Origin of the sequence: Caproicibacter fermentans (assembly GCF_014303955.1) — a bacterium.
GTDB classification, from domain to species: domain Bacteria; phylum Bacillota; class Clostridia; order Oscillospirales; family Acutalibacteraceae; genus Caproicibacter; species Caproicibacter fermentans.
On record NZ_CP060286.1, the window covers coordinates 2065496 to 2120436 of the forward strand.

A 54941-nucleotide genomic window follows, 5' to 3' on the forward strand; every position below is an offset into this window, starting at 1 on the left:
ATCGTCATGATGAAGGGCGTCGTGCTCGGCGTGTTCTGCACGGTCACCGTCCTTCCTTCCCTGATTCTTCTGTTTGACAAGCCGATTCACAAATATACGCATCGCATCCTGATCCCGCCGTTCGACAGGGGCTCGAATTTCATTCTCCGGCACCGTGTCATTTTTGTCGCGGCCGCGCTGCTGCTGATCGGACCGACCTTTTACATGCAGTCGCATACGCAGGTCTATTACAACATTGACAAAACGCTGCCCGCAACCACCGATTCCGTGGTTGCGACCGATAAGCTGAAACAGGATTTCAACATGGCGACCACGCATTTCATTATTCTGGACGACAACCTGCCGTCTTATCAGACAAAAGACATGATTGACGAGATTAAAAAGCTGAACGGCATCGAAACCGTCCTTTCTTACGACGATCTGGTCGGCCCGGCCGTACCGTCCGACTTTATTCCGGACAGCGTCAAGGAAATATGCAAAAAAGACGGCCGGCAGATCGTCATGGTGAACTCCCAGTACCAGGCCGCTGAAAACGAGGAAAACGAACAGATCGCTCAAATTACCAAGATTACCAAAAAATACGACCCGACTTCCCAGGTGACCGGTGAAGGCGCCCTGACAAAGGATCTGGTTGAAATTGCCAACCATGATTTCACCGTGACCAGCTATATTTCCATTATCCTGATGCTGATTATCGTGGCCGCGGTGTTCCGCTCCATCGCCGTACCCATAATTCTTGTCGCCGTCATAGAGCTGGCAATTTTCCTGAATCTAAGCATCCCGTACTTAACCGGAAACGTCATTTCCTTTATTTCCCCCATCGTCATCAACTGCGTGCAGCTCGGTGCCACCGTCGACTACTCCATTCTGATGACCACAAGGTTTCAGGAAGAACTGAAATCCGGAAAGAACCGCCTTGACGCGATCAAAATCGCAAGCTCCTCCTCGTTCCGTTCCATCATTACGAGCGCGCTGGTTTTCTTTTGCGCCACTACCGGCGTTTCGATAATTTCCAAAATGGGAATCATTCAGAATATCTGCGCGATGCTGGCGCGCGGCGCCATTATCAGCGCGGCTGTCATTATTCTGGTTCTTCCGGCGGTGCTGTACGTAACCGAGCCGGTTATTGAAAAACTCAGCTACCATTTCCATACAAAATGACAATCCTTTTGTGCGAAGGAGGTTTTTACAATGAAAAAACAAATTTACTCCCGCGCCGGACGGGTCGGCTGCCTGCTTCTCGCCCTGATCTGCTCGGTATCGCTGCCGACGGCCGCCGCGGCAAGCGGGGAGTCCACCAAAAAAGACGAGACTGTTTACGTCAACCTGAGCGCGGCCGGAAGCGTGCAGAGCACCACGGTTTCCGACTGGCTGCACTCCGATTCCGGCAACGTCCGGATTGCGGACCGGTCCAATCTGACCGATATCAAAAACGTCAAATCGTCGGACCAGCCGCTGAAAACCGGGGATAACCTGACCTGGGTGCTCAACGGCGGCGACAGCGGCGCCGACGTTTATTATCAGGGAAAGACAACCTCTGCGACCCCGTTAAAGGTGACTGTCTCCTACGAACTGAACGGCAAATCCGTCACGCCGGAACAGATTGCCGGAAAATCCGGAAAGGTGAAAATCACCGTGAATCTGGAAAACACGGACGCGCACACGGTTCAGGTGGACGGCAAAGACGTCGTCATGTATACTCCCATGACGGCGATTGTGGCGGCCACGCTGCCTTCCGACACCTTCAATAACGTTGCGGTCAACAAAGGCAAGGTGATTTCCGACGGGAACAACCAGTTTGTCACGTTTCTTTCCATGCCTGGCCTTTCGGAAAGTCTCGACCTGAAAAACTGCGGGGTGGAGGGGCTCGACACCATCGATATTCCGGAGGATCTTGTCATCACGGCGGACGCGAAGGATTTTACCCTTAGCTCAATCGCCATCGCGGCGACGCCGGAGCTGCCGGACCAAGACGAGCTCGGCGACGAAACCAGTCTGGATGATCTCAAGGACGATCTCGACAAGCTGAGCAGCATGCAGGACAATATTGAAAAAGCAGACCCGAATAAAGACATCCGCTCGCTCTTCACCAATCCCGACCGCACCGCAGCCGCCCGGCTGATCGTGGACGACGTATTCCATTTTTACGATCTTGACACGGCCGCGCTCGACGTCATGCCGAAATATGTGACGGATCAGAACATCAGCCTTTACGACCGCGTGACATCGGATATTGATAAAGCGGATCTGAAATATATTATGGATAATCAGATTATCCGCGGACTGAACGACCGCCTGACCGACGAGAACGTAAAAAAGGCAAAAGTCCTGCTTAAGGATTACGACGATATTGAAACCTTCCAGATTGGAAAGCTGAACCGCGTGATTCAGGTTTTGAATCATTATGACTCGGATTACGACCATCTGGACGACATTCTGAAGGACGCGAAGCATATCATGCACCGTTTGGACAGCGACAATGTTGACACGCTTTCCGCCCTGACCCGGTCCGACGTTCAGGATTCTCTTTCTGATACCCTGAAAAGCATGAGCTCGCTCTCCTCTTCCGGCCTGCTCTCTTCCTCCATTAAGCTGCAGGCCCAGGATGTGGAGAAGATCATCGAGGTTCTGCTGGCGAATCATCCGGAGCTTATCGAGGAAGCCGTCAACCAGAAGCTCGTCGCCATGGAGGATCAAAACGGTTATATTCCGGTTTCCGACTTGCTCGAGATGCTGCAGAAATCCGGCCTTTCATCCAGCCAGATCAGCGGCATCACACAGGCGATGACTGCGGCGGTTCTCAGCGACGCCTCTTCCAAGGCGGTCATTCCGCTTAAGAGCGTTCAGTCCATTCTGGGCCCCGTGCTGAGCACTTTGCCTCCCGCGCAGCAAGCAGCGGTCCTGCAGAAGCTGACGAAGATCACCGACAGCAACAAGAATATCGAGGTGCAGTCCCTGCTTCCGCTGGCAAAGCAGCTCGGCGTCCCGATTGAACAGACGACCGGGGCTGCCGCCGCCGTCCTTCTGCCGGAAAAAGAAGCACAGCGTCAGACCCTCTCCCTGCTGCAGGACGACAAGATTAAAAATGCCTTGCTCTCGGGCATGATGGATAAATCCAACATTTCCGGCTTGACGGATTCGCTCAACGGGCTGCTCGGCAGCTCGGCACGGCTCAGCACCAGCCTGACAAACGCGCTCGGCAGTAACTATGCTGCACAGCTGACCAGCTCACTTTCCGACATGAGAGGACTAAAGAGGAATATCGATGACCTGAAGGATGACGTCGACGATCTGGAGGACAGCGATCGATCAGGTAAATTGTCAGACGATTTTGAGGACGCCGAAGACCTCCTTCTGAACAAAGACGATATGGACTATCTGATTACCTGGGCCAGCAAGCTCAAAAGTATGAAGACCGATATGGACGACAATACGGACAATATCTCTATTCTGCGCGACCTGATCAACCTGAACGACGACCCGAAAATCAAGAATTTCCGAGGCATGGTCCCCTCTCTCCTGAAAGATTACGACGATTCAGAGCCGATTCTTGACTCGATCAAAGCCGAGCTGGATGATCCGGCCGTCAACGCAAGCCTGCACAAAATGCCGCAAACCACTCAGGTTTTAACCAAAATGGAAGACGACATCCGCAGCAACAGAAATATTATGGAAATTTTCCGCCTGACCACCCAGCCGAATACGGTATCGCTCTTTCAGGATACTTTCAATCATCTGGACGAATTCACGCAAAAGGGCACGGCGGATCACATGCGTACCCTGATGGATAAGAAAGACGCTTATACCGGTCTTTCCGACCAGTACAAAATCTTTACCGAAGTTGCCGACGGAGCGGAAACCAGTGTAAAGTTTGTTTATAAGACCGCCGAAATCAAAGAGCCGGAGCCCGTGAAAACCGCAGCGGTTCAGCCCGCTGAAAATTCCGGCAAATCTGATTCCGGGTCCGGGCTTTGGGGATGGATCCGCTCCGCCTGGAACAGTGCGGCAAACACAATCAGCCATCTGTTATAACCATTCTTTTTTAACGATCAAATCCGCCGAAAAATTCGGCGGATTTTTTTATTGTAGTGCGAAAACTCCCGGCGATGCCGGGAGTTCAAAAAAGCTTTAGCGGTGAGTAAAAACGCAAGCTAAACTTTACCCACAATCCTTCCGTTTCGGTGTCAAAGCAAAAATAGGCAGCTTCCATGAAACGAGAAGGGCTTTGGCAGGGAGGGGGCGCAGCCCCCTCCCGTATCGGTCCCCTTCCGCACCAAATGTGCTTTCGATTTTCGTTTTGTCTTGTTTGCGGGAGGAGGCAGGGGGTGAGAAGTTTCGTTGCAAGCGTAAGAAAACTCCGAGCGCCTTGGAGGCGCTGCCAGTAAAACAGGGCTTTGCCCGCATAGGGAAGACCCCCCGGCTGTGCCGGGGGGTGACTATTTTCAGACAGGTGAATTCTTGCGGACAAAGTTGTACTATATTTGTTAACAAATAATCGAAAACTTATATTGACAATTTAAAAAAGCAGATGTATATTATGAATATATTATTGATGTTTTTAGTTAAAAATATAGATAAAAATCAGCATTACTTCCGACAGCATCGTTTTTAAAGCGGTTTAAGCCGTTTTTGTATTTACAATTCGGCTTTCTGATTTTAATTTAAGGAGAGAGTGTAAATGAACCGTGTATTGAAAAGCATCGTCGGAGCAACGCTCAGCCTGTGCGTGCTGGTTTCTGCGGCCGCCTGCACAAGCGCACCGACCAACACAGCCCCCGCAAACGCAGGCACAGACAGCCAGGCGGCCTCCTCGTCGGCAGCGCCCTCAGCCAAAGGCAAAAAAGTTGGCGTGGCCATGCCGACCAAATCCTCCGAACGCTGGATCAGAGACGGAAACAACATGAAGGACCAGCTGGAAAAGCTGGGCTACGCCGTAGACCTGCAGTATGCGGAAGACGACGTCCAGGCGCAGGTTTCCCAGATTGAAAACATGATTACCAGCGGGGCGAACTGCCTCGTCGTCGCCTCCATCGACTCCAGTGCGCTGGTCAACGTTCTGGAGGAGGCCAAAAAGAACAGCATTCCCGTCATCGCCTACGACCGTCTTCTGATGGACACCGATGCGGTCTCTTATTACGCAACCTTTGACAACAAGGGCGTCGGCACTCTGATCGGCAAATACATAGAGGAAAAAGCGGGGCTCAAGGATGGAAAGGGGCCGTACAACATCGAGCTGTTCGCAGGCTCCCCGGACGACAACAACGCGCATTTCCTGAATACCGGCGCAATGGAGGTCCTTCAGCCGTATATCGACGACGGCAAGCTGAAAGTGGTTTCCGGCCAGACGGACTTCGATAAGATCTGCATCCTGCGCTGGAGCCAGGAAACGGCTCAGAAAAGGATGGAAGACCTGCTTTCCGGCTACTACAGCACCGGGAAGGACGTCGACATCGTACTGAGCCCGTTCGACGGCATTTCCTACGGCATCGCTGCCGCCCTGGAGGGCGCAGGTTACAAGGTCGGCGAAAAGTGGCCGATGATCACCGGGCAGGACGCCGAAACCATGGCGGTCAAGAACATTCAATCCGGCAAGCAGTCCATGACGGTCTTCAAGGATACCCGCGTGCTCGCCGCCAAATGCGTCACGATGGTCCAGGCCGTCCTGGAAGGCAAGGAACCTGAAATCAACGACAAGACTTCTTACAACAACGGCAAGCTGGTCGTCCCGTCCTACCTGTGCAACCCCGTGGCTATCGACAAGGATAATATTCAGAAAGAACTGATCGACTCCGGTTATTACAAGCAGTCGGACATTTCCTGATCCGATAACCACATCGTTTTGGGCGACAGCCGGAACGCTGCCGCCCAAATCTTCCATTCGATCACGGGGAAAGAGGGATTGAAACGTCATGTCCGACATTATCTTGGAAATGAAAAACATCACGAAGGAATTTTCCGGCGTAAAGGCTCTCGACGACGTCAACCTTTCCGTGGAGCGCGGCGAGGTCCACGCCCTGTGCGGGGAAAACGGCGCGGGAAAGTCGACGCTGATGAATATTCTTTCCGGTATCTATCCCTACGGGGAGTATACCGGAGATATTCTGTACAACGGAACGGAGTGCAGGTTCCGCGATATCCGGGAAAGCGAACGCCGCGGGATCGTGATCATTCATCAGGAGCTTGCGCTGAGTCCGTACCTCTCCGTTGCGGAAAATGTGTTTCTTGGCAACGAGATCACCTCCGCCAAAGGCGTCATCGACTGGCACAAGACGCACCAGCGCGCCGCCGAAATTCTGGAGTGCGTCGGTTTAGCGGAGGAAAATATCAGCATTCCGGTCAGCAAGCTCAGCATCGGCAGGCAGCAACTGGTAGAAATTGCAAAAGCGCTGGCGAAAAAAGTAGAACTCCTGATTCTGGACGAGCCGACCGCCTCTTTAAACGATGAAGACAGCCAAAAGCTCCTCCATATCATTCTGAGCCTGAAAGATCAGGGAATTACCTGCATTATGATTTCCCACAAGCTGAACGAGCTCAGCTCCGTCGCGGACAGCATCACCGTGATCCGGGACGGAAAGACCATAGAAACGCTGAAAAAAGGCATCGATGAAATCTCCGAAGACCGCATCATCAAGGGCATGGTCGGCCGCGAGCTGACAAACCGTTACCCTCCGCGGGAAAGAAAGATCGGCGGCGTCGCGTTCGAGGTCAAAAACTGGAGCGTCCGCCATCCGGACGACCCGGAAAGGGCGGTCATCAACAACGTGTCGTTTCATGTCAACGCGGGGGAGGTGGTCGGGTTCGCGGGGCTGATGGGCGCCGGGCGCACGGAGCTTGCTATGAGCATTTTCGGCAGGGCATACGGATGCAATATTTCCGGCAGCCTGAAAAAGGACGGAAAGGAGCTGCGCCTGCGCTGCGTGAAAGACGCCATCCGCAACGGGATTGCCTACGCGTCGGAGGACCGCAAGGGATACGGACTGGTGCTGATCAACGACATCCGCTGGAACATGACACTCGCGAGCCTGCCGTTCCGTTTTTCCAGAAAAAGCGTAATCAATAAAAACGATGAAATCGTCGCCTCGGAGGAGTTCCGGAAAAAGCTGAATATCAAAGCGAATTCGGTCCAGCAGACCGTCGGGGCCCTTTCGGGAGGCAACCAGCAGAAAGTCGTGCTTTCCAAGTGGATTATGACAGGCCCCGATCTTCTGATTCTTGACGAACCGACCCGCGGGATCGACGTAGGGGCAAAATATGAAATTTACGAGATCATCAATGAACTTGCAAAACAGGGAAAGGCCGTGATCTTCATCTCCTCCGAGATGCCGGAGCTTCTCGGCGTCTGCGACCGGATCTACGTGCTGAACCAGGGGGAAATCGCCGGCGAACTAAGCCGGGAGGAGTTTTCGCAGGAAACGATCATGAAGATGATTCTGGCCCATGCAAGAAAGGAGAGACCGGCAATATGAGCGAAAAATCCGCCGCCAGGAAAAAGGCGGGCTCAATCAACGCGAAGCAATACGGAATGCTGATTGCCCTAATTGTCATTTACCTGATTTTCACGCTGCTTTCAGGCGGGAAAAACGCAAGCCCGATGAATATTAACAACCTGTTCATGCAGAACAGTTACGTCGTGATTCTCGCGGTCGGCATGCTGCTCTGCGTACTGACCGGAAACGTCGACCTTTCCGTCGGCTCCGTGGTCGCCTTCACAGGGGCAATCTGCGCCATCTTTGTGCTCGACCTGGGGATGTCCATCCCGCTCGCGTTCCTTCTGGTGCTACTGTCCGGGGTGCTGATCGGCATGTGGCAGGGCGTGTTTATCGCCTACCTCCGGGTTCCGCCCTTCGTGGTCACGCTGGCGAACATGCTCATCTTCCGCGGACTGACCCTCGTCGTGCTGAACGGGCAGACCAAAGGGCCGCTGCCCGCCGGTTATGTGACCATCGGCGCCGGCTATCTGCCGGAGATCAACACCTATTTTCTCGGCAGAACAAAAGTTGAGATGCTGTCCGTTCTCGCGGGTCTCGCGGGTTCGCTGCTCGCGATTTTCATGGAGGTCCGTTCCCAGCGAAAAAAGAGCTCCTACGGCTTTGCGGTCCCGCCTCTTTGGCAGACCGCCGCAAAGCTGGCGATCATTATCGTCATTATCAACTTCTTTACGGTTAAGCTCGCCCTGTACAACGGCCTTCCGGTCGTTCTGGCCATTATGCTGCTTCTGATCGTGATTTACACGTTCCTTACGGACAACACCGTGCCTGGGCGGCAGATCTACGCGGTCGGCGGCAACGCAAACGCCGCAAGGCTTTCCGGAATCAAAACGCAGCGCGTCATGTTCTGGATTTACACCAGCATGGGACTGATGAGCGCGCTGGCCGGCATCGTGCTTTCCGCCCGGAACGCTTCGGCAACGCCGAAAGCCGGCGACGGCTTCGAGCTCGACGCCATCGCCGCCTGCTACATCGGCGGCGCGGCCGCTCTGGGCGGAAGCGGAACCATTATGGGAGCCGTCGTCGGCGCTTTGATCATGGGCGTTCTAAACAACGGCATGTCCCTGATCGGCTGGTCCGTCGACGTTCAGAAAGTAGTCAAGGGGCTTGTCCTTCTCGGAGCCGTAACGGTCGACCTTCTTTCAAAAAAGAAAAACGCGTAAGCTCCAGCGGTTTCCCCGCCGTCTGAAAGTCCTACTTGTATTGACAATTAGAGAGCGATGAAGTATGATGATTTTTGACTTTTAGGAGGCGGAAACATGTCCGATATTCCAAAATACATGACTCTGGTAAACTGGATCCGGCAGAAGATAGAAACAAAAGAATTAAAATACGGGGATAAGCTCTACTCTGAAAATGAGCTGAGCAGCATGTTTGAAATCAGCAGGCAGACGATCCGCCAGGCCATTAAGCTTCTGGAGCAGGAAAAGCTGCTGGAAAGCAGACAGGGAAGCGGAACCTACGTCGTGTTCGACCCTTCCGCAAGAAAGCCAAATATGACGATCGGCGTTGTAACCACCTATGTGGGCAGCTACATCTTCCCCAACATCATCAAGGGAATTGAAAAAGTCCTGACCGAAAACGGTTATTCCATGCAGTTGGCCTTTACCCACAACAAAGTGGAAAACGAGCGCAGCGTGATCTCCTCCATGCTGGGAAAGGGTGTCGACGGCATGATTGTGGAACCGACCAAAAGCGGCCTGCCGAATCCGAATCTGGAGCTTTATCGAAAAATAAACGAAGACAAAATCCCAATGATTTTCATCAACAGTTTTTACCCGGCCCTAGATCTTCCGCACGTGTCGCTGAACGACTACAATGCCGGATTTCTGGCGGCCGACTGCCTGATCCGGAAGGGACACCGGCGGATCGCCGGAATTTTCAAACTGGATGATTACCAGGGCCACCGGCGTTACGCGGGCTACGTCGACGCGCTGATCCGGTCGGGCCTGGGCCTGCGGGATGAGAACGTTCTGTGGTACAGCACGGAGGATTTCTCTTCCCTTTCCGGCGACGCGAAACGGATCCTGTCGCGGATCGATGGCTGCACCTCCGTCGTCTGCTACAACGATCAGATTGCGATCAGTCTGGTCAGTCTGCTGAAAAGTAGGGGGGTCGGCATCCCGGGCGACGTGTCCCTCATCGGGGTGGATAATTCCGATCTCGCCACTCTGTGCGAGGTCCCGCTCACCAGCGTTTCTCATCCGAAGGAACTGCTGGGCGAGACGGCGGCGCGCAACCTTCTTCACCTGATTTCGGACCCACGTTTTTCCGCGACGGTCGAATTTGAGCCTGAGCTGATGGAGCGCTCCTCGGTAAAGCAGCTCTGACGGATTCCCTTCCGGCCCGGAGCGTTGGCCGGGTGGAATGATCGCACAAGTTGTCTGTATAACTTAAAAGTTAAGAAACTATGTCATCGGAGTGGACTTCGGCTCTTTTGTCGGGACGGCCGCTGCTGGCGGACGCGAAAACGGAAGAGGAGATCGCCGCCTCCGTTTTCGCCTATCCTCCGGGGTCATGGTCCGGTCACTGCCCTGTGGGACAGAGCTGGGCCCTTCAGAACCCGCGGGAGTACCTGGACGTTCTGAGCCGCATCGTAAACGATGCGTTCGCCCGGGCGGGAGTGTCCGCCCGGGCCCCTGCACGCGGGGAATTGCGGCACGCCCGCGCTTCAATTATCCCGGTCCCGGGCAGGCGGTCTCGCAGCCTTTCCTGAAGTGCCGTTTCAGCTCACAATCACCGTCACGCTGGCACAACTGTTGGAAAGGGGGTCAATCGCGTAAACCGTCGCCGTGCCCGAAGCAACCGCGTGGATTTTACCGGAATCCCGGTCCACGGCGGCAACGGAGTCGGACGAGGAAATCCACAGCAGCGTGGAGGCGTTGACGGACGCGCCGTTCAGGGTGATTCCGCTCATTGTATTGTCTGAGCCGACGTTCAGGCTGACAGTCTGCTGAGGGAACACCAGCCCGACCTGATTGACAGAGATCGTCTTCGCCACACCGGAAGTACCCGAAACGGCGACCGGCATCACGGCGGAAACCCAGTTGCCGTTCACCGATTTTTTATACCAGAAGCTGACCGTGGTAGACCCGGCGCTCACCGCCGTGACGACCACATGGTTTTTGCTGTCGATCGAAGCGCAGGCGACGGTGTCGTCCGCCACGCTCAGATGCAGAACCCCGAAATAGCTGTCGGAAATATAGCTGGTGTTTGCCGCCAGCGTCACATTTGAAAGATTCACAGTGGAAACCGCGCTTTCCGTCGTTGTAGCGAAAGCAGTGGTCACAGCCCATGTCGCAATTACAAAAGTGACGATCAGTACCGCGGCTGTCATCGGGATGATTTTTTTCAGGGCTCCGGTTCGCGCCAGATTCATCTTAAGCACTCCTCTCTGTTTTTCGGTCTTATGCCAGCGCGACATCCGCCTCGTCGCCTTCAAAAAGCTCGCCGTCAATAATCTTGACAATTCGCTTGGCGCTTTTGGCGACATGCAGGTCGTGCGTGATCATGACGATCGTATTGCCCATTTCGTTCAGCTGCTGAAACAGCCTGAGCACCTCTTCTCCCGTCGAACGGTCCAGCGCGCCGGTCGGTTCGTCGGCAAGCAGAAGCTTTGGGGAACCGACCAGCGCGCGCGCAATGGCGGTGCGCTGCTGCTGCCCGCCGGACAGCTCGTTCGGTTTGTGGTCGGCGCGTTCCTTCATGCCGAGCAATTCCAGCTTCTCCATCGAAAGGCTTTCCGCCTCCTTTCGGGACATTCCGCGGATCAGAAGCGGAATCATCGTGTTCTGAAGAACGGTGTACTTCTGAATCAGATGATATTTCTGAAAAATAAACCCGATCTGCTGGTTTCGAAGAATCGTAAGCTGTGCGTCATTCATTTTGTTTACAAACGATTCCGTCAGCCAATATTCTCCCTCCTGAAACCGGTCCATACATCCGATGATATTCATCAGCGTGCTTTTTCCGGAGCCGGAAGGCCCTAAAATCGCAAGATACTCGCCTTCCAGAACCTCCAGAGAGATCCCTTTGAGGACTTCCAGCCGGTTTTCACCCTGATTGTAAAACTTTCTGATCTTCTGCATTTGAATGACCTGTTCCAAAGCCGTCCCTCCTTTTCAGGCCGATTCCGACAGAACCGCAACCTTTACAATTCCCTGCGTTCCGTCGCTGAGCGTTTTTTCCGTAATCTGCAGGATCATTCCTTTCGTAATGCTGGAAAAATCCCGCGTCCTTTGGGTCGTCATCGCGGTCCCCGCGCCCTGAGCAGACCCGGACTTGCCGCCCGGCGTTGAGTCGGACCGACCGGGGAGTTCCCCTCCCCCGGTCGGTGCGCCTCCCTTTGCTTCGCTCTGGGAATTCCCCGTGCCGCCGCTCGATGCCCCGCTTTTTGTTCCTCCCATGGTAAGGGACAGGCCGACCGGAATCAGCACGGTCTGCGTTTCACCGGTCAAAGTGATCAGGCCCGAAGACGTTCCTTCCGCTTTCGATGAAGCCGACGAAGAAGAGGAGGGCTCCGCGGACGAAGGCGCGGAGCTTGATGAGCTTTCCCGGCTCGACGCGGAACTGCCGCTCCTCTTTCTTTCTCCCGAACCGGACGACCCGGACCGCGCCGAACCGCTTTTCTCTCCGGAGCCGCTGAGGGTGCCGATCGCAAGCGTCACCTGGTTCCCGACAACCGACGTCACTTTACCGACGATCTGAGTCTGTGAAGAGCTGTCCTTGGACATTTTTCCAGTCTCAACGCTGTCGGCGCCGCCCGCCTTGGAACAGGCCGCGAGGGAAACCAACAGTAACGCGGCGCAAAGAACGGCGCAAAATTTATTTTGAAATTTCATGGAAAATCATTCCTCCTATTCCTGTGTCAGGGCTTCAATGGGCATCAGGGCGGCCGCCTTCCATGCCGGGTAAAATCCAAAGATCGTCCCCGTTCCGACCGCAAAGATCATGGAATAGACCGCGCTGGCCGCGACAGGCTCCACCGTCATGCCGCTGAGGCGCACAAGCGGAATCAGCGCGAAGCCGGAAAGCACGCCCAGCAGCCCGCCGAAAACGCTGATAAAGGTGGCTTCCAGCAAAAACTGCAGCAAAATCACCCGTTTGGAGCTTCCCAGCGCTTTCAGAATGCCGATTTCCTGCGTTCGCTCCTTCACGGAAACGAACATGACATTCATGATTCCGATCCCGCCGACAATAAAGACGATTGCCGCCACAATCATCAGCAGCATGGACAGCGTTTTCGCGGAAGAGGTCGCGGACTCCAGCGTACTGCCGGCGTCGGTAACGTTAAAGGCGTTCTCCTTGACATTGGAATGATTCTCCATTAAAACGGCTTTGATTTCCGTAATCTTATCGGAGACCGAGTTCACGTCGGACGCAATGGCCATAATCTGAGGGTCGGCGCTCTTCCCATAAATATACTTTGCCGCCGTCTGATACGGAACGAAAATGGAATCATCCGGGCTGGTCCCAGAAGAGACCGAGCCCATTTCGTTGAGAACTCCCACAATTTCGTACTTTTTCCCTTCGATTGAGACGCTGTCGCCATACGCGGAGTACGCGCTTCCGAAGATCGTCTGCGCGAGCGTGTAGCCGATGACGGCCACCTTGCTCTTGTCTTCGTTATCCTCGTCGGTGATAAACTCGCCCTCAAGAAGATCAAGATTGCACATCTCCTGATATTCGCTTCCCACGCCGGCCACCGTTTCGTCGGTCTCTTCCGTCAGGTCTCCGCCGTCTACGGAGCTGGTGCCCGTCGTGTAAATGGATACGCTTGATAAGCCGGACACCAGGGACGCAATATCCTGTTCATCGGACTCGGTCAGCGTAACCGCTTTGCCGCCGGTACCGCCGCCCCCCATCCCGCCGAAGCCTCCGAAGCCTCCGCTTCCCCCGCTTCTTCGGGTGCCGCCGCTGCGGTTTCCGTTTGCTCCGCCCGGCGTCCCGCCCGGCATACCGCCCGGCATACCCCCGCCGGGGAATCCGCCGCCAAAGCCGCCCATCATCTGATCCTGCATCTGAGCCTCGGTGCTGGCGGCCACATTGATCGAACCCGCGTTCAGGGTTTTATATTCGTTCTGCACTTCCACCTCGCCGCCGTGGCCGACGGCAATAACCAGAATAATGGTTGCGGAACCGACGATGACGCCCAGGGAAGTCAGAAAAACCTTAAATTTGCTTTCCATAATGTTGATCCAGACCAGGTGCATAATTTCGCCGATGCGCATTTGGCCCATGGATAGTTTCTGCTTTGTCATTTCCCGCTCACCGTGCTTTCCGCCAGAACGGTCTCTCCCTTCTCAAGTCCGCTGGTGATTTCCACATAGGTTCCGTCCGAAAAACCTGTTTTCACCGTCTTTTTCGAAGTGCTTCCGTCCGCGTTTTTCACAAGCACGCTTGAAACGCCGTCCCGAAAGGTCACGGCCCTGTTGCTGACATACAGAACATTCTTGGCTTCGTGCTGAATCACCGTGGCCTCGCCGCTCATTCCGTCGTAAACCGTTCCGATGTCTGAAACCTTTTCGGTGCTTTTTACCACGACGGTATAGGTGACGGAAGAGGAACCGCTGCGCGCCGGTTGCGCCGTAATGCTGTCGACCTCCGCGCCGAGCGTCTGCCCGTCATAGGCGGAAAGGCTGATGGAAGCCTCCTGCCCCACACTGACACTGGTGATGTCGTCCTCGGAAACCGATACGGAAACGGAGACGGAGTCGTTCCCGGAGATGGTCATGACGGTATCGTTCGCCGTAACGCTTTCGCCGCCCGTATAGGAAACGCTTGCAACCACGCCGTCGCAGGGACTGGCTACAATCCCGTTGTTGGAAAGAGCGCTGTTGATCTCGTCCATCTGCCGCTGCAGCTTGTCATAGGAATTCTGAGCCACCGTAACCGCCTCTTTCAGCTGGCTGACGGTCAGTTGATAAGTCGCGGCGGCATTGTTCGCGGTATTCAGGTCCGTTTCTTCCGTCTGTCTGGCGGCAACGGACGAGATTTCCGCGCTTTTCTGCGCTTTCTCCAGATTGTACCGGTCGTTCTCAACCGTCGCTTCCAGAGAAGCCACCTTATCGTCGATCTCCGTCTGCGACATTTCCGAACTGCTTGACTTGTATTTCTCATCAAACGTTTCCTTATAATCGCTGTAAGCGGAGGAGTAATTGTTATATTCCGCGGTATACTGCGCAACTTTGTCCTCCAGCGCTTTCTGCTGCGTGATAATCGTGTTGGCAATGGAGTCGTTGTATGCGTCGAACGCGTCGCGGTCCTCGTCCAGAATATCATCCCACTCGTCCGCGTCATAGCCGTCGATGGTCGTATCGCCCCTTTTCGCGGCAAGATATTTCTGCTCGTCGGTATCCACAGTGGATTTCAGGCTGGTATAGGTGCTGATGACGCTGCTGTTGTCGTCCTCATAGTTGCTCAGCTGCGTTTCATAGCTTGTTTTACAGCTTTCGGCGTCATCCATCCATTTTTTTAGCTTCTGCAGCTTTTCGTTATCAGCCGGCCAGCTTTTTTGCAGCTCCTTGTATTCGTTCAGGCTTTTCTGGTCATTCTTCAGCGTTGTCTGCGCGGACGAGATATTGTGCGCGATTTCCGCCTCCGCCAGTTCCTCCGTAATCGGCGCGGAGGTTGCAAGATATTTGTTCGAATCATAAGTGATTTTTGCAGTTTCCAGCTTCGCCTGCTGGTCGTTGATCGCGGACTGGAGGGACACCTTGGCCTCCTCCAGCTTTTCCCTTGTATCCGCGCTTCCGTCGGCCACGCTGTCCATATCAAGCTGAAGAATGGGGTCTCCCTTTTTCACCGTCGTGCCGGATTTGACCAGAACAGAGGTGATTTTTACATCGACTGGGAGCGAGACGGTCTCATCATCCAGGGCAACCGTTCCGGATTCCGTCGTGCCGACCGTGACGTTTCCGTCCGCAACGGTGTATTCCCGGTAAGACGGTTCCGTTTTTGCGGATTTCCCCTTCCATATCATAAAAATCGCGATCAGAATTCCTACCGCCGCCACGACTCCGACTGTCACAAGGATGGCAATCCGCTTGTGAAGTTTTGCAAAATCTTTCACCGTTCCTATTTTCCCCTGCATCAACAGAACCTCCGATTCTTCCGATCCCTAATACTGGAATTTATTTCTAATGTTACTGGAAGAATATGAGTAAAGATTGAAATGCAAATGAGAAAAGCATGAAAAAAGCCGAACCGTTACGGTTCGGCTTTCTGCTCTCCCTGACAGGGGCCTGCTAGTTTCGGCAGGCAAACGGTGAATTTTGTCCCGTTTCCCGGTCTGCTGCTTACACGGATTTCTCCCCTGTGCCGCTCCACAATCCATTTGGCAATGGAAAGGCCCAGCCCGGAGGAACCCTTGCCTCGCGTCCTTGCTTCATCCGCCTTGTAAAAGCGGTCGAAAATGTGGGGAAGGTCCTTTTCTGAAATTCCAATGCCGGTATCGGCGACTTCCAGCTCAACAAGTCCGTTTTGTTCCCGGCAGGAAATTGAGATAGCTCCCTCCGGCGGCGTGTATTTCATGCTGTTGTCCACAATCGCGCGCATTGCCTGTTTTAAAAGCGCGTAGTCCGCGGTCAGGAAGACACCCTCTTCCATATTTTCCGTCAGCCGGTGTTCCTCGTCAATCATCCGGGTTTCTTCCGCGACCTCGCGCATCATGTCGGTTACGCTGAAGCGTTCGAACCTGACATGCTGGGTTTTCCGGTCCGCTCGGGCAAGGAAGAGCAGCCGGTCGACCAGCTGCTGCATATTTCCCGTTTCCTCAATGATTTTTTCCACGGATTCTTCCAGCACATCGGGGCTGCCGCTGCCCCAGCGCCGCAGCAGATTGGCGTAGCCGGAAACGACGGAAAGCGGCGTGCGCAGCTCATGGGAAGCATCGGACACAAACCGGTTCTGCTTTTCATACGACTCCTGAATCCGGTCCAGCATTCCATTGAAAGTTTCGGCAAGCTCGCGGAACTCGTCGTGGGAATCCACCGTATCGATCCGCTTGCTCAGGTCTTTTGCCGTAATCGACCGCGCCGTACGGGTCATATCGTAAACAGGCCGAAGCATCTTGCGAATCATCAGTCCGCCGAACACGGAGGAAATTAAAAGAAGAAGCAGGATCAGCGCGATAAAAGCGCCGACGGAAAGCCCCGCCGGGCCCGGACTGTCACTGCTGACCACCCGGACCATCAGGTGCCGCGAGGGCGAATTGACTCTTCTTATGGTATCCATGTGCCCAGCGACATTGATGCTTTTTTCGCCGTAAGAAACGACGACGCCCGTGTCGTTGTCCTTGATTTCGACATAAATCCGGTTCGCCTCGGCAAAGCTGTCAAGGCCCGTTTCCGGGTCGTCGGTAAACCCAGAGGGACGGGAACCGGTGTCGGCGTTGAGGCCGCCGGGCGCTTTGGGCCGTTCGAAACGCCCGGCCACAAACGAGGCGAGCCTGTCCAGATTCTGGGAGCGCACCGCAACGGTTGTGTAAGCGCTGGTCAGGCCGACCACCACCCCGACCAGAATCAGGCTGAAAAGCAGCGTGTAAACCGCCGCGGTCTTAAAGGCAAACGGAATCCGAATTCTTTTCCCCTCTGTGCCGCGGCGGTGTAAAAATTTAAGTTTCATAGGTCTTTATGATATACCCCACGCCCCGTATGGTGCGAATCAGTTCAAGATGGAACCGGTAGTCGATCTTATTGCGAAGATAGCGGATATAAACATCCACCAGATTGGTTTCACCGCTGAAATCGTATTCCCAGACCTTCTCCATCAGCTTGTCCCTTGAACAGACAATGTCGTGGTTCTCCATCAGGTAGCACAGCAGATCGAATTCCCGTTTTGTCAGCTGAATCGGCTGACCGGCATAGCTGACCTCCCGGGTGGAGCGGTCCACGCTGAGCTGCCCGATGGAAAGGATTTTCTTTCTGTCGCCGTCGGCCGCGCCGTTCTTTTTCAGCGCCGCGCGCATGCGGGCAAGCAGTTCTTCAATCGCGAACGGTTTGGTCAGGTAATCGTCGGCGCCGCCGTCGAGGCCCAGCACCTTGTCGCTTACGGCGTCCTTTGCGGTCAGCATAATGACGGGAGTCTCCGAAACCCTGCGGAATTTCTGCAGAACCTCCATCCCGTCCAGACCGGGCAGCATGATGTCCAGCAGGATTAAATCAAAATTCTCCTGCGTGGCACGCTGCAGTCCCCGCAGCCCGTCGTATTCCTTTTCAACTAAATATCCCTCGTGTTCCAGCTCCAGCTGCAGAAACCGGACGCTGTTCCGGTCATCGTCTATGATCAGAACCTTGTTCTGCGCCATAATCCTTCCCCGCTTTCCGATCCTTTTTATTCAGCTTACAGGGAAATTATGAGGAAGATATAAAACGACTATGAAAATTGTGTGAGAAAATAATTCTGTTCCGCCTCGTCTTCACCGTCCGGAAGGGAAAGCGAACGCTGCAGAAGCTCCTGCGCGAACAGCTGCAAAAACCGGCTGTAATCCTCCGTGGTAAACGAAACGGACTGCGTGCCGGAACCGCCTGGCGCAATGCCGGATTCCCCCGCGGCGGCCGGAACGGAAACATCCCCGCCCGCATAGGACAGAACTTTTTCCACGTAATTCCGCGTTTCACGAAACGGCGGAATCCCGCCGTATTTTTCCACGTTTCCGCTTCCCGCGTTATAGGCCGCGAGCGCCAGCTTCGGGTCGCTGTATTTTCCAAGCAGAGAGCCGAGGTACTTGGCCCCGCCCATAATGTTCTGCTCCGGGTCAAACGCATCCGAAACCCCCAGCGATTTCGCCGTCGAGGGCATCAGCTGCATGATTCCCTGCGCGCCGCAGCTTGACACCGCGTCGGCCTGAAAGCCGGATTCCGCCTTTGCAACCGCTTTGAGCAGATTTTCCGGTACGCCGTACGCGTCGGCCGCACGCTGAAAAATATCATCCAGATTCTGCCCGACGCTTTGGCTCACCGCGCTTTTCAGCGCTGCGGCGAACCCACCCGCCGCGGCGCCCGCCTTAGCTGTCTGAGGCGCCTGATACTGTGCCGAAGCGACCGCTTCTATTTTCAACGGAGTCTCCCCCTTCTGATTCTTTATTTTTATATCATACCTGAATTTTTGGAAAAAATCAACGATTCCGCTCAGAAAGTGTGTTTTCACCGAAAGATGTTTTCCCTCATAGTATTGAACAGGGATTAGAGGACGGAGGGAGAAACAAAATGTCTTTCGGAATCGCTTTGGCCGGGGGCGGGATCCGGGGCGCGGCCCATGTCGGCGTATTGCTCGCGCTGGAGGAAAACGGCCTCCGGCCGGAATCCGCGGCGGGTACCAGCGCGGGAGGGATTGTTGCGGGGCTTTATGCCGCCGGCGTCTCTGCCGCCCGGCTGAAAAAAATTGTTCTGGAACTGTCGCAATCCGGTCCGTCGTTTTTTGATCCGGACCTGACGGGACTCGCTTCCCTGATCCCGAATTTGCTGTTCCGCAGAACTTCCGGATTTTCGGGACTGCTGAAAGGGAACCGGCTGGAACGGTACCTGTACCGGCTGACCGAAGGGAAATTTCTGTCCGAATCCCACATGCGGATCGTGATTCCCAGCGTTGACCTATGCTCCGGCAGCACGATCGCCTGCACCAACACACTGAAAGGGGTTCGCCCGATCCGCCGCGTGCGCTGGACGGATCGGATGCGGTTTTCGGATGCGATGCGCGCCACCTCCGCAGTGCCCGCTGTGTTCCGCCCCAAGATTATCGACTGCATGTGTCTGGTGGACGGCGGCGTGACGGATGTTCTTCCCATCGACCTGCTCCTCGCGGCGGGGGAACGAAACGTGCTTGCCGTGGATGTGTCGGAGGATTACGAGATGCCGAAAAACCTCAGCCTAATTGAGGTTGCCTCGCATTCTCTCGCGATTATGGAAACACGCCTGCGCGAATGCGTTACGCGCGGGGAAAAGATGATCCTCGACCCCGATCTTCCGGAAACCGACGGCCTGCTGAACCTTTCACAGATGCCCATGTGCATGGAAGCCGGATACCGCGCCGCCCAACGGGCGATGCCGCGCATCCGGAGCCTGTTCGCATAAGCGTATCAAAAAAAGAAGCTGCTCTTTACAGCTCCTTTTTTATAATTTATAACTTTTATTCGTGCGGATGATTCTGCAGGTACAAAAGCGCGGAATGCGCGGCGTTCGCGCCGTCGGAGATTGCCGTGACAATCTGGTACAGCTCTTTTTTTCTCAGGTCGCCGGCCGCGAACACGCCGGGGAGCGGTGTTTCGCAGGTTTCCGGAGCCTCAACAAAACCGTCCTTTAACGGCAGAACCCCTTTGAGCAGCTGTGTATTCGGCAAAATCCCGATTGCCACAAACACGCCGTCCAAATCCAGGATTTTCTGTTCCCCGCTGCTCCGTTTCTTCAAAACCAGATGTTCCACCTTTTGCGACCCCTGAATTTCGACGGATTCGTAACCATACAAAAACTCGACGTTTTCGTGTTCCTTCGCGCGTTCGACCAGATATTCCATTGCGCGGAGCTGATCGCTTCGGTTCACCAGAATCACACGTTTACATAATTCTGAAAGCTCGATGGCGTCGCCGACCGCCGTGTTGCCGCCGCCGACCACCGCCACCGTGCGGTTCCGGAAAAAATTGCCGTCGCAGGTCGCGCAATAGGAAACGCCCCGTCCGGTAAACTCCTGTTCGCCCGGAATATTCAGTTTCCGGCGTTCCGACCCCTGCGCCAGAATCACGGTTTTCGCCGAAAAATCGTGTTCCGCCGTACGAATCGTCTTCACCGCGCCCGAAAGTTCCAGTTTCCCGGCGCTTTCCGCCGCCGTTTGCACACCGGCGGACTGAACATGCTCCGAAAGCTTCCGCGCCAGGTCGGTTCCGTAAATCACCGGAAAGCCCGGATAGTTTTCCACAACGTTGGTGTATGCGACCTGCCCGCCCTGTGCCGGTCCCGTCAGCAGGAGCGTGGAAAGCCCCGAACGCGCCGCATAGATGGCGGCGGTCATCCCCGCCGGTCCGCCGCCCGAAATCAACACATCATACAACAAATCCGTATCCCCGCTTTCCATTTATTCTGCTTTCCGCTCCCGTCACAGAGCGGCTTTTACAACGGATTCCAGTTCCTCCGGAGTCACGGTCGGCTCAAACCGGCGCACGCTCTCTCCGTCGCGGCCGATCAGAAACTTGGTAAAGTTCCACTTAATTCCGTCGCCGGTCAGGTTCTCGGGATAATGCTCTTTGATCACGCCGTAGATAACCTTTCCCATTTCCTTTGAAAGCTCAAACCCCTGAAATGCCGCTTTCCCCTTTAACCAGGTGTAAAGCGGATCGGCTTTCGGGCCGTTCACGTCGATTTTTGAAAAAAGCGGAAAGGTTACGCCGTAATTCACTTTGCAGAACGAGGATATCTCGTCGTTGCTGCCGGGGTCCTGTTCCAGAAACTGGTTGCACGGGAAGCCGAGAATCACAAGGCCCTGATCCTTATATTTTTGATAGAGCTTTTCCAATCCTTCGTACTGCGGAGTAAAACCGCATTTGCTCGCGGTGTTGACCGCCAGAACCAGTTTGCCCTTATAATCGGAAAGGGATACCTCCTCTCCTTTGATGTTTTTCATTTTAAAATCGTACAGGCTCATTTTACTCCAACCTTTCATTTATGGAATTGATTGTTATTGTTTTCCTGTTTCTGTTCTTACTATACCACAAGAAAGGCGGCTTGTAAATAGTAATAATTATTATTTTTAAAATAGAAGTGCTCTTCCCCACTGGTTGAAGTCCCGGCTCTTTGATCTTACGGTCAATTCCTCTTTTCTGGGGCTTACCGGCATGGTGTCGGAACGCCTCCACGCAAAGCTGTCCCTATCATGCTTCCTGACAATTTTCCAGAGAATTCCCCCCGGTTCGATTCCTATTCGTATTATTTTCAATAAATTCCCCTTATAGTAAAATAAAGTACATGCTTCGGGAACTCAATCGTCCATCAAAATGAAAGAATCCTATCCCTTGCTGAGAGCATTTCTAATTTCTAAAAAAATAAATAGTTATCTCTATTGCAGCTTGTCAAAGAGACTTCTCATTCAAAATATCTTTCTGTTTTTTCATCAATCTTTCCTTTTGTTATCAAGTTGACTTTAAGATAATTATCATTTAGAATAATAAAAGCAATTCCCAAAAAGGAGATTAAAAGCTTTCATCAGGCCACCCGCAGTGTTAATTACAGTAAAGATATTTTAGTTTAAAGTCCGCTCTTATCCAACACCATATTTATGAGGTTTTGCATTTGTGTGTATGAAGCCTACTTCAAAAAATCGAAATAGCCTTTTTACGAAAGAAAAACATCCGCCTTCGGAAAACCGATGGCGGATGTTTTCATTCTCTTGAGAGCGGCTTTGTTCCGTCGCACCAGGCAGATCGGCCGGCCGCGGGCCGTTAGGCTCAGCAACTTGCCGCCTAGCGCTCGAAGTCGGTGCCGCCGAACTCGGAAAGCCTGAGCCCCCTGTTGTGGTCAAGCGCCCACTGGATGCTCCAGTTGTTGCAAAACAGCAGCAGATTGTTTCCGCGCACATCCTGCACGCGCTTGGTGTCGCTGGTCAGGTCGAGCGTTTTCAGATCGAGCTCCGCACTTTCGATCCAGCGGATTTCCTCATAAGGCAGGGACGACATGCGGATTTCCACATTATATTCGTTTTTCAGCCGGTACTGCAGAACGTCGAACTGAAGGGTTCCCACCACGCCGACCACGACTTCCTCCAGACCGGAATCCGGCTCGTGGAAAATCTGAATGGCGCCCTCCTGGGCAATCTGGGTCATTCCCTTGACAAACTGCTTGCGCTTCATGGTGTCCGCCTGCTGCACGCGGGAGAAATGCTCCGGGGCAAAGGTCGGAATTCCCTCGAACCGGAACGGTTTGTCCGCCGCGCAGAGTGTGTCCCCGATGGAAAAGATGCCGGGGTCGAACAGGCCGATGATGTCGCCGGCATACGCTTCCTCGATCACCTCGCGGTCCTGCGCCATCAAATGCTGCGGCTGCGCGAGCTTGACCTTGCGCCCGCCCTGCACGTGGAATACTTCCATTCCCTTTTCGAACTTGCCGGAACAGATGCGGATAAACGCGATGCGGTCGCGGTGCGCTTTGTTCATGTTCGCCTGAATCTTAAAGACGAACGCCGAAAAATCCGGGTCGAACGGATTGACTACGCCGGAATCCGAGTTGCGCGGCAGCGGCGCCGTCGTCATCTGCAAAAATTCCTTTAAAAAGGGTTCCACGCCGAAATTTGTCAGCGCGGAGCCGAAAAACACCGGCGACAGCTTTCCCTCCCGGACTGCCTCCAGGTCAAACCCGTCGCCCGCTCCGTCGAGCAGCTCCACGTCGTCCCTCAGCTTCGCGGCAAAATCCGCGCCGATGGCGGATTCCAGATGCGGGTCGTCAAGCGAAACTTCGGTTGATTTAACTTCTTTGGATTCAAAAACCGCGTCGCTGTTCGCGTGGAAAATCAAAATCTTTTTCGATTCCCTGTCGTAAACGCCCTGAAATTCCTTTCCGGAGCCGATCGGCCAGTTGACCGGGCAGGTGCGGATACCGAGAAGATTTTCGATTTCCTCCATCAGCTCGAACGGGTCGCGCGCGGCGCGGTCCATTTTGTTGATAAACGTGATGATCGGGATATGCCGCAAAGTGCAGACCTTAAACAGCTTTCTGGTCTGCCGCTCGACGCCTTTGGATGCGTCCAGCACCATCACGGCGGAGTCCGCCGCCATCAGCGTGCGGTAGGTGTCCTCCGAAAAATCCTCGTGGCCCGGGGTATCCAGAATATTGATGCAGCATCCGTCATACTGAAACTGCATCACGGAAGAGGTAACGGAAATTCCCCTTTGCTTTTCAATTTCCATCCAGTCGGAAACCGCGTGCCGCTGCGCTTTTTTTCCCTTGACGGAACCGGCAAGAGCGATCGCCCCGCCGTACAGCAGCAGCTTTTCCGTCAGAGTGGTTTTGCCCGCGTCGGGGTGTGAGATGATTGCAAAAGTCCTTCTTCTGCCGATCTCGCTTTGAAAGTCAGACAATCTAGTTCCTCCAGCCTGTACAATAGTATTCTTATTTTAAGACTTTCCGGGTAAATAATCAAATGGTACGGCAAAATATTTTCGAAATCAGGACGGTCCCGTCCGTTTTCCCCCGCGGCTCTCCGGCGCGCCACCCATTGAAAACCGCCCCGCAACATGATAAAATAAGTTTATCCTGCTATGACAGGCTTGGAGGAAAACAATGAACGAACTTAACAGCAACAGCATCAATCCTTCGCGTCAGGTGAAAATCACGGCGGACAGTACGTGCGACCTTTCCGACGCCGTTTTGGAAAAGTATGATATCGACCTGATTCCCCTGTACGTTGCGCTGGGGAACAAGTCTTACCGCGATAAATTTGAAATTTCGCCGGACGACCTGTACGACTATGTCCGGAAGACCGGAAAGCTCCCGAAAACGTCGGCCGTTACGGTCAAGGATTATCTGGACCGGTTTCTGCCGTACAAACTTGCCGGCAGAAGCATTCTCCATTTTACCATCAGCAGCTCCATGTCCGCATGCTACCAGAACGCGGTTATTGCCGCCGAAGAGCTTGGAAACGTCCGCGTGATCGACACCGCCAACCTCTCCACGGGAATCGGTCACCTCGCCGTGCGCGCCGCGGAGCTGGCCGCGTCGGGCCTCGACGCCGACCATATCGCGCGTGCCGTCACGGAGCTGATTCCGAAGGTTGAAACCAGCTTTGTCATCGATACGCTGAGTTACCTGCATAAAGGCGGCCGCTGTTCCGCCGTCGCCGCGCTCGGCGCAAATCTGCTTTCTCTCAAGCCCTGTATCGAGGTTCGCGACGGCGCGATGAAAGTCGGAAAAAAATACCGCGGAAATCTTGAAAAATGCCTGACCTCCTATGTATCGGACCGTTTGCAGGGCCGCGCGGACATCGATTTGCGGCGGATTTTCGTCACGCATTCAAAACTGCCTCCCCGTGTGACGGAATCCATCCTCAAGCAGATCGGCAGGCTGGCAAAGTTTGAAGAGGTCATCGAAACCGAAGCCAACAGCACGGTCTGCACCCACTGCGGCCCCGGAACACTGGGAATTATTTTTATGAAAAAATAGTAAAACGCACCCCGACCGGTTTTCAAAGCCGCTCAGGGTGCGTTCTTCCCTATGGATTCAATTTTGCCTTTCCCGATTCGCCTTCGCCGATAGGGCCGCTTCTCTTCCGTGCGCTCCAGCAGATAATCCACGCTGACTTCATACCGATCGGCAAGAGCTCTGGCGGCGTTTTACCCCTTCGCCCTCGCGCTGACCGGAATTCGGATCACTCTGGAAACCGGCTTCCACGCGGCGACGGAAATTCCGAAATCGACCATGCTGTGGATCAAGCCGCCGAGTCCGATCAGCAGCAGCGCAAACATGACATAACCGCTGGAGTAAACCGCACTGGAAAGCCGGCCGCCGAAGTAGAAAAACGTAACCACAACCACTTCACTCGCGGCATGGATCACGCCCAGAAAAAGGCCGAACAGGAAAGTCTTCGCCGAAAAAATCATCGCAGCCGGCCTCTTCTGCAGCATGACGGAGCCGATCACAACAAAAATGATGTGGCTCAGCGCGCGCAGCGTAATGACCAGCGGAAGCCCCGACAGGAAGAATCCGAGCGTCGTCCCAAGAGTGACCGCCACGGCGACCCCCGGCGAGATAAACATCGCCAGAAAAATCGGCACATGGCTGGCTAAAGTGAACGAAGCCGGCCCAATCACGATTTTTGGAAAGGTCATGGGAATGACGATTCCCACGGCGCACAGCAAAGCCGCGATCGTCATGGTCTGGATGTTCTGCATGGCATTTTTGCGGTTCATAATGATCACTCTCCTCAGACTCCCATTCGGGATATGTCATTTCATATGTCTTTACACCTGTTAAGACTATTCTAGCAGGAGAATGAAAAAAGTCAAGCCCCGACTCTCAATTATTCCCGTTCAAACAAAATATTTTCCTGTTTCAGCTTTTCCAAAACACGCCGGTACGCGTCTTCGTTCGGGCAGGAGATGGTGTGAAGATGCACCCCGCCCGTCAGATCGCATAAGGGAAGCGACCGGCTTTTCTCCAGCTTCCGTACAAAATCGTCCGCGTCAAACCGCGAAAAAATCTGAAGCCGTCCGGAAATCTGGCCGTAAACGGCGTGTTCCACAATCACGTCGAGCACCCCCGCAGCCGTTGTCCACGGCGGCATACAGCTCGCGGGCGATGCCTTCCCGGTCATGCCTGCAGGCAACGGTCCGCAGCAGCTCGCCCGGCCGAACCTCTCCGCTTTCCAGGAGGTAGCCCCTGGGCGTTGCGGTGATCGGCTGATTCGCCGCGCGCAAAAGCGCGATATCCCCCACGATGACCTGCCGGCTGACATTCAGTTCTCCGGCCAGTACCCCCGCGCTGACGGGCGAATCGCCGCTCTTTAAAATTTTAAGAATCTGTTCCCGACGTTGTGTTGGATTCACTGCCGACCACACCCTTTCTTTCCGATTATCATACCATAAACGCTTAAAAAAATCACCCCCGCAAGGGGGTGATCGAAGCGCCGTTCATAAAACGTCCGTATTATTCTGCCAGGGATTTTTTCAGGGCGGAGATTTTCCTCATATGATTCGCCATCAGATTCGCGACGATCGAACCGGAAAAATTGTGCCACACACTGAAGATCGCGCCAGGAATCGCGGCGGCCGGTGAAAAATGCGCGGCGGCAAGGGTGACGGCAAGCCCGGAGTTCTGCATGCCGACCTCAATCGCCACGGCGTTGCGCTTCGCGGCGTCCATCCCAAACAGCTTCGCACCGAGAAAGCCAAGGCCGTAGCCGCACATATTATGAAGAATCACAACCAGGCAGACCAAAAGGCCGCTTGTCATGATCTTCGCGGCGTTCCCGCCAACGACGGCCCCGATGATCAGCGCGATGGCGGTTACGGAAACCAGCGGCAGAACATCGTTGAACGCGGTAACTTTGTCTCCGAACAGCCTATGGACCATCAGCCCGAGTACAATCGGAAGCAGAACAACCTTGCAGATGGAAAGAAACATCGACCAGAACGACACCGAAACCCAGGTTCCGGCCAGCCACCAGGTCAGCAGCGGCGTTATCAGCGGAGCGGCGGCGGTGGAAACCATGGTCATGCTGACGGAAAGGGCCACGTCGCCCTTGGCGAGATAAGTCATGACGTTGGAAGAAGTGCCGCCCGGACAGGTGCCGACCAATATCACGCCGACCGCCAGGTCGGCGGGCAGCTGAAAAAGCTTTGCCAGCGCGAACGCGACAAGCGGCATGACCGTAAACTGGAACAGAAAGCCTGCGAAAACATCCTTCGGTCTGCGGAAAACTTCTCTGAAATCAGAAAACTTGAGCGTTAAGCCCATCCCGAACATCACGACTCCCAGCAGCAGCGTGATGTGAGGAGCAGCCCAGGTAAAGGAACGCGGGGAAAGCAGGGCGACAACGGCGACGGCCAGCGAAAGAACCGCCATGTACTTTCCGGCAAGGTCACTCAGTTTTTTCAAAGCATTCATAATTCTTCCCTCCAAAATTTGAACACATCGAGACAACCGCGCATGATCTGCGGAATCTGCCGCACAGACGCAAAAAGGGCTTTTGCCTCCAAAGAGGCAAAAGCCCTGAAAAGCTTCTGCGGTACCACTCTTCTTGCCGTCCTTCGGGACGGCCGCTCGTTAGGCATCGTTTTCAATGCCCGGCAAGGTAACGGCTGCCGGCCGTTCGCTCCTACGCAGGCCGAAAGGCCCTTCAGATGAATGCTTATGGGTGATATTTCACGCGGTCCCCGCCATGCCTCGCACCGACCGGCAATTCTCTTCCGCGGAGAAAGCACGCTACTTTTCCCAATCATCGCATTTGTCTATCCGTGTTTTTCTTAACTATAAACGACCGTTTCAGATTTGTCAAGAAGTTTTCCCGAAAACTTAACGAGGGCTCCGGCGGTATCCGCCGGAGCCCTGCAATATAAACTGTGTGAATTGTCTTGTCTTTCGTCCCGGCAGAAAACCGATTCGCCAGAAACCGGTTTTGCCGCGGGAAAAAACTCCCCAAATCAATACATCGGAATCACCAATTAAATGTTTCTCCGGTCCGAGCCCACATGCGTTTTTCACTGAGCCGCCTTGTCATTCTGTCCCGGAAGAAAGCTTCATTTCGAAGCCCGAATCAGCTGTGAAAGTAACCTGCGGTGCGCCGGCCGGGCAAAAATCCGTTCCTGCAATAGGCCGTTATCCGCTTCATTCCTTTCCTTGATTTTCTGAAAGTCCCCGCCCAACGAACGACGGCTGCGCTGTCTGCCGGTCCTCATCCCTGCCCATTGGACTCACTCCCTTCTCAGCAGAAAAGTTCGTTTCTTTTCGATGCGCTTCCTTTGTTTCCCTTTCTCTCGCAGCCCCGGCCGCAAATGGGAAACCGCATCGATCTTTGTTTTCCCTTTTCCTTACATTTATATTATAAAGACTATTGTGGTATAAGTCAATATATTTTTTAAAAATATCAAAAAATTTTTAGTATAATTTTTACTCGTATAATTTTCCTGTTGACTTGTCGGCCCTATCAGCGTAGAATGATAACGACGAGAAAACAGAAATGAATCGTAAGGAGAGTTCCCTGATGCAAGACGAATTCGGCCCTGATATCCTGACCCTGGTGGACGATGAAGGCAATGAGCATGAGTTTGAAATACTGGATGTCATCGACAACGACGACGGTTGCTTTTACGCTTTGCTGCCCGTTCTCAGTGACCCTCAGGATAAAATCGACGCAGAAGGAACCTATTATATTTTTGAATCTATAGAAGAAAACGGTGAACAGCAGCTCGCAGAGGTGGATGACGAAGCTCTGCTTGACCGGCTCGCGGAACAGTTTGAAAGCCGGTTTGAGGAGCTGTACAGCGATGAAGACGACGATTCCGACGGCGATTTGCCGGAGGATGAGAATAATATCGAAGACTGATTTTGTTTGTATCCTGCCTGGTGCGCGGATTTGTGCAGAAATAACCCTACAATTATGAATCGGGAGCTTCGGCTCCGGCGGCGGACTTCAGACCTCCCGGCTTTTGCCGGACGAAGGGAGTGCGAAGCCGTCGGGCGGGCACCCACCTGCTACTGGTAGCAGGTTATTCAGCACGTTACGGCCAGGCGGGTCTTTTATATTTTATAAAATGGATTGTCCCTGAATTTCAGGGGCTTTTTTTCTTTTTGTCCATCATTTTATGGACAAAAATGACAATTAAAGGTATAATGTGTTCGAAATGACAACATCAATTCCGGAAAGGGGTTCCGATGAAATGAGCGATTACAGAATTATAACGGATTCCAATACCGATTTGACTCAAGAGCAGACAGACAGGCTGGACCTTACCGTCATCCCCATGAGCTTCACGATCGGGGACGATTCCCTGCTGGATTATCCGGACGAACGCGATCTCTCCTCCCATGAGTTTTACCGGAGAATCGCAGCGGGTGAGACTTCCACGACCAATCAGATCAGCATTGCCACCTTCACGGAAACCTTCGAGCCGTATCTTGCCGCCGGACAGGACGTTCTCTACCTCGGTTTTTCCTCCGGTCTGAGCGGAACCTACAATAATTCCGTCATCGCGGCGAAGGAATTAGCGTCAAAGTATCCGCAGCGCAGAATTGCAACGGCGGACACGCTGGCGGCTTCCATGGGGGAGGGCCTGCTGGTGTACCACGCCGCGATGATGAAGCGCGGCGGCGCTTCCCTGGAGGAAGTGCGAAGCTGGATGGAGCAGAACCGCAACCGCATGCACCACTGGTTCACGGTCGACGACCTGAACCATTTAAAACGCGGAGGAAGAATTTCCGGCGCTTCCGCTCTGGTCGGAACCATGCTCGGCATCAAGCCCGTCATGCACTTTGACGATCAGGGGCATATCATCCTCATGGAAAAAATCCGCGGGCGCAAGCAGTCGCTGGACACGTTGGTGGGCCATATGGAAAAGACCTGCATCGAGCCCGACAAACAGATGATTTTTATCAGCCACAGCGATTCGCCGGAGGGCTGCGAATATGTCGCTTCCGAAGTCAAAAGGCGGCTCGGCGTTACGCAGATCGAAACGGCACCGATCGGGCCGGTCATCGGCGCGCACACGGGAACCGGAACCGTCGCGCTGTTCTACCTGGGGCAGGACCGGGAATACGAGCAGCAAAAGCAGTAAAAAGCGGCGCAAAACAGAAAAACGGAAAGCTTCCCGCCCCGTTCACGGGGTTACGGGCGCTTTCCGTTCTTTTGATTTTTGCGAAAAGAAAGGTAATCCTGTAAAATCACCGTAGCCGCGACGGCGTCAATGACCGCTTTCCGCTTTTTCCCGCGCGTATCCGTGTCATTCAGATACCCGTGCGCGGTGATCGTTGTTCCGCGCTCATCCCAAAGCTCGACCGGCAGACCGCTTTGCGCCTTCAACAGCTCCGCAAACTTTCTGGCGTTTTGGGCGCTCTCGCCCTCCGATCCGTCCATGTTGCGCGGCAGCCCCACAACGATCTGTCCGACCGCAAGGGCAGCCGCTTCGCGCGCGACGGCTTCGGCCAGCCGCTCCCGGTTCCGCTGAGCCACCACGCGGACCGGCGAGGCCAGCACCTCGCCCTCGTCGCACACAGCCAGCCCGGTTCGCGCCATTCCGAGGTCGACGGCAAGAATCTTCACGGCGCGACCGCCTTGGCGTCCGACAGGTCCCGCCCGTTTCTGCGGTAGACGGAAAGCTCCGGCGGAATATGGGAGGCGTCGTTCATTTTAACCACCTTCGCCCTCAGCTCGTCGTCGAAATCCACCACGCTGACGGCCGTGTTGTCGCACCAGCCGATCTCCCCGACCCGGTCGACCGGCCAGCCCAGAGCGTGGCACAACAAGTTCCGGATCGCGCACCCGTGGGAAACGACGCAGACGGTTTTTCCCGGATTAGCCCCGGCGATTTCCAATGCGGCCGTCCACATGCGGTCGTAAACCTCCCGCATCGATTCCCCGCCCTCCGCGTGGAACTTTCCGGGAAATTCGTTCCAAACGGCGACCATCGGGGAATCCTCGCGCTCAATTTCCGCCCAGGAACGCCCTTCCCAGACCCCAACGTCGATTTCCGAAAGGCGCTTGTCCACCTGAATCGGAAGATTGTGGTAACGGTTGATTGCCTGCGCCGTCTTGAACGCGCGTTTGAGCGGGCTGGAGTACATGGCGACGAACGGCTCGTTGCGCAGGCGCATGGAAACCAGCTCCAGCTGAACCGCGCTGTTTCCGCTTACGTCGCAGTCCGTGCGCCCCTGAAGGACGCCCTTTGTGTTCCCCTCCGCCTCGCAGTGGCGGACGAATACCAATCTTGTCAATTTATTTTTCCCTCCGTTTTTTTCTTTCTTTCACAGTACGGCGGATTTCCCGGCCTGTGATGGTGCTTTCTGCACGCCTCACAATCGCCGTGCCGCCCGCATTTAAGGCGCGGGCACGGACAGTTTTCCTTTTTCTCTACCATGGCTTCACCTTCCCGGTCAGCTCCGAAACCGCCGGAATTTCATTCTGATTCAGGTAAGCTTCCAGCCCCTTCAGAATTTTAACCGGCGCGTAGGGATCGGAAAACAGGACGGTGCCGATCTGCACGGCGGACGCACCCGCCAGCAGCATTTCCACCGCATCCTGCCAGGTTGAAATGCCTCCGAGGCCCACGATCGGGATTTTCACGCGGGAGCTTGCCTGCCAGACCATCCGCAGGGCGACCGGCAGCAGCGCCGGGCCGGAAAGGCCGCCCGTGTTGTTTTTCAGAATCGGGCGGCGGGTGCGAAGGTCGATGCGCATGCCGGTCAGCGTGTTGATCATCGACAGCGCGTCCGCTCCCGCGCCCTCGACCGCCACGGCGATTTCCCCGATGTCCGTGACGTTCGGGGAAAGCTTGACCATCAGCGGCTTTTTGCAGTACCTTCGAACCGCCGCCGTAACCGCCGCCGCGCTTTCACACGACGTTCCGAAGGCCGCGCCGCCCTGCTTCACGTTCGGGCAGGAGATGTTCAGCTCGACCATGTCGACCTCGGCTTCCGAAAGGCGCTCCGCCATTTTGCAGTACTCCTCCGGCGTGTTTCCTGCAATATTCGCGATCACCGCAGTGCCCTGTTCCCGCAGCCACGGCAGATCTTCCCGGATAAAATGCTCGACGCCCGGGTTTTGCAGCCCGACGGAGTTCAGCATCCCGCCCGGCGTTTCGGCGATGCGCGGCGGCGGGTTGCCGGCCCGCTCCCGGAGCGTCAGGCCCTTGCAGGCGACGCCTCCAAGCGTGGAAAGCGGATAGAACTGTGCGAATTCCCTGCCGAAGCCGAATGTGCCGGAGGCCGCGATCAGCGGATTGCCGAACGTTACGCCCGCAATATTCACCCGTAAATCCGCCATTTTCATTCCTCCCACACAACGGTTTCCGCATCAAAAACCGGGCCGTCTTTGCACACATGCCCAAAATAATCCCCGTTTTGCCCGCGCAGCTTTACCGCACAGCCAAGGCATGCGCCGATTCCGCACGCCATGCGTTCCTCCATCGAAACACGACACTCAACGCCGCGCTCCTCCGCAAGCTTCGCGACCGCGCGGAGCATCGGCTTCGGCCCGCAGGCAAAAACGACGTCGAACGCTAAGTCCCCGATCAGGTCCAAAACCAGCCCGCGGCGCCCGAACGAACCGTCATCGGTCGCAATGCGGGTTTCGCATCCGGTCGATTCAAAGTCGTCTTTCAGAATCACCGCGTCCCGGCTGCGGAATCCGGCGGCCAGAACCGCGTTTTTCCCGAACGGCTTCGCCGCCTCCAGCAATGGCGGAACCCCGATTCCGCCGCCGACAAACAGCGCCCGGCGGGACGTGTCCCCCAAATCGAAACCGTTCCCGAGCGGCGCGAGCAGGTTGACCGGTTCGCCCGGATTCAGGAGGGACAGCGCCCGGGTCCCCTCGCCCCGAACCTGAAAGACAAAGCGCAGCGTGCCGTTTGCGCGGTCAATGCCGCAGACTGAAATGGGACGGCGCAGGGTTTTCCCCGGAACCAGGAACTGGGCGAACTGCCCCGCGCGGGCCTTGCGCGCCGCCTCCGCGCAGGAAACGGTCAGGTCAAAAAAGCCGGGCGCGATTTCGGCCTTTTTCAGGATTTCACAGGCTGCCGTATCATAGGCTTTCACAGACGGATCCTCCCGATTTTCGCCAGGATCGCGTCGCGCATCGTTTCAGCTTCTTTCGCGGCGGCTTTGGCGTAGTCCTCCGGCGCCGTGTTCTGCTTCTGCCACGCGCAGAGAATGGAGCGGGATGCGTTTACCACCGCGCCGAGGCCGTTTTGCTCGAACGCGGGCGCCGCGTCCTCCGCGCCGCCGCCCTGCGCGCCGTAACCCGGCACCAGGAAAAAGGTTTTCGACAGCATCCCGCGCAGTTCCCCGAGCTGCGCCGGCCAGGTCGCGCCGACCACCGCGCCGACCCCGGAGTATCCGTATTTGCCGGGCAGGGCCTTGCCCCACTCCTCACAGTACTGCCCCATCGTCTCATAGAGGGGTTCGCCGCCCTCCAGCGCCTGATTCTGAATTTCGTCGGAGGAACGGTTGGAGGTCTTGACCAGCACGAAGATTCCCTTGTCCTCCGCGCGGCAGACATCCAAAAGCGGAAGAATCCCGTCGGAACCGAGGTACCCGTTCACCGTCAGCGCGTCGCCGCCGAACGCGGCCGCCGTTTCACCCGCGACCTCTGTTTTGCCCAGGTGCGCCGCGGCGTAAGCCTGCATGGTGCTGCCGATGTCGTTGCGCTTGCCGTCCGTAATGACGAACAGCCCTTTTTCCCTTGCGTACGCGATGGTGTCGTGCAGGGCTTTCATCCCCTGCCAGCCGTACATTTCGTAATACGCGCACTGCGGCTTAACGGCCGGAACAATGGGGCACAGCGCGTCGATGATTCCCTTGTTAAATTCCAGAATCGCGGCGGCGGCCCCGTCCAGCGTTTTTCCGTACTGCCGGAACGCCTTTTCCTTTATATCACCCGGGATGTAGTCCAGTTTCGGGTCGAGCCCCGCCACCGTCGGGTTCTGCTTCTTTGCAATGGCTTCAATCAGTCGGTCCAGCGCCATGTTGGTTCCTCCTTACAATTCCTTTTGATAAATAATCATTCCATTCAGGATCGTCATGATGACGCGGCCCGTCAGCTCCATACCTTTCATAACCGCATTCCGGCTCTTCCCGTGCAGTTTTGACGGGTCGACCGTCCAGCGCTCCGCGGGGTCGAACAGCACGACGTCCGCCGAAGCGCCGGGTTCCAGCGTTCCGCCCGGAATGCCGAGCAGGCGCGCCGGAGCGGCTGACATTTTCCGGATCAGCTCCGGCAGGGAAAGAAGCCCCGGCAGAACCAAAAACGTGATTCCTGCCGCGAGACTGGTTTCCATGCCGACCGCGCCGCTCGGGGCGCTTAGAAAATCCGCCTTCTCCCGCGGCGTGTGCGGCGCGTGATCGGTCGCGATCACATCGATCGTTCCGTCCCGCAGCCCTTCCGCCACAGCTTGGCGGTCTTCCTCCGTGCGAAGCGGCGGATTCATGCGGTAATCCGCGTCGCGCCGCAGCAGCTCCCTTTCGGTCAGAGCAAAATAATGCGGCGCGGTTTCACAGGTAACCGGAGCCCCGCGCCGCTTTGCGTCCCGAATCATCCCGACGGAGGTTTTCGTGCTGACATGGCAGATGTGCACCGGCAGACGATACGCCTCCGCCAGCGCCAGCTCGCGCGCGGTGCCGCAGTCCTCCGCGGCGGCGGGAATCCCCGGAACGCCCAGCGCGCGCGACACCTCGCCCTCGTTCAGCTTCCCGCCGCCCGCCAGCGAAAGGTCCTCGCAGTGGGAAGTGACGAAAAGGCCGAGTTTCGCCGCTTCCCGCATTGCTCCGGCCATCAGAACCGAGTCGGCGACCGGCCTGCCGTCGTCGCTGACCGCCGCGGCTCCGGCCTCTTTGAGTTCTTTCAGATCGGTCGGCTCCGCGCCCGCAAGCCCTTTGGTGATCGCGGCGGCAACATAGACGCGGGCATCCGCTTGTTTCGCCTTCTCCAGCACCCCGTGCACCGTTTCCGCGCGGTCCAGAGCGGGGCGCGTGTTCGGCATGCAGAGCAGGCTGGTGACCCCGCCCGCCGCCGCCGCGCGGCAGCCGGACAGAACATCTTCCTTTTCCGGAAACCCCGGGTCGCGCAGATGGACGTGCAGGTCCACGAGGCCCGGCGCTGCGACAAGGCCGGACGCTTCGATCACCCGCGCGTCCCCGCAGTCGACCGTTCCGCCCAGCCGCGCGATTCTGCCGCCGCAGATCAGCAGGTCTCCGGTTTCATCCATTGCGCGGGACGGGTCCACAAGCCGCGCGCCGCGAAGCAAGAGTTTTTCCATTCGTACCTCCGTTTGACTGACTGGAAACAGGGCCCGCCTTACGGCAGGAGCAGATAGGCGGACAGCGCCAGCAGCTCCCGCGCCCAGCAGGCCGAGAAAATATACCACGGCGTATGCGCGGGAACCGCCCACGCCGAAGCGCCGAGCCCGCGCGCAATCGAACAGGCGCGGTATTCATGATATTCGTCCGTGACGATCGCAAGCCCGCGGTTCAGGCCGTTTTGACCGATGATCTTTTGTGCGTTTGAGATATTTTCCTGCGTGGAGGTCGACCGGTCTTCCAGAAAAACGCGGGAAGCGCCGACTCCCCGGCTGACCAGACCTTCCCGGATGACTTCCGCTTCCGTGCGGTTTTCGCCGCGCCCCCGCCCGCCGCAGGCAACGCAGGCCGCCGCCGGATGCGCGTTCAGATAATTCGCCGCCGCTTCAATCCGTTCCCTCAGATCCGCGCTGGGAACGTTCCCGCTCACCTTACTGCCCAAAACCAGCACCGTCGCCGTTTCCGGCGGGGCGGAGGCCGCGCCCGAAACCATCAGGCCGGTCAGCGCCGCCGTCCACAGAAGGCCGGCGCAGAACAGAACCAGAACCGCTGTTTTCAGTTTTTTTACCGCGCGGTTTTTGCCGCATAAGGCATTGATCCTGCCGGACAAAAGCACACACGCCAAAATCAACAGACAAACCGCAATCCCTGAAATATTGCCGATATTCAGCACGTTCCAGTGGATCGGCCCGATAAACCAGACAAGCCCCAAAGCGGAAAGGATTCCAAGAACCCAAAGCGCCGCGCGCCTGAATTTTCCCAACGGTATCACCTCTCCGGTTATTATAGCATAAAACCGACGGGCTTCAAACACGGCGCGTAAAAAAAGCCTGTCCGGGACTCGGAAAGAATCCCGGACGGGCTTCCGGGGAAACACTTAGCTCATGTACTTTGCAATGACTTCTTTGTAGATGCTTTTGTAGTCATCCGCGCTGTCGCGCCCGAATTCCAATTCCCACTTGATCATAGAATCAACGGAGCGCGTTTTTAATTCTTCGGCGCTTCTCACCCGATAACGCCCCCACGCCCCGGAATAAGGGCTATAAAGTCCGTAAAAAGTACTTGACGCATCGTTGTCCTCATTCAAGAAAAACAAATATTCCCGTCCTGCGGCGCTGGGCAGATAATCGAGGTTATAGTAAATCTTTCCTTTTCCGTCCTTCTCTTCCCGATGATATTCTTCGCCCAGGGGAATGGCCTGTCCGGCCCGCAGTCCCCCTTTCAGCACTTTTGTAATTTGCAGGGACGAAACCGTGACCGTCCGGTCCGGGAATTCCAATGCCCCCAGCATCACATTTCCCGCCCCGTCTTCCACTGTGAAGTCACTCTCCGCCATTACGTGTTGATTTGCCTGCCGGTTTCCCGTGCCCCGGAAAACTCCCTGCACGATGTCCGTACAGCCCGCCTCAAGCTCCTCCAGATTTTGAGGAATCAGGTAATCGACCGCCGCATCCGACTGAACATAGGCAACTATGTCTCCCCGCAGAAAATTCCGATTCACACCCGGTCGCCAGGAACCGAGCACTGCCGATAGCAGCAGCCATAAAAAGAAACCGGAATAAATTTTTTTCATCTCAAGTGTCCTCCTGTAACGGGCTTCCGGACTGATACCGTAAAACCGCCCGCCCCGAAAAAACAATTTCCGGAGCGGGTATTTCCTGTTTTATTTCAGCTCATGTACTTTACAATGACTTCTTTGTAGATACTTTTGTAATGAGCCGCGTCATCTTTGCCAAGGTTCAGCTCTTCATTCGACATGGAATCAATGGACTGCGCGCGAACCGAATTTTGTTTCACAACGGGATAGCGGCCAAGTTCACAGTCCAGCGGAAGATAATCTCCGCCCCACCAGGCTGTCTCGCTCATACGGTCCACCAAAAAGAATAAATACTCCTTTCCTGTCTTAGAGGGCAGATAATTTCCGTCATAACATACCATTTTTTTATCACTGTAATCAATGCAAAAATAATCTTCGCCCAGTGGGATCGTATCTCCCTCTTTAAGATTTCCTTTATAAGTCTTTGTGACTTTCAGTGTAGATACTGTGGTTCCGAACGTAGGAACCTGCTGCTCTTTTCCGGACGACAAAGTAACTTCCATATACTGTATGTTCGGCTTGGCATCATCCTGAAGCACGCCCTGAACAATGCAGTCGCTGCGATCTTCAACATCCTGTAACGTCTGCGGCAAAGTGCCTATACAATCAGATTGCTGCTGCGAATATTCGACCGGCTTACAAGCGGACGATGAAACCGAAATCGCATTTGCTTTAACCGGCGCGGATGGCTTGGGATTTGCAGCACAGGAAGTCAAAAGGAACAGGAACGTCAATACACTGAAAAGAAACTTTTTCATTACAATTACCTCCTTCATTCGTAATAAGCGTTCAGGCTGCACACATCATGCGGCTGAATTGTATCTTCTCTAAGCGGATCCCGTGTTTAAATTTATTTCATATCTATAACAACTCAAGAAGGCGTTTTGTTACACAGAAATTTTTATTTATTTAATTCGACCAAATTTGTATTAAATTCGCCATTATTTTTCTGTAAAGGGCATAAGCCTTACAACATGAAACAACCCCCGGAAAGCAGGCGAATTAATTCACACTTTTGGCAAACAAAGTCATATTATGAAAAAATATCACTTTAGCAATGCAATTCGCTGCTTGCGTTTTCCAGCGAGCCGCATTATAATTAATAATTATTGGTTAGGCTGTAAAAATATTAAATTGGAGGTTCATCATGAAACGTGTCTACAACTTTTCCGCAGGTCCATCCATGCTGCCGGAAGCCGTTCTCCGCCGCGCCGCGGACGAAATGCTCGATTATAAGGGCTGCGGTCAATCCGTCATGGAGATGTCCCATCGATCCGGCGAATACGAGGGGATCATCTGTTCCGCGGAGAATTTGCTTCGCGAAGTAATGGAAATTCCCTGCAACTACAAGGTTTTATTCCTGCAGGGCGGCGCCTCCTCCCAGTTCGCGATGATACCGCTGAACCTGATGAACAAACATCATAAGGCGGACTTTGTGCTGACCGGTCAATGGGCGACAAAGGCCTGGAAGGAAGCCGCCCGCTACGGCGAAGGCAATGTGGTCGCGTCCTCCAAGGATAAGACCTTCACCTATATTCCGGAGCTTGACCCCGGCACCTTCTCCAAGGACGCCGATTATTTCCACATCTGCCTGAACAACACGATTTACGGCACCGTTTATCATGAGCTGCCGCAGACCGGCGACGTTCCGCTTGTGGCGGACGTATCCTCCTGCATTCTGAGCGAACCGATCGACGTTTCCAAATTCGGCCTTCTTTACGCGGGCGCGCAGAAAAACATGGGGCCCGCGGGGCTGACGGTTGTAATCGTCCGCGACGACCTGATCGGCAACGCGATGGATTTCACCCCGACCATGCTGAATTACAAGACGCACGCCGACAACGGCTCGATGTTCAACACTCCCCCGTGCTATTCGATCTACATCTGCATGCTGGTGCTTGACTGGCTGAAAAACACCGTCGGCGGGCTTTCCGAAATGGAAAAGATCAACCGAAAAAAGGCCGGTTTGCTTTACGATTTTCTTGACAGCTCCAGGCTGTTCCGCGGCACGGTCGTTCCGAAAGACCGCTCCCTGATGAACGTTCCGTTCGTGACGGGCGATACCGCGCTTGACGCGAAATTTGTTTCGGAAGCGGCGGCGGAGGGCTTTGTCAACCTGAAGGGGCACCGCACCGTGGGCGGAATGCGCGCTTCCATTTACAATGCCATGCCGGTTGAGGGCGTGGAAAAGCTGGTTGCGTTCATGAAGGATTTTGAACGGAAAAACGCGTGAGAACGGAGGAATCAACCCATGTACCAGATTAAGTGCCTGAACAAAATCTCGCCCGTCGGGACCAGCCGTTTTGGCGAAAACTACAGCTGCTCCGACAGCGTGGAAAACCCGGAAGCAATTCTGGTCCGCTCCGCCTCGATGCACGAAATGGAGCTGCCGGCAAACCTGCTGGCGGTTGCCCGCGCCGGAGCGGGGGTTAACAATATCCCGATCGACAAGTGCAGCGAAAAGGGAATCGTCGTGTTCAACACCCCCGGCGCAAACGCGAACGCGGTCAAGGAGCTGGTTCTCGCCGGACTGCTGATGTCCTCCCGAAGGATCGTGTCGGGAATTGAATGGGCAAAAACCCTGAAAGGCAAAGGGGACGAGGTCGGCAAACTGGTCGAAAAAGGCAAAAGCCAGTTCGTCGGCCCTGAAATCAAGGGAAAAACGCTCGGCGTCATCGGCCTGGGCGCGATCGGAATTCTGGTCGCGAACGCGGCTCACTCTCTTGGGATGGAGGTGCTCGGCTACGACCCGTATCTCTCGGTGGACGCCGCCTGGGGGCTCTCCCGATCCGTAAAGCACGCGCATTCTCTGGACGACATTTACGCGGAAAGCGACTATATCACCGTCCATGTGCCGCTGCTGCCCGATACCAAAGAAATGATCAACGCGGAAGCGATCTCTAAAATGAAAGACGGCGTGCATCTTCTCAACTTCGCGCGCGGCGGGCTGTTCAACCGGCCGGACGTACTGGCGGCGGTGAAATCCGGAAAGGTTGCCACCTATGCGACCGATTTTCCGGACGACAGCCTGCTTGGCGTGGAAAACGTTCTCGCCTTTCCGCACCTTGGCGCCTCCACGCCCGAATCGGAGGACAACTGCGCGCGGATGGCCGCGGACGAGCTGATCGATTATCTCGAAAACGGAAATATCCGCAACGCGGTCAACCTGCCGTCCGTTTCGATGGCGCGCAACGGCTTTACCCGCATCTGCCTGTTCCACAGGAACGTGCCGAACGTCATCAGCAAGCTGTCCGGCATTCTGGCGAACGCGAATATCAACATTGAAAACATGCAGAGCAAGGCGAAAAAGGACTATGCCTATGTGATTCTCGACGTGACCGGAGAAGTCACCGAGGACACCGCCGAGCATCTGGAACAGCTTCCGGAAATTGTGCGCGCGCGCGTGATTCCGGCAAAAAACAAATAAGTATCCTCGCCGCAGCAAGGGAGCCGTTCCCCAACTTGGGAAACGGCTCCCTTTTCGATTGACGTTCTTTCCTCCCGACACGCAGTAGGAGCGTCCGGTGACAATATTTACGTGTCGACCGCTGCTTTCGGTTAATTTCAAATAAGGAGATCCCCGCCTCATATAAAATTGCTCCCGCAGCCGCAGCAATACTCTGTATGATTCTGAAGTGGGCCGACTCTGGAACCAGCTCCCCGAATTAGTTTTCATGCCTGCCGGGAAGTACCCCAATTTCTATCGGTACAGCGACGAGGGCCGAAACATTCTTTTCAGAAACAAGCGAAGATAGCGTGAGATCCACCGCAGCCATTTGGTGAGTACGGCGGAAAAGATACGGAAAAACAATGCAATCAGTAAAATGGTCAGGAACATGAAAAATCCGTTTTTCAATGCTTCTATCCAGAACTCCATCTGCAAATCCCTTTCCTCTCAATGAAATCCCGAAAGCCTATTGTCGCCCGCCGCCCTTCCAAAAATAACATGAGGTGGTTAGCTGATACCCGGCCGCATACAGGAGAGACGGGACAAAAATCAGCGCGGGAGTCAGCATCGTCGGCTTGTAGGGAACGATCTGATGCGCAAGGCCACGGAGCAGGGCCGCGCATAACGCAATTAAAAATACGGAATATGCCAGTTTGATCAGGCAGAGGGATTTTTTTGTAATATCCGCACGGCGCGCCAGAAATAGATCAAGGGTAATCAGCGCCGCAGAAAAAACGGTCAGAAAAAACTTCCAGCCCCATAAGCACCGTGCGGAAGCCTTTGCCGTCATCATCTGCAGCCCGTTTTCGGCAAATGCCATCACAATGAGCAGCAGCGGTAGCAAAAGCAGATAGACAAGATATGCAGCCCTTTTTTCTTCACCGTTCTCATCTCTTTTTGATTATTTCATAATAACCATAGCACTTATAAATTCTTATGTCAAATAATAGTTCCCATCCCCGGCACAGCCGGGAGTTCTTCCTATACGTGCAAAGTCCTGTTTTTACCGGCTGCGCCTCAAGGCGCCCGGGGCTTTTTCCCGCGAATGACAAAAAACCGGATGCGCTCCATGCGGAGTACATCCGGTTTTCTATTAAATCAAAGAATTACAGAAGTTCGATAATCGCCATTTCGGCTGCGTCCCCGCGGCGGGGTCCGATCTTCGTAATGCGTGTATATCCGCCGTTGCGTTCGGCGTATTTCGGCGCGATCTCAGCAAACAGCTTGTGGGTAACATCTTCCTTCGTTACAAAGCCGTTTACAAGGCGCTTATTGGCAAGAGTATCTTCTTTCGCAATGGTGATCATCTTTTCCGCCATGGAACGGACTTCCTTGGCGCGGGTCACCGTTGTTTCGATTTTACCTTTTTCCAAAAGAAAGGTTACCATCGCCCTGAGCATAGCCGTTCTGTGGTCGGTGGTTCTTCCGAGTTTTCTGGTTCCGGGCATCGAATGTTCACTCCTTTACCTTAGGTTCCGCAAAGGACTATTCATCGTCCTTGCGCAGATTGAAACCGAGAGAGGCCATCTTCCAGACAACCTCTTCGAGGGATTTGCGTCCAAGGTTGCGGACCTTCATCATGTCGTCTTCCGACTTGCCGATGATGTCGCCAACCGTGTTGATTCCGGCGCGCTTGAGGCAGTTGAAGGAACGGACCGAAAGGTCCAGCTCCTCAATCGTCATCTCAAGCACTTTCTCCTTGCCCTTGTCGTCCTTTTCCACCATGATCTCGGTGCTGCTGCCCTTGTCGGACAGGTCAACAAACAGATTCAGGTGTTCGGTCAGGACCTTCGCGGCAAGGGAAACCGCCTCCTGAGCCCCGATCACCCCGTTGGTCCAGACCTCGAGCGTCAGCTTGTCGAAGTCGATGCTCTGGCCGACGCGGGTCGGTTCCACGTTATAGTTCACCTTATAAACCGGAGTGTAAATGGAATCCACGGGAAGCACACCGATAATGCTGGCGCTCATGTTCTGCTTGTTCCGCTCTGCGGAAACATAGCCGCGCCCTTTGTCCAAAGTGAGTTCCATATACAGTTTGGCGCCGTCCCCCAACGTTGCAATGTGCATGTCCGGGTTGAGGATTTCCACCTCGCTGTCGCACTTGATTGAGTCGGCCGTCACTTCACACGGCCCTTCGGCGCAAATCTCAACCGTTTTGGGTCCGTCGCAGTGCAGCTTCGCCGTCAGTCCCTTGATATTCAGGATGATCTCGGTGACATCCTCTTTCACGCCGGGTATGGTCGAAAACTCATGCAGAACGCCGTCGATCTTGATCGACGTTACCGCAACTCCCGGCAAGGACGACAGAAGTACGCGCCGAAGGCTGTTGCCCAGCGTGGTGCCAAACCCCCGTTCCAGAGGCTCGACGATGAATTTGCCGTACGTACCGTCGCCCGATAGTTCATTCGTCTCAATTTTAGGCTTCTCAATCTCGATCATTAGCGACCCTCCTTGATCTGTAGCGGATCAATTTATCTGCCGTGATGGCTCCTGCGCTGCAGAACACGTTACTTGGAGTACAACTCAACAATGAGAGTCTCGTCAACCGCAAGGTCAATCTCTTCACGCGTGGGCAGTGCAAGGATTTTGCCTTCCAGGGTCTCGCGGTTTACGTCAAGCCACTTGGGCACGGGACGGGAAGCATTCGCCTCGAGCACCGATTTGAATTTATCGCTCTTGCGGCTTTTGTCCTTAATCGAAACCACATCGCCCGGTTTCACCAGGAAAGACGGGATGTCGACACGGCCGCCGTTTACGGTAAAATGACCGTGAACGACAAGCTGGCGGGCTTCCGCTCTGGAGCTGGCCCAGCCGAGGCGGTAAACAATATTGTCAAGCCTGCGCTCCAAAAGGATCAGCAGCTCGTCGCCGGTCTTGCCTTCCTTTTTGGTGGCCATTTCATAATATTTCAAAAACTGGGATTCCAGTACGCCGTAGTAGCGCTTCGCCGTCTGCTTGGCGCGCAGCTGAAGGCCGTACTCAGAAGTCTTCTTGCGGCCCTGGCCGTGCTGGCCGGGCGCATATGCTCTGCGCGTTACCGCGCATTTGTCCGCGTAGCATCTTTCGCCTTTCAGAAAAAGCTTCTGGCCTTCTCTGCGGCAGAGCTTGCAGACGGAATCTGTATATCTTGCCATATTTTGGTTGCACCTCCTAAAAAATCGGTTATACGCGTCTTCTCTTCGGCGGACGGCATCCGTTGTGGGGAATCGGCGTTACGTCCTTGATCATGCTGACCTCCAGCCCGGCGCCCTGCAGCGCGCGGATGGCGGCCTCACGCCCGGAGCCCGGGCCTTTAACGTATACTTCAACCGATTTCATGCCGTGTTCCATGGCCGCTTTCGCAGCGGTTTCCGCTGCGGTCTGGGCGGCAAAAGGAGTGGATTTTCTGGAGCCCCTGAATCCGAGTTCGCCGGAGCTTGCCCAGGAAACCGCGTTGCCCTGAACGTCGGTAATGGTAACAATCGTATTGTTGAAAGTGGACTGAATATGAGCGGAGCCACGATCGATATTCTTGCGCTCACGGCGTCTGCGCACACCGGAACCCTTTTTTGCTCCCGCGTTTTTCTGTGCTGCCATTTATGATATCCCTCCCAGATTATTTCTTCTTGTTGGCCATGGTCTTTCTCGGTCCCTTGCGGGTACGCGCGTTGGTCTTCGTGCGCTGACCCCTGACCGGAAGCCCTCTGCGGTGACGGACACCGCGGTAGCAGCCGATTTCAATCAGCCTTTTGATATCGAACGCGATGTCGCGGCGAAGGTCGCCTTCCACGCGGCAGTGATGCTCGATGTATTCCCTGATTTTTGCCGCGTCGTCTTCCGAAAGATCCCTGACACGGACGTTCGGATCTATGCCTGCTTCCGCGCAGATCTGGGTAGCCGTCTTGCGGCCGATACCGAAAATATAAGTTAGAGCAATCTCAATGCGCTTATCCCTCGGCAGATCAATACCTGCTATACGCGCCATACTGGTTGCACCTCCGTTGTTAGTTAGGTTTGCGCCTTAGCCCTGGCGCTGTTTATGCTTGGGGTTTTCGCAGATCACCATGACCTTACCCTTGCGCTTAATGACTTTGCATTTTTCACACATTTTCTTTACAGAAGGTCTGACTTTCATTCGAGGTCCCTCCTTGCAGAGATCTTCAAGTTATTTCGAACGCCACGTAATGCGCCCGCGCGTCAGGTCGTACGGCGACAGCTCAATGGTAACCTTATCGCCGGGCAGAATGCGGATGAAATTCATCCTAAGTTTGCCGGAAATATGCGCGAGAATCGTGTGGTGATTGGGAAGCTCCACCGTAAACATGGCGTTCGGCAGGGCTTCGGTAACGATGCCTTCAGTTTCAATTACGTCCTGTTTCGACATACATGTGCCTCCTCTTGTGGAAAGCGGTCCCCGGCTTCAAAAGCGGCAAGGGCCCGTCGAATTTCACGATTGGTCTGCAATGATTGTTCGGGCAGCAGCGTTTTTGTGGGAAAAAGGTGTATCACATTTTTCTTCTTGGGGTGCTGCAGGCTGCGCCGCTTTCCGTCACAAATGGTGACGGAACCGGCCTGTGCCCCAAGCACCGCGAAAAAGCCGCCCTTGTCACGCCCGGCAGCGGACCGGACCACCAGTCCTCTGATGAATTCCATGTCTGCCCCCTTAATCCGGAACGGTCAGAATGACCGGTCCGTCCGGGGTAATCGCAATGGAATGCTCAAAGTGAGCAGCAAGCTTTCCATCCGCCGTGACGGTCGTCCAACCGTCCTCCAGCGTCTGTACTCCCGCCACTCCTTCATTCACCATCGGCTCGATGGCGATGGTCATGCCCGGCAACAGGCGCACGCCCCTTCCGGGGGTGCCGTAATTGGGAACACTGGGGTCTTCATGCATCTTCGCGCCTACTCCGTGGCCGACAAAATCACGTACCACCGAGTAACCGCGAGCTTCGGCATACCGCTGAACCGCGCTGCCGACGTCGCCGAGCCGGTTTCCGGCCACGGCGGCCCGGATGCCCTCGTAAAGGCTTTCCCGCGTCGCGTCCATCAGGGCCTGTGCCTCCCGGCTGACCTTGCCGCACGGAAAGGTAAAGGCGTTGTCACCGACGAAACCCTCATAGGTCGCGCCGACGTCAATACTGACGATGTCGCCCTCCCTGATGATCTGTCTTTTGCTTGGTATGCCATGGATGACTACATTGTTTACGGAAACACAGGCGCTGGCTGGAAATCCGCCGTACCCGAGGAATGTGGGCTTCGCGCCCGCTTTCTCGATTGTGCGGCGGGCCACATGGCTGATTTCCCACGTGGAAACGCCAGGCTCAACCGCGGCACCCGCTGCTTTCAGCGCGTTAGCCGCGATCCGGCCCGCCTGCCTCATGATTTTAAGCTCTCTTGCAGTTTTCAAAACGATCATAAAATCAAGCCTCGATTGCATCGAGTACGGCCCGGGTCGTATCGGAAACAATGTCGCAGCCCTGCACTACGCGGAGCTTGCCTTGTTTCTCATAATAGGCCTTAAGAGGTTCCGTTTGCTCGTGATATACTTTCAGCCGCGCCTGAATCGTCTCCGGCTGGTCATCCTTGCGCTGAACAAGGGTGCCTCCGCAAAGGTCGCACACGCCCTCCACCTTTGGCTTTTTGTTTACCACATGGTAGGAGGCGCCGCAATTTTCGCAGACACGGCGTCCGGACAGCCGGGCAAGAATCGTTTGTTCCGAGACCTCGATGTCGATGACCCGGTCGATGACGATGCCCATGTTGTCCAGAGCCTCGGCCTGGGGAATGGTACGCGGAAAGCCGTCCAGAATAAACCCGTTCTTGCAGTCCGGTTCGGCGAGGCGCTCACGGATAATTCCGATCACGATCTCGTCCGGAACCAGCTTGCCGGATTCCGTATAGGCCTTCGCGCGCAGTCCCATCTCCGTGCCGCTTTTCAGCGCGCTTCGAATGATATTGCCCGTTGATATAGTGGGAATTCCCTTTTCGCGGGAAAGGACCTCCGCCTGGGTCCCCTTCCCCGCTCCGGGTGCGCCAAGAAAAATAAAATTCATATGAACCACTCCTTCATCAATCGAGGAAGCCTTTGTAATGCCGCATCATCATTTGTGATTCCATCTGTTTTACGGTTTCCAGGGGCTACGCCGACAAGAATCAGGATGGATGTGCCGCCGACCGAAAGATTGCTCATCCCGGTTGTCGCGCCGAAAATAATCGGCATCAGCGCAATAAACGCAAGGAACAGCGAGCCGATAAAGGTTACCTTGGAAAGGACCCTGGCAATGTAATCACTGGTCGACTTGCCCGGACGAATGCCGGGAATGGTGCCGTTGCTCTGACGAAGATTATTGGCCATCTCAATGGGATTATACTGAATTGTCATATAAAAATATGCAAAGAGAATAATGAGAAGGAAGTACAAAAACGAGTAGAGCCATCCCGTCGAAGAGAACGCGTCAAAGAAGCTTCTCCAGAATCCCGTGGCAACACGGTCGCCCATGAAGAGCTGAATAGTGCTTGGAATCACAAGGATTGAGCTGGCAAAGATAATCGGCATAACGCCGGACATTCCGATTTTGATCGGAATATGGCTGCTCTGCCCGCCGTACATTTTCCGCCCGACCACGCGCTTCGCGTACTGAACGGGGATACGGCGTTCGGCGTCATACATAAAGACGATGACCCACACGATCACGAGGAACAGAACGGCAAACATCGGAACCAGGAAGTAATACTTTCCGAAGCTGGTCGGGTCCTGAGACGCGGCCTGCCAGAAAGTGCCCAATGTCTGGATTGTGTGCGGCATTCTTGCGACAATGCCGGCGAACAGCAGAATGGAAATTCCGTTGCCGATGCCGAACTGGTTGACCTGCTCGCCCAGCCACATCATCAGCGCGGCGCCCGCCGTGAAGGTCATGATAATGACGAACGCGGCAAACACAGCCTGCCAGCCGTGTGTGTATTCTGCGATCGGAGTTCCCTGATAGGAGCTGTTGCGCAGATAGAAATAATAGGAGGTTCCCTGAATCAGAGCCAGCACGATTGCCACATAACGGGTAATCGCACCAAGGCGCTTGCGCCCTTCCTCCCCTTCCCTCGCCATGCGCTCCAGAGCCGGAATCGCGACGGTGAGAAGCTGGATGACGATGGAACTGTTAATGTACGGCGTAACGCTCATTGCAAACAGCGTTGCGTTTGCAAAGGCGCCGCCGGACAGCATGTCTAGATAACTCAGCGCCGTTCCGGTCTTGCCGACCTCCGTCATTAATCCTTTCAGGGCGTCCGTGTTCAAGAACGGTACAGGGATGGCCGCGCCGAAACGGAATACGACGATAATGAACAGCGTAAAGAGCATCTTTTGACGGAGATCGGGAATCGACCAGGCATTCTTGATGGTTTTGAACACCTCAGATCACCTCGGCCTTCCCGCCAGCGGCCTCGATCTTCTGCCTGGCGGATTCAGAGAAGGCAGAAACCTTTACATTCAGCTTTTTCTCCAGCTTGCCGTTGCCGAGGATCTTGACCCCGTCGCAGCAAACCTTGACAATGCCCGCATCGATGAGTGCCTGTGTGTCGACCGTTGCGCCGTCTTCAAACTTGTTGAGGGTGCCTACGTTCACAGTCTTGACGCTGCTGGCAAAAATATTGGTGAAGCCCCTTTTCGGGAGGCGGCGCTGCAAAGGCATCTGGCCGCCTTCGAAGCCCGGACGAATTGAGCCTCCGGAACGCGCCTTCTGGCCCTTGTGGCCTTTGCCCGCGGTTTTACCCTGGCCGGAGCCTGCCCCTCTTCCGATCCTTTTGGGCTCTTTTGTGGACCCCGGTACCGAAGTTAGATCATGTAACTTCATACATTCGCACCTCCTTATCTTACGCTTTGCTTACCTCGATGAGGTGGATAATTTTCTGCACCTTACCTTTGGTCTGCTCATTTTCGGGCTGAACCGATGAATCGCCGATTTTGGTAAGACCAAGGGACCGGGCGGTTGCAATCTGGTCCTTCTTGCTGCCGATCAGGCTTTTGACCAGCGTGATTTTCAGCTGTTCCATCCTGCGCGCCCTCCTTATGCAAATAATTCTTTAACCGATTTACCGCGCGTTTTTGCGACCTGTTCCGCACTGCGGAGTTTTTTCATGCCGTCCAGCGTCGCGCGGACGACGTTGCACGGGTTGTTGGACCGAAGCGCCTTGGTACGGATGTCGCGGATGCCGGCGGCTTCCACGACCGCACGGACCGGGCCGCCGGCGATGACGCCGGTACCGGGTGCGGCGGGTTTCATCAGGACTCTGCCCGCGCCGTACGCGCCGATAATTTCATGCGGAATGGTCGATCCGCGCATGGAAACTTTGATCAGGTTCTTTTTCGCGTCTTCAATTCCCTTGCGAATCGCGTCGGGAACTTCGCCCGCCTTGCCGATGCCGAAACCGACGGTTCCGTTGCCGTCGCCGACAACGACCAGCGCCGCGAACTTGAAGATGCGGCCGCCCTTTACGGTTTTCGAAACGCGGTTGATGGCAACCACATGCTCTTTCATTTCCGTTTGTGATGCGTCAAATCTAGCCAAAAGTTTTTCCTCCTCCTTTGTCAGAACTTGAGGCCGCCCTCACGGGCGCCTTCGGCCAGCTCTTTGACGCGGCCGTGGTAAAGATAGCCGCCGCGGTCAAAAACGACCTGTTCAATGCCCTTTTCGACGGCGTGTTTTGCAATCAGCTCGCCAACCTTGCGTGCGGCTTCCTTGTTTCCGCCGTTACCATTAAAATCCTTGTCCAGTGAGGAAGCCGAGGCAAGCGTTACTCCCCTGACATCGTCAATCACCTGGGCGTAGATGTTGTTGGTAGAGCGAAATACATTCAGGCGCGGGCACTCGGCCGTGCCCGAAATCTTGCCGCGCACTCTGCGGTGGCGGTTCAATCTGGCTTTGTTGGTGTCAGCCTTATTCACCATTTATGATTCACTCCTTCATTACTTCTTTGCGCCCTTACCGGCTTTGCCTTCCTTGCGGCGGACGTGTTCATCCGCGTAGCGGATTCCCTTGCCCTTATACGGCTCCGGCGGACGTTTCTCGCGGACTTCAGCTGCGAACTGCCCGACCTGCTGCTTATCAGGGCCAAGGATCACGATCTTGTTCGCCGTGGGGCATTCAATGGTAATGCCATCCACTTCCGGAACCGTTACCTGATGGGAATAACCGAGGTTCATGACCAGGTTCTTCCCCTGCTTCAGAACACGGTAACCGACGCCGTTGACGTCCAGTTCCTTCTTAAAGCCCTCCGTTACGCCGACCACCATATTGTGAATGAGCGAACGGGTCAGGCCGTGAAGGGATCTGTTTTCTTTTTCATCGTTGGGACGGGTCACATGAATCAGGTTTTCCTCAACGCTGACGGTCATATTCGGATGAACCCTCTGCGTCAGGGTCCCCTTCGGGCCCTTCACCGATACAACGCTGCCGTCAACCGATACGGTGACGCCGGCGGGAATATTTATGGGTTTTCTTCCAATTCGCGACATTGCTGCACCCCCCTTGTTACCAAATAAACGCGAGAACTTCGCCGCCCACGTTCTGCTTGCGGGCTTCGCGGTCCGTCATGACTCCCTTGGAAGTCGAGATGATCGCGATGCCCAGGCCTTTCATGACCTTGGGCAGCTCCTCGGCGTTGGAATAAATGCGAAGGCCCGGCTTTGAAACTCTGCGCAGGCCGTTAATGACGGTGGTTTTTCCCTCGCCATATTTCAGGTTCACTTTGATGATTCCCTGCTTGCCGTCCTCTATCACCGTATAGTTCCGGACATAACCCTCGTCCACCAGAATCTGCACAATCGCTTTTTTCATGTTGGAAGCGGGGATCTCCACGGAATCATGCTTCGCGGAACTCGCATTGCGGATGCGGGTAAGCAAATCGGCAATCGTATCTGTAATCTGCATGCCGTCTCCTCCTTCTTTACCAGCTCGCCTTTTTTACGCCGGGAATCTCGCCCTTATAGGCAAGCTCCCTAAAGCAGATGCGGCAGATACCGAATTTGCGAAGATAGGCGTGCGGCCTGCCACAGATTTTGCAACGGTTGTACTCACGGGAAGAGAATTTCTGTTCCCTTCTCTGTTTGACCTTCATAGAAGTTTTGGCCACAAGAATCCCTCCTTATTTCGCAAACGGGGCGCCGAGCAGCGTTAAAAGCTCTCTGGATTCCTCGTCGGTTTTCGCGGTCGTCACAAAGCAGATGTCCATTCCGCGGACCTTGTCGATTTTATCGTAATCAATTTCCGGAAAAATCAGCTGTTCCTTGACGCCCATGTTGTAGTTGCCCCTGCCGTCGAAGGAATTCGGGTTAATGCCGCGAAAGTCCCTGACGCGCGGAAGCGCCACGTTGAAAAGGCGGTCCACGAATTCATACATTCTGTCGCCGCGCAGCGTAACTTTGACGCCGATTTTCATCCCGGCGCGCACTTTAAAGTTCGCGACGGACTTTTTCGCGGTGGTCACGACGGGTCTCTGCCCGGTAATAATGGAAAGGTCGCTCATCGCGGAGTCGATCACCTTGGAGTTTTCCTTGGCTTCGCCGGCGCCAATGTTAATCACGATCTTATCCAGTTTGGGAATCTGCATGACGCTTTTGTAGGAAAACTTCTTCATCAGCGACGGTGCGATTTCCTTCTGATATATCTCCTTCATTCTTGCCATGTTTATCCTCCTTACAGCGCTTCGCCGCATTTTTTGCAAATGCGTTCCTTCGTGCCGTCCTCATACAGCTTGTGAGAGACACGGGTGGTTTTGCCGCAGTGGGGGCAGACAAGCTGAACCTTGCAGGCGTACAGGGCGCCCTCGGCTTTCACGATGCCGCCCTCCTCGCCCATTTTACGGGGCTTTACATGTTTGCTCACCATGTTAACGCCCTCTACAATGACCTTGCCCTCTTTCGGGCTGACTTGAAGGACTTTGCCCTTCTTGCCGCGGTCTTTGCCGTTTAAAACAATCACGGTGTCACCGGTTTTAACATGAATCTTTTTTATCATCAGCGAGCACCTCCCATTAAAGCACTTCAGGGGCAAGACTTAAAATCTTCAAATAGTCCCTGTCGCGCAGTTCCCTGGCCACCGGGCCAAAAATACGTGTGCCCGTTGGATTTTTATCGTCCTTGATGAGCACGGCGGCGTTCTCGTCGAATCGGATATAGGTCCCGTCCTCGCGGCGAACACCCGAAGCGGTGCGCACGATCACCGCCTTGACCACGTCGCCCTTTTTCACGGTGCCGCCCGGCGCCGCTTTCTTGACCGACGCGACAACGACATCGCCGATATTAGCGTACCTTCTGCCGGTACCGCCAAGCACGCGGATGCACATAAGCTGCTTCGCGCCGGTATTGTCGGCAACGTTGAGGTATGTCTGTTGTTGTATCACGGTGCGTTCCTCCTTTGCTTAGGGGCCAAGATTACTTGGCCTTCTCCAATATCTTGACAAGACGCCATCTTTTGTCCTTGCTTAACGGACGGGTTTCCATCACGCGCACGCGGTCGCCGATGGTGCATTCGTTGTTTTCATCATGCGCCTTCAGGCGAATGGTGCGCTTGACTACTTTCTTGTAAAGCGGGTGCTTCACGCTGTCTTCCACCGCAACGACGATGGTTTTATCCATTTTGTTGCTGACGACTTTGCCTACCTCGGTTTTTCTGATATTTCTGTCGCTCACGCTTAATCCTCCCTTCCGTTACGCATTGGCGCTGTCTTTGAGTTCATTTTCGCGCAAAACGGTCTTGATGCGGGCGATATCCTTCTTAACAGCCTTAATACGCATCGGGTTGTCGAGCTGATTAATGGTAAGCTGGAAACGGAGGTTGAAAAGCTCGGCCTTTAAATCCTTCAGCTTGCTTTCAAGCTCTTCCGCGCTTAATTGTCTGACTTCCGTTGGCTTCATGACTGCTCACCATCCGTTTCTTCCTTGGCAACAAATTTGCACCGGATCGGCAGTTTGTTGGATGCGAGACGAAGAGCTTCCCTTGCGGTCTCTTCGGAAACGCCGCCCATTTCAAACATAATGCGGCCCGGTTTCACAACGGCCACCCAGTACTCGGGGGCGCCTTTACCGGAGCCCATGCGGACCTCGGCGGGTTTTTTGGTCACCGGTTTATCCGGGAAAATTTTAATCCAGACCTGCCCGAATCTTTTGGTGTAACGGGTCATGGCAACACGGGCCGCCTCGATCTGGTTGGCGGTAATCCATGCCGGTTCCAACGCCTGAAGGCCATACTGACCGTAAGCAATCTGATTGCCGCGGGTACATTTGCCGGTCATGCGGCCGCGCTGTACTTTGCGGTATTTCACGCGCTTTGGCATCAGCATTATTTGCTGCCCCCTTCCCTGCGGGGCTTGCGGCTGTCCTGCAGCACCTCGCCCCTGTAGATCCAGACTTTCACTCCGATCCGCCCGTAAGTTGTGGCGGCCTCGGCAAAGCCGTAATCGATATCGGCACGAATGGTCTGCAGAGGAATCGTGCCGTCATGATACTGTTCTCTTCTCGCGATTTCCGCGCCGCCCAGGCGGCCGGAGACCTGCGTTTTAATTCCCTTGGCGCCCATCTTCATGGCGCGGCCGATGCTCTGTTTCAGCGCACGGCGGAAGGAAATTCTCTTTTCGAGCTGCTGCGCGATGTTTTCGGCAACCAGCTGCGCGTTCAGGTCCGGGCTTTTCACCTCGACGATATTAATCGTAACGGGTTTGCCCAGCGCCTTTTCGCACTGAAGACGAAGTTTGTCGATTTCACTGCCGCCCTTGCCGATGACAATGCCCGGCTTCGCGCAGTGAATATGAAGGCGAACTTTGGAAGCGTCGCGTTCAATCTCTATTTTCGGTACGCCTGCCGGTTTCAGCTGCTTTAACAGCTGCTTGCGCAGCTTGTAGTCTTCGACAAGCGTGTCGCCGAAGGCGCTGTCCTTCGCAAACCAGCGGGAATCCCAGTCTTTGATAATGCCCACACGGAACCCGTGCGGATTGACTTTCTGGCCCATAATTTACCTCCTCCTTACGCTTATTCCTGTTCTTTGAGCACCATGGTCACGTGCGAAGTCCTCTTTAAAATCTGGAACGCACGCCCCTGCGCTCTTGGACGGATGCGTTTGAGGATCGGACCAGGGGAGACAAAGCACTGAGAAACATACAGTTTGGAAACATCCATATTGTGATTGTTCTCGGCGTTAGCCATGGCCGATTTCAGCAGTTTTTCAAGGCTCTCGCTCGCGGCCTTCGGCGTATGCTTCAGGATAGCCATCGCAACGTCGACCGGTTTGTTGCGGATCAGATCCAGAACAATCTGAACCTTGCGGGGAGAGATGCGGGCGTATTTCAGATAAGCCCTTGCTTCCATGCGATACACTCCTTTCAGCCGTTATTTGCCCGGCGCCGTTGTTTTAGAGCCGGAATGTCCCTTGAAGGTACGGGTGGGGGCGAACTCGCCCAGCCTGTGACCCACCATGTCCTCCGTTACATAAACCGGGACATGCTTGCGGCCGTCGTGAACCGCTATCGTATGGCCGACAAAGTCGGGGAAAATCGTTGAGGACCTGCTCCAGGTCTTGACGATTTTCTTTTCGCCGGCCGCATTCATCTCCTGAATCCTTTTAAGCAGCACAGGCTGAACATAAGGACCCTTTTTTATGCTTCTGCTCATAACTTGCAAGCTCCTTTCTGCACGCCTTATTTGCCGTTTCTACGCTTGACAATCATCTTGTCGGAGCGATTGTGATGAGCGCGGGTCTTGTAACCCAGGGTCGGCTTGCCCCACGGGGTAACCGGTCCGGGGCGTCCGATTGGGGCTCTGCCCTCGCCGCCGCCGTGCGGGTGGTCGTTCGGGTTCATGACGGAACCGCGTACGGTCGGCCTGAAGCCCATATGGCGTTTGCGCCCGGCCTTGCCGATCTTCATGTTTTCGTGGTCTACGTTGCTGACCTGGCCGATTGTCGCCATACAGGTGATCGGCACGTTGCGAAGTTCGCCGGAGGGCAGGCGCAGCAGCGCCATTCCGTTTTCCTTCGCCATCAGTTGCGCCATGATGCCTGCCGCGCGGGCAAGCTGGGCTCCCTTGCCGGGATACAGTTCAACGTTGTGGATGAACGTACCGGTCGGGATGTTTTCCAGCGGAAGCGCGTTGCCGGGCTTAATGTCCGCGGAAGCGCCGGAAACCACCGTATCGCCGACCTTCAGTCCATCGGGAGCGATGATGTAGCTCTTGTCGCCGTCTTCATACTGAACCAGCGCGATGAACGCGGAACGGTTCGGGTCGTACTCAATGCTGACGACCTTGCCCGGCGCGTCGAATTTCTGGCGCTTGAAATCGATCAGACGGTACTTTCTGCGGTTCTTGCCGCCGCGGTGGCGGACGGTGATGCGGCCGTAGCTGTTGCGGCCGGAATTGTTCGGAAGGGACTCTAAAAGGCTCTTTTCCGGTGCCTTTTTCGTCAGGATCTTATAATCCGTAACGGACATGTTGCGCCGGGAAGCCGTGGTCGGTTTAAAATTTATGGTTGGCATTCTTTCACACTCCTCATGATGGCTTTGCGGGGAAATGCCGCTTCCCCATCCATGCCTCTGCTCTATTTCATGCAGGCAGAGATTACATCATGCCTTCAAAAAATTCAATCGTTTTGCTGCCCTCGGTCAGGGTGACAACCGCTTTCTTCCAGGAGCTGGTGTAGCCCTGGGTTTTGCCCTGACGGCGCAGATGGCCGCGGACGTGGAGGGTGTTGACCTTGTTGACCTTCACGCCGAACAGTTCTTCCACGGCGCGGGCAATATCAATTTTTGTCGCGGATTTGGCAACTTCGAAGGTGTACCTTTTCTCGCCGATGCCGGCCATGCTTTTCTCCGTCACAATCGGGCGGAGGATAATATCCTGTGCTGCCATTTAAGCATACACCTCCTCAATCTGAGCCACCGCGTCCTTGACGACAATGAATTTGTCGGCG

At 55.0% G+C, this 54941-nt stretch carries 67 protein-coding genes, 1 other RNA gene, 1 pseudogene and 1 other annotated feature (2 of these 70 running past the window's edge); of the genes and pseudogenes, 14 read left to right on the top strand and 55 right to left on the bottom strand.

Annotation, left to right across the window (positions count from 1 at the left end; genetic code table 11):
* The 7 genes from HCR03_RS10110 to HCR03_RS10140 all read left to right on the top strand — a co-directional run.
* Positions 1 to 1161, top strand: partial view of an efflux RND transporter permease subunit gene (locus tag HCR03_RS10110; RefSeq protein ID WP_156991250.1) — the 3' portion only. Its footprint begins 912 nt before the window's first position; the window shows 1161 of its 2073 coding nt (coding positions 913–2073); its start codon lies off the left edge, out of view; its stop codon occupies positions 1159 to 1161.
* Between the two features lie 30 nt (positions 1162 to 1191).
* The gene (locus tag HCR03_RS10115) at positions 1192 to 4032 is read left to right on the top strand and encodes a hypothetical protein (protein ID WP_187034166.1); all 2841 of its coding nucleotides are present in this window, start codon (positions 1192 to 1194) and stop codon (positions 4030 to 4032) included.
* Between the two features lie 646 nt (positions 4033 to 4678).
* On the top strand, positions 4679 to 5821 hold the full coding sequence (chvE, locus tag HCR03_RS10120; protein ID WP_066650336.1) for a multiple monosaccharide ABC transporter substrate-binding protein: 1143 nt from the start codon (positions 4679 to 4681) through the stop codon (positions 5819 to 5821).
* An 88-nt stretch (positions 5822 to 5909) separates the two neighbouring features.
* The gene (mmsA, locus tag HCR03_RS10125; RefSeq protein WP_066650334.1) at positions 5910 to 7466 is read left to right on the top strand and encodes a multiple monosaccharide ABC transporter ATP-binding protein; all 1557 of its coding nucleotides are present in this window, start codon (positions 5910 to 5912) and stop codon (positions 7464 to 7466) included.
* Positions 7463 to 8650 (top strand): multiple monosaccharide ABC transporter permease, encoded by a 1188-nt coding sequence (mmsB, locus tag HCR03_RS10130; protein ID WP_066650333.1) that lies wholly within the window; start codon positions 7463 to 7465, stop codon positions 8648 to 8650. Before mmsA ends, mmsB begins: the two co-directional genes overlap by 4 nt.
* Positions 8651 to 8746: 96 nt before the next feature.
* On the top strand, positions 8747 to 9817 hold the full coding sequence (locus HCR03_RS10135; protein ID WP_066650332.1) for a GntR family transcriptional regulator: 1071 nt from the start codon (positions 8747 to 8749) through the stop codon (positions 9815 to 9817).
* Positions 9818 to 9924: 107 nt separating this feature from the next.
* Positions 9925 to 10203 carry a hypothetical protein gene (locus HCR03_RS10140; RefSeq protein ID WP_187034167.1) on the top strand — a complete coding sequence of 93 codons (279 nt, stop codon included), beginning with the start codon at positions 9925 to 9927 and terminating at the stop codon, positions 10201 to 10203.
* Positions 10204 to 10212: 9 nt separating this feature from the next.
* On the opposite strand, the gene HCR03_RS10145 is transcribed toward HCR03_RS10140, so the two are convergent.
* The 8 genes from HCR03_RS10145 to HCR03_RS20215 form a co-directional block, all read right to left on the bottom strand.
* A complete protein-coding gene (locus HCR03_RS10145) occupies positions 10213 to 10866 on the bottom strand; it encodes a pilus assembly protein N-terminal domain-containing protein (RefSeq protein ID WP_166525171.1) in 654 nt (217 codons plus the stop codon).
* Positions 10867 to 10894: 28 nt separating this feature from the next.
* On the bottom strand, positions 10895 to 11593 hold the full coding sequence (locus tag HCR03_RS10150) for an ABC transporter ATP-binding protein (protein WP_066650324.1): 699 nt from the start codon (positions 11591 to 11593) through the stop codon (positions 10895 to 10897).
* A gap of 15 nt (positions 11594 to 11608) precedes the next feature.
* Positions 11609 to 12328: a hypothetical protein gene (locus tag HCR03_RS10155; protein WP_187034168.1), complete on the bottom strand. Its 720-nt coding sequence runs from the start codon at positions 12326 to 12328 to the stop codon at positions 11609 to 11611.
* Between the two features lie 15 nt (positions 12329 to 12343).
* A complete protein-coding gene (locus HCR03_RS10160) occupies positions 12344 to 13747 on the bottom strand; it encodes an ABC transporter permease (protein ID WP_228724939.1) in 1404 nt (467 codons plus the stop codon).
* Positions 13744 to 15579, bottom strand: a complete 1836-nt coding sequence (locus HCR03_RS10165) for an efflux RND transporter periplasmic adaptor subunit (protein ID WP_187034169.1) — start codon at positions 15577 to 15579, stop codon at positions 13744 to 13746. Before HCR03_RS10165 ends, HCR03_RS10160 begins: the two co-directional genes overlap by 4 nt.
* A gap of 116 nt (positions 15580 to 15695) precedes the next feature.
* The gene (locus HCR03_RS10170; protein ID WP_187034170.1) at positions 15696 to 17111 is read right to left on the bottom strand and encodes a HAMP domain-containing sensor histidine kinase; all 1416 of its coding nucleotides are present in this window, start codon (positions 17109 to 17111) and stop codon (positions 15696 to 15698) included.
* A complete protein-coding gene (locus HCR03_RS10175; RefSeq protein ID WP_066650317.1) occupies positions 17101 to 17793 on the bottom strand; it encodes a response regulator transcription factor in 693 nt (230 codons plus the stop codon). Before HCR03_RS10175 ends, HCR03_RS10170 begins: the two co-directional genes overlap by 11 nt.
* A gap of 68 nt (positions 17794 to 17861) precedes the next feature.
* Complete coding sequence (locus HCR03_RS20215; protein ID WP_276529909.1) at positions 17862 to 18545, bottom strand: lytic transglycosylase domain-containing protein; 684 nt, start codon at positions 18543 to 18545, stop codon at positions 17862 to 17864.
* 149 nt (positions 18546 to 18694) lie between these two features.
* Here HCR03_RS20215 and HCR03_RS10185 point away from each other — a divergent pair, with 149 nt between their 5' ends.
* Positions 18695 to 19558: a patatin-like phospholipase family protein gene (locus tag HCR03_RS10185; protein ID WP_187034171.1), complete on the top strand. Its 864-nt coding sequence runs from the start codon at positions 18695 to 18697 to the stop codon at positions 19556 to 19558.
* A 55-nt stretch (positions 19559 to 19613) separates the two neighbouring features.
* On the opposite strand, the gene HCR03_RS10190 is transcribed toward HCR03_RS10185, so the two are convergent.
* From HCR03_RS10190 to HCR03_RS10200, 3 genes are all read right to left on the bottom strand, one after another.
* Entirely contained in the window at positions 19614 to 20552 is a 939-nt protein-coding gene (locus HCR03_RS10190; RefSeq protein WP_228724940.1) for an NAD(P)/FAD-dependent oxidoreductase, read from the bottom strand.
* 21 nt (positions 20553 to 20573) lie between these two features.
* The gene (locus HCR03_RS10195; RefSeq protein ID WP_066650311.1) at positions 20574 to 21119 is read right to left on the bottom strand and encodes a glutathione peroxidase; all 546 of its coding nucleotides are present in this window, start codon (positions 21117 to 21119) and stop codon (positions 20574 to 20576) included.
* 814 nt (positions 21120 to 21933) lie between these two features.
* Complete coding sequence (locus HCR03_RS10200; RefSeq protein WP_187034172.1) at positions 21934 to 23544, bottom strand: peptide chain release factor 3; 1611 nt, start codon at positions 23542 to 23544, stop codon at positions 21934 to 21936.
* 202 nt (positions 23545 to 23746) lie between these two features.
* On the opposite strand from HCR03_RS10200, the gene HCR03_RS10205 reads away from it, so the two are divergent.
* The gene (locus HCR03_RS10205; protein ID WP_187034173.1) at positions 23747 to 24625 is read left to right on the top strand and encodes a DegV family protein; all 879 of its coding nucleotides are present in this window, start codon (positions 23747 to 23749) and stop codon (positions 24623 to 24625) included.
* Between the two features lie 170 nt (positions 24626 to 24795).
* Here the strand turns inward: HCR03_RS10205 and HCR03_RS10210 are convergent, their stop codons facing one another.
* The 4 genes from HCR03_RS10210 to HCR03_RS10220 form a co-directional block, all read right to left on the bottom strand.
* The gene (locus tag HCR03_RS10210) at positions 24796 to 25371 is read right to left on the bottom strand and encodes a hypothetical protein (protein WP_187034174.1); all 576 of its coding nucleotides are present in this window, start codon (positions 25369 to 25371) and stop codon (positions 24796 to 24798) included.
* 110 nt (positions 25372 to 25481) lie between these two features.
* Complete coding sequence (locus HCR03_RS20310; RefSeq protein ID WP_330600995.1) at positions 25482 to 25709, bottom strand: 3H domain-containing protein; 228 nt, start codon at positions 25707 to 25709, stop codon at positions 25482 to 25484.
* Positions 25645 to 26007, bottom strand: a complete 363-nt coding sequence (locus tag HCR03_RS10215; RefSeq protein WP_330600996.1) for an HTH domain-containing protein — start codon at positions 26005 to 26007, stop codon at positions 25645 to 25647. The genes HCR03_RS20310 and HCR03_RS10215 overlap by 65 nt, the downstream gene beginning before the upstream one ends.
* 100 nt (positions 26008 to 26107) lie before the next feature.
* Positions 26108 to 27067: a bile acid:sodium symporter family protein gene (locus tag HCR03_RS10220; protein ID WP_187034175.1), complete on the bottom strand. Its 960-nt coding sequence runs from the start codon at positions 27065 to 27067 to the stop codon at positions 26108 to 26110.
* 89 nt (positions 27068 to 27156) lie between these two features.
* Positions 27157 to 27411: a binding site (T-box leader), on the bottom strand.
* A 728-nt stretch (positions 27412 to 28139) separates the two neighbouring features.
* Between HCR03_RS10220 and HCR03_RS10225 the strand changes: the two genes are divergently transcribed.
* The 3 genes from HCR03_RS10225 (at position 28140) to HCR03_RS10235 (ending at position 29733) form a co-directional block, all read left to right on the top strand.
* A complete protein-coding gene (locus tag HCR03_RS10225) occupies positions 28140 to 28505 on the top strand; it encodes a DUF1292 domain-containing protein (protein WP_228724941.1) in 366 nt (121 codons plus the stop codon).
* Between the two features lie 7 nt (positions 28506 to 28512).
* A non-coding RNA gene (gene ssrS / locus HCR03_RS10230) (6S RNA) lies at positions 28513 to 28701 on the top strand.
* Between the two features lie 138 nt (positions 28702 to 28839).
* Complete coding sequence (locus HCR03_RS10235; RefSeq protein WP_187034176.1) at positions 28840 to 29733, top strand: DegV family protein; 894 nt, start codon at positions 28840 to 28842, stop codon at positions 29731 to 29733.
* 50 nt (positions 29734 to 29783) lie between these two features.
* Here the strand turns inward: HCR03_RS10235 and ruvX are convergent, their stop codons facing one another.
* The 9 genes from ruvX to HCR03_RS10280 form a co-directional block, all read right to left on the bottom strand.
* Positions 29784 to 30218, bottom strand: a complete 435-nt coding sequence (gene ruvX, locus HCR03_RS10240; RefSeq protein WP_187034177.1) for a Holliday junction resolvase RuvX — start codon at positions 30216 to 30218, stop codon at positions 29784 to 29786.
* Positions 30215 to 30889, bottom strand: coding sequence for a histidine phosphatase family protein (locus HCR03_RS10245; RefSeq protein ID WP_187034178.1), 675 nt, complete (start codon positions 30887 to 30889; stop codon positions 30215 to 30217). Before HCR03_RS10245 ends, ruvX begins: the two co-directional genes overlap by 4 nt.
* A 136-nt stretch (positions 30890 to 31025) precedes the next feature.
* Complete coding sequence (locus tag HCR03_RS10250) at positions 31026 to 31937, bottom strand: dihydroorotate dehydrogenase (protein WP_187034179.1); 912 nt, start codon at positions 31935 to 31937, stop codon at positions 31026 to 31028.
* A 2-nt stretch (positions 31938 to 31939) separates the two neighbouring features.
* Positions 31940 to 32707: a dihydroorotate dehydrogenase electron transfer subunit gene (locus HCR03_RS10255; protein WP_187034180.1), complete on the bottom strand. Its 768-nt coding sequence runs from the start codon at positions 32705 to 32707 to the stop codon at positions 31940 to 31942.
* The gene (gene pyrF, locus HCR03_RS10260; RefSeq protein ID WP_187034181.1) at positions 32704 to 33636 is read right to left on the bottom strand and encodes an orotidine-5'-phosphate decarboxylase; all 933 of its coding nucleotides are present in this window, start codon (positions 33634 to 33636) and stop codon (positions 32704 to 32706) included. The genes HCR03_RS10255 and pyrF overlap by 4 nt, the downstream gene beginning before the upstream one ends.
* A gap of 12 nt (positions 33637 to 33648) precedes the next feature.
* On the bottom strand, positions 33649 to 34926 hold the full coding sequence (locus tag HCR03_RS10265; RefSeq protein ID WP_187034182.1) for a dihydroorotase: 1278 nt from the start codon (positions 34924 to 34926) through the stop codon (positions 33649 to 33651).
* 38 nt (positions 34927 to 34964) lie between these two features.
* On the bottom strand, positions 34965 to 35729 hold the full coding sequence (locus HCR03_RS10270) for a YdcF family protein (protein ID WP_187034183.1): 765 nt from the start codon (positions 35727 to 35729) through the stop codon (positions 34965 to 34967).
* Positions 35730 to 35843: 114 nt separating this feature from the next.
* Positions 35844 to 36539, bottom strand: a complete 696-nt coding sequence (locus HCR03_RS10275) for a hypothetical protein (protein ID WP_187034184.1) — start codon at positions 36537 to 36539, stop codon at positions 35844 to 35846.
* 95 nt (positions 36540 to 36634) lie between these two features.
* Entirely contained in the window at positions 36635 to 37321 is a 687-nt protein-coding gene (locus HCR03_RS10280) for a hypothetical protein (protein ID WP_187034185.1), read from the bottom strand.
* A gap of 389 nt (positions 37322 to 37710) precedes the next feature.
* On the opposite strand from HCR03_RS10280, the gene serC reads away from it, so the two are divergent.
* Together serC and HCR03_RS10290 are read left to right on the top strand one after the other, a co-directional pair.
* Positions 37711 to 38796: a 3-phosphoserine/phosphohydroxythreonine transaminase gene (gene serC / locus HCR03_RS10285; protein ID WP_066650277.1), complete on the top strand. Its 1086-nt coding sequence runs from the start codon at positions 37711 to 37713 to the stop codon at positions 38794 to 38796.
* A gap of 18 nt (positions 38797 to 38814) precedes the next feature.
* The gene (locus HCR03_RS10290; protein ID WP_066650275.1) at positions 38815 to 39990 is read left to right on the top strand and encodes a phosphoglycerate dehydrogenase; all 1176 of its coding nucleotides are present in this window, start codon (positions 38815 to 38817) and stop codon (positions 39988 to 39990) included.
* 487 nt (positions 39991 to 40477) lie between these two features.
* On the opposite strand, the gene HCR03_RS10295 is transcribed toward HCR03_RS10290, so the two are convergent.
* The 31 genes and pseudogenes from HCR03_RS10295 to rplD form a co-directional block, all read right to left on the bottom strand.
* On the bottom strand, positions 40478 to 40831 hold the full coding sequence (locus tag HCR03_RS10295) for a hypothetical protein (protein ID WP_187034186.1): 354 nt from the start codon (positions 40829 to 40831) through the stop codon (positions 40478 to 40480).
* Between the two features lie 286 nt (positions 40832 to 41117).
* Positions 41118 to 41459 carry a 50S ribosomal protein L17 gene (rplQ, locus tag HCR03_RS10300; protein ID WP_066650273.1) on the bottom strand — a complete coding sequence of 114 codons (342 nt, stop codon included), beginning with the start codon at positions 41457 to 41459 and terminating at the stop codon, positions 41118 to 41120.
* A gap of 37 nt (positions 41460 to 41496) precedes the next feature.
* Positions 41497 to 42450 carry a DNA-directed RNA polymerase subunit alpha gene (locus HCR03_RS10305; RefSeq protein ID WP_066650272.1) on the bottom strand — a complete coding sequence of 318 codons (954 nt, stop codon included), beginning with the start codon at positions 42448 to 42450 and terminating at the stop codon, positions 41497 to 41499.
* A 68-nt stretch (positions 42451 to 42518) separates the two neighbouring features.
* A complete protein-coding gene (gene rpsD, locus HCR03_RS10310; protein WP_066650271.1) occupies positions 42519 to 43145 on the bottom strand; it encodes a 30S ribosomal protein S4 in 627 nt (208 codons plus the stop codon).
* Positions 43146 to 43173: 28 nt separating this feature from the next.
* A complete protein-coding gene (rpsK, locus tag HCR03_RS10315; RefSeq protein WP_066650270.1) occupies positions 43174 to 43587 on the bottom strand; it encodes a 30S ribosomal protein S11 in 414 nt (137 codons plus the stop codon).
* A 19-nt stretch (positions 43588 to 43606) separates the two neighbouring features.
* Positions 43607 to 43975 carry a 30S ribosomal protein S13 gene (rpsM, locus tag HCR03_RS10320; RefSeq protein WP_066650269.1) on the bottom strand — a complete coding sequence of 123 codons (369 nt, stop codon included), beginning with the start codon at positions 43973 to 43975 and terminating at the stop codon, positions 43607 to 43609.
* A gap of 36 nt (positions 43976 to 44011) precedes the next feature.
* On the bottom strand, positions 44012 to 44125 hold the full coding sequence (gene rpmJ, locus HCR03_RS10325) for a 50S ribosomal protein L36 (RefSeq protein WP_066650268.1): 114 nt from the start codon (positions 44123 to 44125) through the stop codon (positions 44012 to 44014).
* Between the two features lie 30 nt (positions 44126 to 44155).
* Positions 44156 to 44374, bottom strand: coding sequence for a translation initiation factor IF-1 (gene infA, locus HCR03_RS10330; RefSeq protein ID WP_066650266.1), 219 nt, complete (start codon positions 44372 to 44374; stop codon positions 44156 to 44158).
* Complete coding sequence (locus HCR03_RS10335) at positions 44356 to 44643, bottom strand: KOW domain-containing RNA-binding protein (protein WP_066650265.1); 288 nt, start codon at positions 44641 to 44643, stop codon at positions 44356 to 44358. Before HCR03_RS10335 ends, infA begins: the two co-directional genes overlap by 19 nt.
* A 10-nt stretch (positions 44644 to 44653) precedes the next feature.
* Positions 44654 to 45406 (bottom strand): type I methionyl aminopeptidase, encoded by a 753-nt coding sequence (gene map / locus HCR03_RS10340; RefSeq protein WP_066650261.1) that lies wholly within the window; start codon positions 45404 to 45406, stop codon positions 44654 to 44656.
* Between the two features lie 4 nt (positions 45407 to 45410).
* Positions 45411 to 46043: an adenylate kinase gene (locus HCR03_RS10345; protein WP_156991269.1), complete on the bottom strand. Its 633-nt coding sequence runs from the start codon at positions 46041 to 46043 to the stop codon at positions 45411 to 45413.
* 16 nt (positions 46044 to 46059) lie between these two features.
* Positions 46060 to 47395, bottom strand: a pseudogene (gene secY / locus HCR03_RS10350) (preprotein translocase subunit SecY).
* A 1-nt stretch (position 47396) separates the two neighbouring features.
* Positions 47397 to 47837, bottom strand: coding sequence for a 50S ribosomal protein L15 (gene rplO / locus HCR03_RS10355; protein WP_066650251.1), 441 nt, complete (start codon positions 47835 to 47837; stop codon positions 47397 to 47399).
* Between the two features lie 19 nt (positions 47838 to 47856).
* On the bottom strand, positions 47857 to 48036 hold the full coding sequence (rpmD, locus tag HCR03_RS10360; protein WP_066650249.1) for a 50S ribosomal protein L30: 180 nt from the start codon (positions 48034 to 48036) through the stop codon (positions 47857 to 47859).
* 14 nt (positions 48037 to 48050) lie between these two features.
* A complete protein-coding gene (rpsE, locus tag HCR03_RS10365; protein WP_066650247.1) occupies positions 48051 to 48551 on the bottom strand; it encodes a 30S ribosomal protein S5 in 501 nt (166 codons plus the stop codon).
* A 20-nt stretch (positions 48552 to 48571) separates the two neighbouring features.
* Entirely contained in the window at positions 48572 to 48931 is a 360-nt protein-coding gene (gene rplR, locus HCR03_RS10370; RefSeq protein ID WP_066650246.1) for a 50S ribosomal protein L18, read from the bottom strand.
* An 18-nt stretch (positions 48932 to 48949) separates the two neighbouring features.
* Positions 48950 to 49498 carry a 50S ribosomal protein L6 gene (gene rplF, locus HCR03_RS10375; protein WP_066650245.1) on the bottom strand — a complete coding sequence of 183 codons (549 nt, stop codon included), beginning with the start codon at positions 49496 to 49498 and terminating at the stop codon, positions 48950 to 48952.
* Positions 49499 to 49514: 16 nt separating this feature from the next.
* Positions 49515 to 49913: a 30S ribosomal protein S8 gene (gene rpsH, locus HCR03_RS10380; protein ID WP_066650244.1), complete on the bottom strand. Its 399-nt coding sequence runs from the start codon at positions 49911 to 49913 to the stop codon at positions 49515 to 49517.
* A gap of 16 nt (positions 49914 to 49929) precedes the next feature.
* Positions 49930 to 50115 (bottom strand): type Z 30S ribosomal protein S14, encoded by a 186-nt coding sequence (locus tag HCR03_RS10385; RefSeq protein WP_066650243.1) that lies wholly within the window; start codon positions 50113 to 50115, stop codon positions 49930 to 49932.
* A 12-nt stretch (positions 50116 to 50127) separates the two neighbouring features.
* Entirely contained in the window at positions 50128 to 50667 is a 540-nt protein-coding gene (gene rplE, locus HCR03_RS10390) for a 50S ribosomal protein L5 (RefSeq protein WP_066650241.1), read from the bottom strand.
* Between the two features lie 11 nt (positions 50668 to 50678).
* Positions 50679 to 50996: a 50S ribosomal protein L24 gene (rplX, locus tag HCR03_RS10395; RefSeq protein WP_228725199.1), complete on the bottom strand. Its 318-nt coding sequence runs from the start codon at positions 50994 to 50996 to the stop codon at positions 50679 to 50681.
* Between the two features lie 19 nt (positions 50997 to 51015).
* Positions 51016 to 51384: a 50S ribosomal protein L14 gene (rplN, locus tag HCR03_RS10400; RefSeq protein WP_066650235.1), complete on the bottom strand. Its 369-nt coding sequence runs from the start codon at positions 51382 to 51384 to the stop codon at positions 51016 to 51018.
* A gap of 31 nt (positions 51385 to 51415) precedes the next feature.
* Positions 51416 to 51673 carry a 30S ribosomal protein S17 gene (rpsQ, locus tag HCR03_RS10405; RefSeq protein WP_066650234.1) on the bottom strand — a complete coding sequence of 86 codons (258 nt, stop codon included), beginning with the start codon at positions 51671 to 51673 and terminating at the stop codon, positions 51416 to 51418.
* 18 nt (positions 51674 to 51691) lie between these two features.
* Positions 51692 to 51898, bottom strand: coding sequence for a 50S ribosomal protein L29 (gene rpmC, locus HCR03_RS10410; protein WP_066650233.1), 207 nt, complete (start codon positions 51896 to 51898; stop codon positions 51692 to 51694).
* Positions 51895 to 52323, bottom strand: coding sequence for a 50S ribosomal protein L16 (gene rplP / locus HCR03_RS10415; RefSeq protein WP_066650232.1), 429 nt, complete (start codon positions 52321 to 52323; stop codon positions 51895 to 51897). Before rplP ends, rpmC begins: the two co-directional genes overlap by 4 nt.
* On the bottom strand, positions 52323 to 52988 hold the full coding sequence (gene rpsC / locus HCR03_RS10420) for a 30S ribosomal protein S3 (protein WP_066650231.1): 666 nt from the start codon (positions 52986 to 52988) through the stop codon (positions 52323 to 52325). The genes rplP and rpsC overlap by 1 nt, the downstream gene beginning before the upstream one ends.
* 20 nt (positions 52989 to 53008) lie before the next feature.
* Entirely contained in the window at positions 53009 to 53344 is a 336-nt protein-coding gene (rplV, locus tag HCR03_RS10425) for a 50S ribosomal protein L22 (protein WP_066650230.1), read from the bottom strand.
* Positions 53345 to 53365: 21 nt separating this feature from the next.
* Entirely contained in the window at positions 53366 to 53647 is a 282-nt protein-coding gene (gene rpsS, locus HCR03_RS10430) for a 30S ribosomal protein S19 (protein WP_066650228.1), read from the bottom strand.
* Positions 53648 to 53673: 26 nt separating this feature from the next.
* The gene (rplB, locus tag HCR03_RS10435; RefSeq protein WP_066650227.1) at positions 53674 to 54507 is read right to left on the bottom strand and encodes a 50S ribosomal protein L2; all 834 of its coding nucleotides are present in this window, start codon (positions 54505 to 54507) and stop codon (positions 53674 to 53676) included.
* 82 nt (positions 54508 to 54589) lie between these two features.
* On the bottom strand, positions 54590 to 54880 hold the full coding sequence (gene rplW, locus HCR03_RS10440; protein ID WP_066650226.1) for a 50S ribosomal protein L23: 291 nt from the start codon (positions 54878 to 54880) through the stop codon (positions 54590 to 54592).
* On the bottom strand, positions 54881 to 54941 hold the 3' end of the coding sequence (gene rplD / locus HCR03_RS10445; protein ID WP_066650223.1) for a 50S ribosomal protein L4. The gene runs 563 nt beyond the window's last position; only the last 61 of its 624 coding nucleotides appear in the window; its start codon lies beyond the right edge, outside the window; its stop codon occupies positions 54881 to 54883.

Bases quoted from the DNA above. Each gene is read 5' to 3' on its own strand.
- HCR03_RS10335 (WP_066650265.1), bottom strand. From the start codon at position 44,643: ATGGAATTCATCAGAGGACTGGTGGTCCGGTCCGCTGCCGGGCGTGAC.
- rplE (WP_066650241.1), bottom strand. From the start codon at position 50,667: ATGGCAAGAATGAAGGAGATATATCAGAAGGAAATCGCACCGTCGCTG.
- HCR03_RS10135 (WP_066650332.1), top strand. From the start codon at position 8,747: ATGTCCGATATTCCAAAATACATGACTCTGGTAAACTGGATCCGGCAG.
- HCR03_RS10210 (WP_187034174.1), bottom strand. From the start codon at position 25,371: ATGAACCGCAAAAATGCCATGCAGAACATCCAGACCATGACGATCGCG.
- HCR03_RS10345 (WP_156991269.1), bottom strand. From the start codon at position 46,043: ATGAATTTTATTTTTCTTGGCGCACCCGGAGCGGGGAAGGGGACCCAG.
- rpsK (WP_066650270.1), bottom strand. From the start codon at position 43,587: ATGGCAGCACAGAAAAACGCGGGAGCAAAAAAGGGTTCCGGTGTGCGC.
- rplO (WP_066650251.1), bottom strand. From the start codon at position 47,837: ATGAAGTTACATGATCTAACTTCGGTACCGGGGTCCACAAAAGAGCCC.
- HCR03_RS10190 (WP_228724940.1), bottom strand. From the start codon at position 20,552: ATGGAAAGCGGGGATACGGATTTGTTGTATGATGTGTTGATTTCGGGC.
- map (WP_066650261.1), bottom strand. From the start codon at position 45,406: ATGATCGTTTTGAAAACTGCAAGAGAGCTTAAAATCATGAGGCAGGCG.
- HCR03_RS10115 (WP_187034166.1), top strand. From the start codon at position 1,192: ATGAAAAAACAAATTTACTCCCGCGCCGGACGGGTCGGCTGCCTGCTT.
- HCR03_RS10295 (WP_187034186.1), bottom strand. From the start codon at position 40,831: ATGGCATTTGCCGAAAACGGGCTGCAGATGATGACGGCAAAGGCTTCC.
- rplP (WP_066650232.1), bottom strand. From the start codon at position 52,323: ATGCTGATGCCAAAGCGCGTGAAATACCGCAAAGTACAGCGCGGCCGC.
- HCR03_RS10185 (WP_187034171.1), top strand. From the start codon at position 18,695: ATGTCTTTCGGAATCGCTTTGGCCGGGGGCGGGATCCGGGGCGCGGCC.
- rpmC (WP_066650233.1), bottom strand. From the start codon at position 51,898: ATGAAGCCAACGGAAGTCAGACAATTAAGCGCGGAAGAGCTTGAAAGC.
- HCR03_RS10305 (WP_066650272.1), bottom strand. From the start codon at position 42,450: ATGATCGAGATTGAGAAGCCTAAAATTGAGACGAATGAACTATCGGGC.
- HCR03_RS10170 (WP_187034170.1), bottom strand. From the start codon at position 17,111: ATGAAACTTAAATTTTTACACCGCCGCGGCACAGAGGGGAAAAGAATT.
- HCR03_RS10275 (WP_187034184.1), bottom strand. From the start codon at position 36,539: ATGAAAAAAATTTATTCCGGTTTCTTTTTATGGCTGCTGCTATCGGCA.
- HCR03_RS10205 (WP_187034173.1), top strand. From the start codon at position 23,747: ATGAACGAACTTAACAGCAACAGCATCAATCCTTCGCGTCAGGTGAAA.
- HCR03_RS10250 (WP_187034179.1), bottom strand. From the start codon at position 31,937: ATGGCGGATTTACGGGTGAATATTGCGGGCGTAACGTTCGGCAATCCG.
- mmsA (WP_066650334.1), top strand. From the start codon at position 5,910: ATGTCCGACATTATCTTGGAAATGAAAAACATCACGAAGGAATTTTCC.
- rplF (WP_066650245.1), bottom strand. From the start codon at position 49,498: ATGTCGCGAATTGGAAGAAAACCCATAAATATTCCCGCCGGCGTCACC.
- HCR03_RS10160 (WP_228724939.1), bottom strand. From the start codon at position 13,747: ATGACAAAGCAGAAACTATCCATGGGCCAAATGCGCATCGGCGAAATT.
- serC (WP_066650277.1), top strand. From the start codon at position 37,711: ATGAAACGTGTCTACAACTTTTCCGCAGGTCCATCCATGCTGCCGGAA.
- rplR (WP_066650246.1), bottom strand. From the start codon at position 48,931: ATGGTGAATAAGGCTGACACCAACAAAGCCAGATTGAACCGCCACCGC.
- rpsC (WP_066650231.1), bottom strand. From the start codon at position 52,988: ATGGGCCAGAAAGTCAATCCGCACGGGTTCCGTGTGGGCATTATCAAA.
- rpsS (WP_066650228.1), bottom strand. From the start codon at position 53,647: ATGAGCAGAAGCATAAAAAAGGGTCCTTATGTTCAGCCTGTGCTGCTT.
- rpmD (WP_066650249.1), bottom strand. From the start codon at position 48,036: ATGGAACAGCTGAAAATCACGCTGGTCAAAAGCCTGATCGGCAGCAAG.
- HCR03_RS10195 (WP_066650311.1), bottom strand. From the start codon at position 21,119: ATGAGCCTGTACGATTTTAAAATGAAAAACATCAAAGGAGAGGAGGTA.
- rpsH (WP_066650244.1), bottom strand. From the start codon at position 49,913: ATGCAGATTACAGATACGATTGCCGATTTGCTTACCCGCATCCGCAAT.
- mmsB (WP_066650333.1), top strand. From the start codon at position 7,463: ATGAGCGAAAAATCCGCCGCCAGGAAAAAGGCGGGCTCAATCAACGCG.
- rpmJ (WP_066650268.1), bottom strand. From the start codon at position 44,125: ATGAAAGTCAGACCTTCTGTAAAGAAAATGTGTGAAAAATGCAAAGTC.
- HCR03_RS10175 (WP_066650317.1), bottom strand. From the start codon at position 17,793: ATGGCGCAGAACAAGGTTCTGATCATAGACGATGACCGGAACAGCGTC.
- rpsD (WP_066650271.1), bottom strand. From the start codon at position 43,145: ATGGCAAGATATACAGATTCCGTCTGCAAGCTCTGCCGCAGAGAAGGC.
- infA (WP_066650266.1), bottom strand. From the start codon at position 44,374: ATGTCGAAACAGGACGTAATTGAAACTGAAGGCATCGTTACCGAAGCC.
- HCR03_RS10280 (WP_187034185.1), bottom strand. From the start codon at position 37,321: ATGAAAAAGTTTCTTTTCAGTGTATTGACGTTCCTGTTCCTTTTGACT.
- rplB (WP_066650227.1), bottom strand. From the start codon at position 54,507: ATGCCAACCATAAATTTTAAACCGACCACGGCTTCCCGGCGCAACATG.
- HCR03_RS10225 (WP_228724941.1), top strand. From the start codon at position 28,140: ATGAATCGTAAGGAGAGTTCCCTGATGCAAGACGAATTCGGCCCTGAT.
- HCR03_RS10155 (WP_187034168.1), bottom strand. From the start codon at position 12,328: ATGAAATTTCAAAATAAATTTTGCGCCGTTCTTTGCGCCGCGTTACTG.
- rplQ (WP_066650273.1), bottom strand. From the start codon at position 41,459: ATGCCCGGAACCAGAAAACTCGGAAGAACCACCGACCACAGAACGGCT.
- HCR03_RS10165 (WP_187034169.1), bottom strand. From the start codon at position 15,579: ATGCAGGGGAAAATAGGAACGGTGAAAGATTTTGCAAAACTTCACAAG.
- rpsM (WP_066650269.1), bottom strand. From the start codon at position 43,975: ATGGCGCGTATAGCAGGTATTGATCTGCCGAGGGATAAGCGCATTGAG.
- chvE (WP_066650336.1), top strand. From the start codon at position 4,679: ATGAACCGTGTATTGAAAAGCATCGTCGGAGCAACGCTCAGCCTGTGC.
- rplV (WP_066650230.1), bottom strand. From the start codon at position 53,344: ATGGAAGCAAGGGCTTATCTGAAATACGCCCGCATCTCTCCCCGCAAG.
- HCR03_RS10145 (WP_166525171.1), bottom strand. From the start codon at position 10,866: ATGAATCTGGCGCGAACCGGAGCCCTGAAAAAAATCATCCCGATGACA.
- HCR03_RS10220 (WP_187034175.1), bottom strand. From the start codon at position 27,067: ATGAATGCTTTGAAAAAACTGAGTGACCTTGCCGGAAAGTACATGGCG.
- rplW (WP_066650226.1), bottom strand. From the start codon at position 54,880: ATGGCAGCACAGGATATTATCCTCCGCCCGATTGTGACGGAGAAAAGC.
- HCR03_RS10290 (WP_066650275.1), top strand. From the start codon at position 38,815: ATGTACCAGATTAAGTGCCTGAACAAAATCTCGCCCGTCGGGACCAGC.
- pyrF (WP_187034181.1), bottom strand. From the start codon at position 33,636: ATGGCGCTGGACCGACTGATTGAAGCCATTGCAAAGAAGCAGAACCCG.
- HCR03_RS10265 (WP_187034182.1), bottom strand. From the start codon at position 34,926: ATGGAAAAACTCTTGCTTCGCGGCGCGCGGCTTGTGGACCCGTCCCGC.
- HCR03_RS10235 (WP_187034176.1), top strand. From the start codon at position 28,840: ATGAGCGATTACAGAATTATAACGGATTCCAATACCGATTTGACTCAA.